We start from the raw sequence: 54,862 nt of genomic DNA, 5'->3' as shown, positions 1-54,862 counted from the left end.
CCCAGAAGACCGAGACGGCCGTCGCGGGTCTCACCGCGCCCGTCGTCCCCGCCCCGGCCAAGCCGGAGAAGACGCGCAGTCTCGCGCAGGACGCCTTCCGGGACCTGGTCCGCAACCCGATGTTCATCGTCTCGGCGGTCCTCATCGTCGGCATCCTCGCCATCGCGGCCTTCCCGGGCCTCTTCACCAGCGTCGACCCGCTCGCCTGCGACCTGAAGCACTCCATGGAGGGCCCCAGCGGCAGCGCGTGGTTCGGCTACAACTTCCAGGGCTGCGACGTCTACTCGCAGACCATCTACGGCACCCGCAACTCCGTGATCGTGGGTGTGCTGACGACGGTCTTCTCCCTGATCATCGGCGGCCTCGTCGGTGTCCTCGGTGGTTTCTTCGGCAAGTGGACGGACGCCCTCCTCTCGTTCGTCACCAACGTGTTCTTCGGCCTGCCGCTGCTGCTCGCCGCGATCGTCATCCTGAACAACTTCCGTGACGAGAAGGGCATGCGCAACGCCGGCGTCATGGCCGTGGTGCTGACCCTGACCGCGGTCGGCTGGATGTCCATGGCCCGCGTCATGCGCGGCGCCGTCATGCAGGTCAAGCAGGCCGACTACGTGGCCGCCGCGCGCTCGCTCGGCGCCTCCACGTCGCGCATGATGTTCCGTCACGTCCTGCCGAACTCCGTCACCCCGCTGATCGTGGTCGCCACGATCTCGCTCGGTGCGGTCATCGGTGCGGAAGCGACCCTGAGCTTCCTCGGTATCGGCATCAGGCCCCCGGCCATCTCCTGGGGCGTGATGATCTCCGAGGCCCAGCAGCGCATCTCTTCGGGTCTGCACCCGCTGCTGTTCCCGTCCGGAATGCTCACCATCACGGTGCTCGCCTTCATCATGCTCGGCGACGCGGTCCGTGACGCCTTCGACCCGAAGCTGCGCTGAGAGTGAGGACGAACGCAGTGACCACCATCGACAAGACCGCGGCCGTCCCGGCGCCGCGCGACGGCGAGACCCACGAGGGTCCGCTCCTCGACGTCCGTGACCTCCACGTGGAGTTCCGTACGCGTGAGGGCGTCGCGAAGGCCGTGAACGGTGTCTCGTACTCCGTCAACGCCGGCGAGACCCTCGCCGTCCTCGGCGAGTCGGGCTCCGGCAAGTCCGTGACCGCGCAGGCGATCATGGGCATCCTCGACACTCCGCCCGGCTTCGTGACCAAGGGAGAGATCCTCTTCCGCGGCCAGGACATGCTGAAGATGTCCGAGGAGGAGCACCGCAAGGTGCGCGGCAACAAGATCGCGATGATCTTCCAGGACGCGCTCTCCTCGCTCAACCCCGTCCTCTCCGTCGGCTACCAGCTCGGCGAGATGTTCCGGGTGCACCAGGGCCTCTCCAAGAAGGAGGCCAAGGTCAAGGCGATCGAGCTGATGGACCGGGTGAAGATCCCGGCCGCCGCGGCGCGCGTCAACGACTACCCGCACCAGTTCTCCGGCGGTATGCGCCAGCGCATCATGATCGCGATGGCGCTCTCCCTGGAGCCGGACCTGATCATCGCGGACGAGCCCACCACGGCGCTCGACGTGACGGTCCAGGCGCAGGTCATGGACCTGCTCGCCGAGCTCCAGACCGAGTACAACATGGGTCTGATCCTGATCACTCACGACCTCGGCGTGGTCGCCGACGTCGCGGACAAGATCGCCGTGATGTACGCGGGCCGGATCGTGGAGCAGGCGCCGGTGCACGAGCTGTACAAGCGCCCGGCCCACCCGTACACCAAGGGTCTGCTCGACTCGATCCCGCGCCTGGACCAGAAGGGCCAGGAGCTGTACGCGATCAAGGGCCTGCCGCCCAACCTGCTCAAGATCCCGTCGGGCTGCGCCTTCAACCCGCGCTGCCCCCGGGCCGAGGACATCTGCCGTACGGACGTCCCGCCGCTGGCCCCGGTGACCGAGCAGGACGGCGCGGAGCTGCCGGGCCGCGGCAGCGCCTGCCACTTCTGGAAGGAGACGATCCATGGCTGAGCTCAGCAAGAACGACAAGGCCGAGGATGTGTCCGAGGCGGAGGCCGTAGCCGCCATCGAGGCCCCCGTCGAGCGTGGCGAGCCGATCCTCCAGGTGCGGAACCTGCAGAAGCACTTCCCGCTGACGCAGGGCATCCTCTTCAAGAAGCAGGTCGGCGCGGTCAAGGCCGTGGACGGGGTCTCCTTCGACCTCTTCCAGGGCGAGACCCTGGGCATCGTGGGCGAGTCCGGCTGTGGCAAGTCCACGGTCGCCAAGCTCCTGATGAACCTGGAGAGGGCGACCGCGGGCGAGGTCTTCTACAAGGGCCAGGACATCACCCGGCTGTCCGGGCGCGCGCTGAAGGCGGTCCGCCGGAACATCCAGATGGTGTTCCAGGACCCGTACACCTCGCTCAACCCGCGCATGACGGTCGGCGACATCATCGGCGAGCCCTTCGACATCCACCCCGAGGTGGCCCCGAAGGGCGACCGGCGCCGCAAGGTGCAGGAGCTGCTCGACGTCGTCGGCCTGAACCCGGAGTACATCAACCGCTACCCGCACCAGTTCTCCGGCGGTCAGCGCCAGCGCATCGGCATCGCCCGCGGCCTCGCGCTCAACCCGGAGATCATCATCTGCGACGAGCCGGTCTCCGCCCTGGACGTCTCCGTCCAGGCGCAGGTCATCAACCTGATGGAGAAGCTGCAGGACGAGTTCAACCTGTCCTACATCTTCATCGCGCACGACCTGTCGATCGTCCGGCACATCTCGGACCGCGTGGGCGTCATGTACCTCGGCAAGATGGCCGAGATCGGTACGGACGAGCAGATCTACGAGCACCCCACGCACCCGTACACCCAGGCGCTGCTCTCCGCCGTGCCGGTGCCGGACCCGGAGGCCCGCGCGCACCGCGAGCGGATCATCCTGACCGGTGACGTGCCCTCGCCGGCGAACCCGCCGTCCGGCTGCCGCTTCCGCACCCGCTGCTGGAAGGCGCAGGACAAGTGCGCGACGGACGTCCCGCTCCTCGCGGTCCCGGAGCGCTTCCAGGGGCAGGACACCCCGGCCGCGCACGAGTCGGCCTGCCACTTCGCCGAGGAGCGGGCGGTTCTCCCCGTCTGATCCGAAGCGGCACCCCGTACGACGGCGAAGCCCCCGGCACCCCACCAGGTGCCGGGGGCTTTCCCGTGCCCCGCCGAGGCCCCGTTCATCCGGACGCCATAAACGTGCATACCCGTCAATATCAGGTGATATTGGGCCCTAAGTGAGTCCGAGGACCAACGGGAGGCATGTCATGCGCGGAGCCACGCTCGCCAGGTCGGCCGCACTGGCCACCGCCGTCGCCCTCGCGGCGACCGCCTGCGGTGGCGGCGACGACAGCGGCGGCGGAGGGGCCGACGGCATCGTGTCCTCCTCGTGGGGCGACCCGCAGAACCCGCTGGAGCCGGCGAACACCAACGAGGTCCAGGGCGGCAAGGTCCTCAACATGATCTTCCGCGGTCTCAAGCAGTACGACCCGAAGACCGGCGAGGCCAAGGACATGCTCGCCGAGAAGATCGAGACCAAGGACTCGACCACCTTCACCATCACGGTCAAGGACGGCTGGACCTTCTCCAACGGCGAGAAGGTGACCGCCCAGTCCTTCGTCGACGCGTGGAACTACGGCGCCCACCTGAAGAACAACCAGAAGAACGCCTACTTCTTCGGGTACATCGAGGGCTACGACAAGGTCCACCCCGACCAGGGCGAACCCACCGCCGACACCCTCTCCGGCCTCAAGGTCACCGGGCCGCGCACCTTCACGGTCAAGCTCACGCAGAAGTTCTCGACCTTCCCCGACACCCTCGGCTACGCGGCCTTCGCGCCCCTCCCGAAGGCCTTCTTCACCGACCACGCCGGCTGGCTCTCGAAGCCCGTCGGCAACGGCCCGTACACCGTCGACTCGTACTCCAAGGGCTCGCAGATGGCCCTGAAGCGGTGGGACGGCTACCCCGGCGAGGACAAGGCCCAGAACGGCGGCGTCACCCTCAAGGTCTACACCGACAACAACACCGCCTACACCGACCTCCTCGCCGGCAACCTCGACCTCGTCGACGACGTGCCCGCCGCCCAGCTGAAGAACGTCCAGGCCGACCTCGGCGAGCGCTACATCAACACCCCCGCCGGCATCATCCAGACGCTCTCCATCCCCTTCTACGAGCCCGCCTGGAACAAGCCGGGCCAGGAGAAGCTCCGCAAGGGCCTCTCCATGGCGATCAACCGCGCCCAGATCACCGAGACGATCTTCCAGAAGACCCGCACCCCCGCCAAGGACTGGACCTCCCCGGTCCTCGGCGCCGACGGCGGCTACAAGGAGCTGTGCGGCGAGGCCTGCGAGTACGACCCGGCCGAGGCGAAGAGGCTCGTCGCGGAGGGCGGCGGCATCCCCGGCGGCACGCTGAGGATCTCGTACAACGCGGACACCGGCTCGCACAAGCAGTGGATCGACGCCGTCTGCAACTCCATCAACCGCGCCCTCGGCAACGACCGGGCCTGCGTCGGCAACCCCGTCGGCACCTTCGCCGACTACCGCAACCAGGTCACCACCCAGAAGCTGAAGGGCCCCTTCCGGGCCGGCTGGCAGATGGACTACCCGCTCATCCAGAACTTCCTCCAGCCGATGTACTACACCAACGCCTCGTCCAACGACGGCAAGTACTCCAACCCGGAGTTCGACAAGCTCGTCGACCAGGCCAACGCCGAGACCGACACCAAGAAGGCCGTCGAACTCTTCCAGAAGGCCGAGGAAGTCCTCCGCGACGACATGGGCGCCATCCCGCTCTGGTACCAGAACGGCAGCGCCGGCTACTCCGACCGCATCACCAACGTCTCCCTGAACCCGTTCAGCGTCCCGGTCTACGACCAGATCAAGGTCAACTGACGCCGGAGCAGGCCGACGGCGTACGGCCCGGCCCGCGGACCTCCGCGCCGGGCCGTACGCCTACCCCCCACACCCCCGGAGCCCCTCATGGGTCGTTATGTGATCCGGCGACTGCTGCAGATGATCCCGGTCTTCTTCGGCGCCACGCTGCTGATCTTCCTGATGGTGAACGTGATGGGCGACCCCATCGCCGGACTGTGCGGCGACCGCCAGTGCGACCCGGCGACCGCCGCCCGGCTCAAGAAGGAATTCGGCCTCGACAAGCCGGTCTGGCAGCAATACCTGACCTACATGGGGAACGTCTTCACCGGCGACTTCGGCACGGCCTTCAACGGCCAGGAGGTCACCGAGCTGATGGGCAACGCCTTCCCGGTCACCATCCGCCTCACGATCGTCGCCGTCCTCTTCGAGATCGTCATCGGCATCAGCCTCGGCGTCCTCACCGGTCTGCGGCGCGGCCGCCCGATCGACACCGGCGTGCTGCTGCTGACCCTGGTCGTCATCTCCGTCCCGACCTTCGTCACCGGCCTGCTCGCCCAGCTCCTCCTCGGCGTCAAATGGGGCTGGATCAAACCCTCGGTCTCCTCCGCCGCCACGTTCGACGAGCTGATCCTCCCCGGCCTGGTGCTCGCCTCGGTCTCCCTCGCCTACGTCACCCGGCTCACCCGCACCTCCATCGCCGAGAACAAGCGCGCCGACTACGTCCGCACCGCCGTCGCCAAGGGCCTGCCCCGCCGCCGGGTCATCACCCGCCACCTGCTGCGCAACAGCCTCATCCCCGTGGTGACCTTCATCGGCACCGACGTCGGCGCGCTCATGGGCGGGGCCATCGTCACCGAGCGGATCTTCAACATCCACGGTGTCGGCTACCAGCTCTACCAGGGCATCCTCCGCCAGAACACCCAGACCGTCGTCGGCTTCGTGACCGTCCTCGTCCTGGTCTTCCTGGTGGCGAACCTGCTCGTCGACCTCCTGTACGCCGTCCTTGACCCGAGGATCCGCTATGCCTGACCAGCCCGAGCAGCCGTACGACGGCCAGGCCATCGCCCCCACGGGCGGCGGCGGCGCCTACGACCTCGCGATGGCCGAGGCCGAGACCCTGGAGAAGGGCCCGCCGGCCACCCCCGACGGCACCGGCCCCGACAACAAGCCCCGCTCGCTGTGGTCCGACGCCTGGCACGACCTGCGCCGCAACCCCGTCTTCCTCGTCTCCGGCCTGATCATCGTCTTCCTGGTGCTCATCGCCATCTGGCCGCGGCTCATCGCCGACGGAAACCCGCTCGACTGCGACCTCGCCAAGGCCCAGCAGGGCTCCCAGCCCGGCCACCCCTTCGGCTTCGACACCCAGGGCTGCGACGTCTACACCCGCACCGTCCACGGCGCCCGCGCCTCCATCCAGGTCGGCGTCTTCGCCACCCTCGGCGTCGCGCTCCTCGGCTCCGTCCTCGGCGGCCTCGCCGGCTTCTTCGGCGGCGCCTGGGACGGATTCCTCTCCCGCGTCACCGACGTCTTCTTCGCGATCCCCGTCGTCCTCGGCGGCCTCGTCCTGCTCTCCGTCGTCAGCAGCAGCACCGTCTGGCCCGTCATCGGCTTCATGGTCCTGCTCGGCTGGCCGCAGATCTCCCGCATCGCCCGCGGCTCCGTCATCACCGCCAAACAGAACGACTACGTCCAGGCCGCCCGGGCCCTCGGCGCCTCGAACACCCGGATGCTCCTGCGCCACATCACGCCGAACGCCCTGGCCCCGGTCATCGTCGTCGCCACCATCGCCCTCGGTACGTACATCGCCCTGGAGGCGACGCTCTCCTTCCTCGGCGTCGGCCTCAAACCGCCCACGGTCTCCTGGGGCATCGACATCTCCGCCGCCTCGCAGAACGTCCGCAACGCCCCGCACATGCTGCTCTGGCCGGCCGGCGCGCTCGCCGTCACCGTCCTCGCCTTCATCATGCTCGGCGACGCCGTCCGCGACGCCCTCGACCCCAAGCTGAGGTAGGGACCCATGCTGCTCGAAGTGCGCGACCTGCACGTGGAGTTCCGCACCCGCGACGGCGTCGCCAAGGCCGTCAACGGCGTCAACTACTCCGTCGACGCGGGGGAGACCCTCGCCGTCCTCGGCGAGTCCGGCTCCGGCAAGTCCGTCACCGCCCAGGCCGTCATGGGCATCCTCGACACGCCCCCCGGCCGCATCACCGGCGGCCGGATCCTCTTCCAGGGGCAGGACCTCCTGACGCTCAAGGAGGAGGAACGGCGCAAGGTCCGCGGCGCCAAGATGGCGATGATCTTCCAGGACGCCCTCTCCTCGCTCAACCCCGTTCTCTCCGTCGGCGACCAGCTCGGCGAGATGTTCCAGGTCCACCGCGGCATGTCCAAGAAGGACTCCCGGGCCAAGGCCGTCGAACTCATGGACCGGGTCCGCATCCCCGCCGCCAAGGAACGCGTCGGCCAGTACCCCCACCAGTTCTCCGGCGGCATGCGCCAGCGCATCATGATCGCCATGGCGCTCGCCCTCGAACCCGAGCTGATCATCGCGGACGAGCCCACCACCGCCCTCGACGTCACCGTCCAGGCCCAGGTCATGGACCTGCTCGCCGAGCTCCAGCGCGAACTCGACATGGGCCTCATCCTCATCACCCACGACCTCGGCGTCGTCGCGGACGTCGCCGACAAGATCGCCGTGATGTACGCGGGCCGGATCGTCGAACAGGCCCCCGTCCACGAGATCTACAAGGCCCCCGCGCACCCCTACACCCGGGGCCTGCTCGAATCCATCCCCCGCCTCGACCAGAAGGGCCAGGAGCTCTACGCCATCAAGGGCCTCCCGCCCAACCTCCTGAACATCCCGCCCGGCTGCGCCTTCAACCCCCGCTGCCCGCTCGCCCAGGACGTCTGCCGGACCGACGTACCGCCGCTGTACGAGGTCACCGACTCGCCCGTCCCCCGGTCGAGCGCCTGCCACTTCTGGAAGGAGTGCCTCCATGGCTGAGACGGCCGAGGCGATTCTCGAAGTCCGGGACCTGCACAAGCACTATCCGCTCACCCAGGGCGTCCTCTTCAAGAAGCAGGTCGGCGCCGTCAAGGCCGTCGACGGCGTGGACTTCGACCTCGCCGCGGGGGAGACCCTCGGCATCGTCGGCGAGTCCGGCTGCGGCAAGTCGACCGTCGCGAAGATGCTGGTCAACCTGGAACGCCCGACCTCCGGCGCCATCCGCTACAAGGGCGAGGACCTCACCAAGCTCTCCGCGAAGGCCCTCAAGGCGGTCCGCCGCAACATCCAGATGGTGTTCCAGGACCCGTACACCTCTCTCAACCCGCGCATGACGGTCGGCGACATCATCGGCGAGCCGTACGAGATCCACCCGGAGGTGGCCCCCAAGGGCGACCGGCGCCGCAGGGTGCAGGAACTGCTCGACGTCGTCGGCCTCAATCCCGAGTACATCAACCGCTACCCGCACCAGTTCTCCGGCGGCCAGCGCCAGCGCATCGGCATCGCCCGCGGCCTCGCGCTGCGCCCCGAGGTCATCGTCGCCGACGAGCCGGTCTCCGCGCTCGACGTCTCCGTCCAGGCCCAGGTCGTCAACCTCCTGGAGCGCCTCCAGTCCGAGTTCGACCTCAGTTACGTCTTCATCGCCCACGACCTGTCGATCGTCCGGCACATCTCCGACCGGGTCGGCGTCATGTACCTGGGCCGGATCGTCGAGATCGGCACCGACGCCGAGATCTACGAGCACCCCACCCACCCCTACACCCAGGCCCTGCTCTCCGCCGTCCCCGTCCCCGACCCGGAGGCCCGCGCCCACCGCGAGCGCATCATCCTCACCGGCGACGTCCCCTCCCCGGCGAACATCCCCTCCGGGTGCCGCTTCCGCACCCGCTGCTGGAAGGCCCAGGAACGCTGCGCCCTCGAAGTCCCCCTGCTCGCCGTCCCCGCCGCCTTCCGGCACGCCGACAGCCCCGCCCGGCACGACTCCGCCTGCCACTTCGCCGAGGAGAAGCAGGTCGTCCCGCCCGAGGAGCCGGACCACGGCCCGGCCGGCCCCCACGGCGGCGCCCGCCTCTACCGGGACCCCGACCACCCCTGAGCGCCGGGGGCGCGGAACCGCTTGTTTCGGTCCGGGGCGGCGTCGAGGATCGGGACCGTGACTGTGACACGACCGGCACGTCTCACCGGCGCCGCGTTCTGCGCCGCACTCGTCCTCATATCCGCCGTCTGGATCCTCAGGGACCTGGCCGCGCTCGGCTCGCCCCTCGCCCTCGTCCGGTACTGGACCGGAGACCACGCCCTCCTCCTGGGCGGCCGGTCGAGCACCTCCCTCGTCGAACCGCTGCTCCTGCTCGCCACCGTCGCCACGGCCGTCGCCGCACTCCGCTCCCGCCACGCCGCCTCCGCGCTCGCCGCGACCGGAGCGGTCACCCTCGCCCTGCGCCTCCCCGGCCTGTGGGCGACCGGCACCGGCGCCCTCGTCAGCACCCTCCTCCAGCTCGCCCTCGCCACCGGGCTCGTCGTGACCGCCGTCGCCGGCCGGCGCCCGCCCCGCTCCGCCCGCGAACCGCTGCCCACCCGCCCGCGCACCGGCCCCGCCGCCACCGCCGGCGCCCTCCTCGTCACCGCCGCGGCCGTCGGCGCCCTGTGGGAGGCGTACTGGGCCACCGAACTGCCCCTGGAGATCACCGTCGACCGGTTCACCGGCGGCCGGTCCGTCGCCCGACCGGCGCTCGGCGTCCCGCCGGGATGGCTCGCCGCCGTCCTCGCCGCCCTCCACCTCACCGCCGGGATCTCCGCCCTCGCCCGCGCCCGCCACACCCGCGCCTTCGGCCTCCTCGCGGGCGGGCTCCTCACCGGCGGCGGCCTGGCCCAGGTGGTGCTGCTGATCCGGTACGAGACGCTGCCCGGGTTCGCCGACCTGACCACCACCGGCACGCTCAGCGCGCTCAGCTCCCTCTTCGCCCTGTTCGCCGGCCTCGCCGTCCTCGCGCTCCTCGCCGGGCGCGGCGTCCCCGAGCCCGTACCGGCCGGCGCACCGTACCCGCCGGCGGGCGCGCCTCCCCCGGCCCCGCCCTTCCCGCGCCCGCCCGGATGGTGAGACGCCTCCCGGCCCGTACCCCACCGCCCCGGCCCCGAGCGAACCTCCGAGGCGAGGAATTCGGCCATTCCGAAACCGGTGCCGACGACCGCTGAAAAGGCCCTCGTCCAGCGCGGTCGAGGGCGAGAGGGCGCGACCGGAGGCCCGCGCGCGGCCGAAAACCGCGCTGTGCGCCCCCTGTGTGCCTCCGTCCGCCGATCGATGCGATGGCACGGATAGTTATGATCCGTAGCACTGGGTGGGTAGGTATCCGCCCGGCACATGCCTGACCGAACCGCTCGACCATCCGACCGAAGAAGTGTGGAGGTGAACCGCCGTGGCACTCTCGATCTCCGTGGTGGTGCTGCTGGCGATCGTCGTCTTCCTGCTGATCCGGAAATCCGGGCTGAAGGCTGGACACGCGGCGATCTGCGCGCTCCTCGGTTTCTACCTGGCGAGCTCGTCCATCGCCCCGTCCATCAGCACCCTCACCACGAACGTGGCCGGCATGATCGGCGGCCTCAAGTTCTGACCCGGGCAGGCCGCCGGTCCGCCGGTGGCCCCGCCTCGTAGGCTGGGGCCATGACCGAGCTTCCCGCCCGTCGTCTGCTCCTCGTGCACGCGCACCCGGACGACGAGTCGATCAACAACGGCGCCACCATGGCCAGGTACGCGGCCGAGGGGGCCCTCGTCACCCTGGTCACCTGCACCCTGGGCGAGGAGGGCGAGGTCATCCCGCCCGGCCTCGCCCACCTGGCGCCGGACCGGGAGGACCGGCTCGGACCCCACCGCGCCGGCGAACTCGCCGCCGCCATGGCCGAGCTCGGCGTCACCGACCACCGCTTCCTCGGCGGCCCCGGCCGCTTCCGCGACTCCGGGATGATGGGCGTCGAACAGAACGAGCGCCCCGGCGCCTTCTGGAACGCCCCCGTCGACGAGGCCGCCCCGTACCTCGTGGAGATCGTCCGCGAGACCCGCCCCCAGGTCCTCGTCACCTACGACCCGGACGGCGGCTACGGCCACCCCGACCACATCCAGGCCCACCGGGTCGCCATGCGCGCCGCCGACCTGGCCGCCGACCCGGCCTACCGCCCCGACCTCGGCCCGGCCCACACCATCGCCAAGATCTACTGGAACCGCGTCCCGCGCCCCGTCCTGGAGGCGGCCTTCGCCCGGCTGCGCGCCGAGGGTTCCGCCTTCCCCGCCGTCGCCGGCCTCTCCGACGTCCCCGGCGTCGTCGACGAGGACCGCGTCACCACCGAGATCGGCGGCGACCCCGCGTACGCGGCCCGCAAGACGGCCGCCATGGCCGCGCACGCCACCCAAGTCGCCGTGGACGGCCCCTTCTTCGCCCTCTCCAACGACCTCGGCCAGCCCATCCTCACCACCGAGTACTACGAGTTGGTCCGGGGTACCTCCGGGGCCCCCGCCGGTGAACGCGAGACCGACCTCTTCGCCGGGGTGAGCGACCGGTGAACTTCTCCCCGGGCCGCTTCGCCCTCCACACCCTCCTCGTCGTCCTCGGCGCCCTCGTCGGCACCGCCGGCGCCCTGGTCCAAGCCGCCTGGCTGCCCGGCGGCTTGCTCCTCGCCCTGCTCGCCACCGCCGGCCTCTTCTACGGCGGGCTGCGCGCCGTGGGCGGCCCGTTCGCCGTCGTCACCGCCGGCGCCGGCTGGCTCCTCGCCGTCATCCTCCTCAGCTTCCGACGCCCCGAGGGCGACGGAGTGTTCGGGGGCGGCCTGGCCGAGCTCCTCTACCTCTTCGGAAGCATGGCCATCGCTGTGATGTGCGCCACCCGCGCCGCGCCGGGCCGTCCGGCCGCGTGAGCAGGCCGACTTGAGACCGGGGTCGCCCTGACTTCGGCCGGATTGCCCGTCGCGGTCCGACCAGGGGTCGGGTACGAGACGGCGGCGGCCAGTATGGTGGTGCGCGCCGCCGAACCGCCCGGGTCAGAACGAGCATCAGCAAGAGCGGGCGGCGGAGCCAACCGGGAGATCCTGCTTTGAGTCGTGAAACTGGTCGAGAGACTGACAGCCCGTCCTCCGGCGCCCAGGGGCGCGGTGGAGCCGCCTACCCCTCAGGGACCCAGCCGTACGGATCCCGCCAGTATCCGGCGCTCCACCCCACGCAGGACGCGCCGGAGGAGACCCCCGTCGCGCCCGCGCCGCCGGGGGAGCCCAAGACCGAGACCACGCTGACCACCCGGATCCGGATCAACATCCCGGGTTCGCGGCCGATCCCGCCCGTCGTGGTCCGCAAGCCCGTCACCGGGTCCGCCGAGCCGGAGCCCGCGCCGGAACCGGCCGCCCCGGCCCCTGAACCGGAGCCCGAGCCGCAGGCGGCCCCGGAGCCGCCGCGCGCCGAGGAGCCGGCGCCGGCGAAGCCCAAGGAGACCAGCGACTGGTTCGCCCCGCGCAAGCCGGCCGCCCAGGCGCCCGCCGCCGTGCCCGCCCCGGCGTCGCCCCAGGCCCCCGTGCCCGCCCCCGCCCCCAAGCCGGCTGCCGCCCCGAAGCCGTCGCCCGGCCCCGGCCGGCAGACCCCCGGCACCGGTTTCGCCGGGTCCGCGACCTCCGGCGTCCCGACGGTCGGCAGCGCCCCGTCGAGCCGTCCGGTCACCTCCCAGCCGGCCCCGGGCAACCCCCTGTACGACACGGGCACCCCGGCCGCCGGCACGCCCGCGTACCAGCGGACCCCGCCGAACGGCACCCCGCTCCACGACGGCACGCACGCCGCCCGCACCCCCGTGCACGACGGGACTCCGGCCGCCGGCACGCCCGTGTACCAGCAGACCCCGCCGAACGGCACCCCGCTCCACGACGGGCCCGCCGCCGGTGTCCCGGGGCACCCGGGCCCGGCCGCCGCCGCGCCCGCCGGACCCACCACGGGCCCGGTCCCCGGCACCGCCACGTTCGGCGGCCCGGGCGCGCAGGGGCCCGCTGGCCCCCGCGGCGGCCAGGGCGGCCCCGCCGCGGCGGCGCCGCGCATGTCCGACGACACCGCGATCCTGACCCCGCAGCAGCCCGCTCCCAAGCCCGCCCCCGGCGCGCCGGGGCGGCCGGCCGACGGCGGCCACATCTCCGGGGACACGCTCTCCAGCGGCATGCCCGCGGTCCCCGCGTCCGCCGCCCGCCGCACGCCCGAACCGGCCCCCGCCCGGAGCACGGAGGAGGCCCCGGCGCCCGCGCCGCGCCCCGCCGCCCCGGCCCAGAGCCGCGCCGCGCGCAAGAAGGGCCGCTCCAAGCTGGTCCTGGCCGCCGCCGGCCTCGTCGGCATCGCCGGTGTCGCCTACGGCGCCGGACTGCTCCTCAACCACTCCGACGTCCCCAAGGGCACCACGGTCCTCGGCGTGGACATCGGCGGCGGTACGAAGGAGGAGGCCGTCAACAAGCTGGAGGCGGCCCTCGGCAAGCGGACCACCACCCCGCTGAAGCTCAGCGTCGGCGGCAAGAAGGTGGAGCTGGCCCCCGACAAGGCGGGTCTCTCCCTGGACAGCCAGGAGACCGTCCGCGCCGCCGCCGGCAGCGACTACAACCCGGTCTCCGTCATCGGTTCCCTCTTCGGCGGCGAGCGCGTCGCCAAGCCGGTCTTCCCGGTCGACGAGGAGAAGCTCGCCGTCGCCCTGCGCGACCTGGCCGGCACCTCCGCCTCGGCCACCGAGGGCACCATCCTCTTCTCCCCGAACAAGGTCACCCCCGTCGAGGGCAGGCCCGGCAAGGCCCTGGACATCCAGCGCTCGATGATCTCGGTCCGGGACGCCTACCGCGCCCAGGTCGAGACGGGCGCGCCCAACGTCGTCGAGCTTCCCGTGACCACCCGGCAGCCGACCGTCACCAAGGCGGAGCTCGACCGGGCGATGCGCGACTTCGCCCAGCCGGCCATGTCCGACCTCATCAGGATCAAAGCGGGCGACAAGTACATCGACTTCGGCCCGGCCCGCTCCCTGCCGCAGATCCTCTCCATGAAGGCCGTCGACGGCCGTCTGGTGGAGGTCTACGACAAGAAGGCCATCGAGCGGCTCCTCGACGGCGCCTTCGAGGGCATCATGATCACCAAGGGTGACGGCACGAAGCACGAGGTCTCCGCCGACGACGTCGCCTACGTGATGCGGGACGCGCTGCGCGGCAAGACCCGCGCGGAGCGCACCCGGGCGATCGACCTCAGCGGCGAGGGCTGACCGGCCCCGACGCCGTGACCAGGAGCCCCCGTCCCCGCCGGACGGGGGCTCCGGAGTTCCGGGGCCCGGGGCGGTCAGCCGGCGACGAGGACGGCGGAGAGCGCGAGGGCCCCCGGCAGGGCCTGGGCGAAGAGGATCCGCCGGTTGGCGGTGGCGGCTCCGTAGAGGCCCGCGATCACCACGCAGGAGAGGAAGAAGACCTTGACGCGGAAACCGGTGGGATCGTCGGCGACGAGGCCCCAGACGAGCCCGGCGGCGAGGAAACCGTTGTAGAGCCCCTGGTTGGCGGCCATGGTCGCCGTCTCGCGGGCCATGGCGGCGTCGAAGCCGGAGAAGCGGCGGCCCGTCTCCTTCTGCCACAGGAACATCTCCATGACGAGGATGTAGGCGTGCAGCAGGGCGACGAGGGCCACGAGGATGTCGGCGGTCAGCGGCATGGGCCCATTCTGCCGCCGGACACGCTCCCGGGCCGGTGCCGACGCGAGGGTGTCCCGCCCTTCCCCGGGGACGCCGGGCGGAGCCGGAAATCCCTCGCGCCACCGGGGTGACACCCCGTAAGGTTCTGCCCAAGGCGGGGTCGTAGCACAGAGGTAATGCGCCGCGATGACATCTCGGAGGACGCCGGTTCGAATCCGGCCGCCCCGCCCCCTTCACCGTGGAACCGGGCCCGTGCCGGGGGCGCCCGCCAGGGTCTTTCAAGATCCGGAAGGCAGCCCTAGTTCAGCCGGGCCCGCGCCGCCTGTGCCCTGCGGCGGATCGTGACCGCCGCGTCCGGGTCCACGGCGTCCATCACCCGCGCGTACGCCTCCATCTCCACCGCGCCCGTCAGGAAGTCCCCGCGCCGCACCAGCAGTTCCGCACGCTCGTAGCGGAGCCTGGCCGGGTGGGAGGGCAGCAGCAGGGAGAGCTCCACCGCCCACAGGGCCACGTCCGAGCGCTCCGGGCGCGGGGCCGCCCACGCGCGGATGTTGTTCAGGATGCGCAGCACGATCGCCCCCGGATCCGCCGGCCGCAGCATCGACCGGTCGAGCGGCTCCCCGGTCGCGCTCGCCACGAGCAGCTCCGCGTCCGCGCCCGTCAGGGGCCGCCCGCCGGCGAAGGGGTCGGCCAGGTTCAGCTCGGCCGGGTCCCCGAACCCCACCACGAAGTGACCGGGCAGCCCGAGCCCGTACACGGGCGCGCCGGCCCGGCGGGCCACCTCCATCCAGACCACCGACAGGAGGATCGGCAGCCCCCTGCGCCGCCGCAGCACCTCGTGCAGCAGCGAGGACTCCAGCCGCTGGTAGTCCGCGGGCACTCCCTCGAAGCCCTCGCGGCGGCCGAGGAGCGCGGCGAGCTCCCCGGCCCAGTCACCGGTGACCCGGGTCGCGTACGGCACCAGGCCGGCGAGCCGGTCGAGCTCGATCTCCGCCCGCTGCAGGTCCTCCTCGGTGACCGACGGGTCGGCCACCGCGCCGATCAGCAGGCAGAGCCGGGCGAGGTCGGGCCGCTCGGAGCGCGCCTCCTGAGCGAACTCCCGCCGGCGGTCGGGCGGCCCGGCCGGTTCCACCGGCGGCTCCTCGCTCACGCCTCCGCCCACCGGTAGTGGTGGTAGTGGTGGTGGGTCGCGAAACCGAGCCCGTCGTACAGGGCGCGCGCCCCGTCGTTCTCCGTCTCCACCTGGAGCCAGGCCGCCGACGCGCCCTCCTCCAGGGCCCGCCGGGCCAGCGCCGTCATGACCGCGGTCGCCAGGCCCCGCCGGCGCTGCTCCGGGTCGACCTCGACGGCGAGGAACCCCGCCCACCGGCCGTCCACCACGCACCGCCCGATCGCGGCCGGCACGTCCCCCGCGCCCGGGACGGAGGCGAACCACACGCTCGGCCCCGAGGCGAGGACGGCGTGGGCGACGGCGTCCACCTCCCCGAAACGCCGGTAGCGGCGCAGCCAGGCCTCGTCGGCCGTGCGCGCCAGGCGGACGGCCGCCACGTCGGCGTCCGTGTCCCCGACGGGCGCCAGGGCCCCGATCCGTACCTCCGCCGAGACCTCGCGCCGCCAGCCCCGCCGCTCCAGCTCGGCGCAGAGCAGCTCCTGGGTGCCCTCGGCGCCCGTGGCGGCCTGCACGAACGGGGGCAGCTTCCGGGCCTCGTACCACTCCCGTACGCGCTCCAGGGCCTCCGGGACCGGCATCCCGGGATCGCCCAGCGGCAGGGCCGAGTTGGCCCGCCGGGTGAACCCGCCCGCCGCCCGCAGGGTCCACTCCCCGAGCCGCTCGCTCTCCGGCGGCTCCCAGGCGCGCGCCGTCGCCCGCGCCAGCTCGGCGAAGGTGGCCGCGGGCCCCCGGCGGCGGGCCGGGGCGGCCGGCACGACCTTCCCCGCGACCAGCGCCGATTCCGGGATGCGGACGCCCTCACCGCTCTTTCGTGTGATCAGCAGCACACCCGCGTCCCAGGATGTGAGCACCCCGACCGAGTCCGTGAACTTCCCACCCTCGACACCCTGGCCCGTCACATACCGAACGGAGACACGTTTTCCCACGTCAGCGCTGGTGATGCGGACCTCGAGCCGTCCTCCGCCGGTGAATTCCACAGCTTCTCCGCCCCTCCTGTTCGGATCGCCCTCAAGAACGGAGATACTAGGTGCGGGCATCGACGACGCCGCGCTCCCGCGCAGACCAGCCCTACCGAGGAGGAACGACAGCGTGACCTACGTCATCGCGCAGCCTTGTGTCGACGTCAAGGACAAGGCGTGCATCGAGGAGTGCCCCGTCGACTGCATCTACGAGGGCAAGCGGTCCTTGTACATCCACCCGGACGAATGCGTCGACTGCGGGGCCTGTGAGCCGGTCTGCCCGGTCGAGGCGATCTTCTACGAGGACGACACCCCGGAGGAGTGGAAGGACTACTACAAGGCGAACGTCGAGTTCTTCGACGAGCTCGGTTCGCCCGGTGGCGCCTCCAAGCTCGGCCTGATCGAGCGCGACCACCCCTTCATCGCCGCGCTGCCGCCGCAGAACGGCTGATCGACCGCATCCGGTCCCGCACGGCGCCGCCCGCCGTGCGGGACCGAGGCGTTTTCCCGTACGTACGAGGAAGTGAGCCAAGAACCGTGAGCGCAGTCTCTTCGCGCCTGCCCGTCTTCCCCTGGGACAAGCTGGAGCCGTACAAGAAGACGGCCCTGGCGCACCCGGACGGAATCGTGGACCTCTCCGTCGGCACGCCCGTCGACCCGGTCCCCGCGCTGATCCAGAAGGCCCTGGTGGCCGCGGCGGACTCCCCGGGCTATCCGACCGTCTGGGGGACGAAGGAGCTGCGGGACGCGCTCACCGGCTGGTGCGGGCGGCGTCTCGGCGCGGCCGGCATGGCCCACGAGAACGTGCTGCCCGTGGTCGGCTCCAAGGAGCTGGTGGCCTGGCTGCCGACGCAGCTCGGGCTCGGCCCCGGCGACCAGGTGGCCCACCCGCGGCTCGCCTACCCGACGTACGAGGTCGGCGCGCGGCTCTGCGGCGCGGAGCCCGTCGTCTACGACGACCCCACCACCGACCTCGACCCGGCCGCGGTCAAGCTGCTGTGGCTCAACTCGCCGTCCAACCCGACCGGCCGGGTCCTCGGCAAGGACGAGCTGACCCGGATCGTGGCCTGGGCGCGCGAGCACGGCATCCTCGTCCTGTCGGACGAGTGCTACCTGGAGCTGGGCTGGGAGGCCGACCCCGTCTCCGTGCTGCACCCGGACGTCTGCGGCGGCTCGTACGAGGGTCTCGTCGCCGTCCACTCGCTCTCCAAGCGCTCCAACCTGGCCGGCTACCGGGCCGCCTTCGTCGCGGGCGACGCGGCGGTGCTCGGCGAGCTGCTGAAGATCCGCAAGCACGGCGGCATGATGACCGCCGCCCCGGTGCAGGCGGCCACGGTCGCGGCGCTCGGGGACGACGCGCACGTCCTGGAGCAGCGCGAGCGGTACGCGGCCCGGCGCGCCGCCCTGCGTACGGCCCTGGAGGCGCACGGCTTCCGGATCGAGCACAGCGAGGCGAGCCTGTATCTGTGGGCGACCCGGGACGAGCCCTGCTGGGAGACGGTGGCGCACCTGGCGGAGAAGGGCGTCCTGGTGGCGCCGGGCGACTTCTACGGCGAGGCGGGGGAGCGGTTCGTGCGCGTCGCGTTCACGGCGACGGACGAGCGGGTCCGGGCCGCGGTCGAGCGCCTGCGCTGACGGCGGGACACGGGTGAGGGCCCGGGGAGCGGACGCTCCCCGGGCCCTCACCCGTTCGGTGCGCGCGTCAGCCGCCCAGCGGCAGGCCGCCCAGGGTGCCCTGGGTCGGGTCCTCGGTGGTCCTGGTCACGAGCCGGCCCGCGCTGTCGGCGGCGTCACCGGTGGCCTCCTGGGCGAGCGGGGTGGCGGTCTTCCCCGCGGCGTCGACGGTCTTGCCGGCGGTCGGGGCGGCCGCGCCGACCGCCTTGCCGCCGGCCTCGCCGACGACACCGGTCGCGGTCTGCGAGGCGCTGTCGACGGCGTCGTTCGCGCTCGTGGCGTCCAGGGCGGACACATTGCCCAGGGCACCGGTCGGCACGAGGCCGTGGTCCAGGGCGCTCGCGGAGCCGGCCGCACCGACCACGGGGGCTGCGCCGGCCGCGAGGAGGAGGGCGGCGCGGGCGATCCGACGGGTCAGGGGGAGGGACATGGTGCTCCTTCGACGGAGAGGACGTGTACGCGGTGACAACCGGCCTTGGGGCGGGGGAGGTTGCGGCGACCGAAGGTAAAGAATTGGCAATGCGTCGTATTGTCGGGTGGGGAGGAAAACGGACGAACGCGTCCATGCCAGGCGCCCTGCTGAACCGTCACTTCCCTTGTGCCGCAAGGCCGGAGCCGGGACGCGGGCGGGGGCGTGGGACAGCGTCCGGGACGGGTGCGCAGTTCCCGGCGGTTCACCGGAGCCGCCCCCCGGGCGAGTGAGCGCCCGCACGCGTGACCGGTGGGTGCGGACGGGGCGTTCGGTGGGCGCGGTGCGCAGGCGGGGCGTTCGGTGGGCGTGGGCGGGGGCGTGCGGTGCGCGGACGGGGCGTCCGGGGTCCGCGGGCCCCCTACTGCGCCAGGCGCAGGCGGACCGTGCCCGGCTCCGCGGCCGAGGAGCCGGAGGCGGGGTCCCAGCCGCCGCCCGAGTCGCTCGCGTGCCAGACCTTGTCGCCGTACGCGACCTCCACGACGCGCAGCTCCTCCGCCCGCGCCACCGCCCACTGCGCCAGCTCCCAGCCGCGCCGTTCCCCGGCGGCCCGGCCCGTGCCCGTCACCGGCCGGACCGGGAGCGTCAGGACCGGCGGTCCCGAGGCGGACCGGCCCGCGCTCGACCCGCCCGTCACCGCGGTGGGCACCGCCCCGCGGCCGAAGTCCCGCGCCAGCTCCTCGCGCACGTGCCGCGGATCGCCCGGCCGGTCCTCCGTCACGCGCGCCGTACAGGACAGCGCGGCCGGCGCCCGGCCCGTCAGCGCCGCCGAGAGCAGCGCCGCGTCCGGCTCGTGCTTCGCGTACGCCTGCGGGAAACCACTCCGCTGCACCTTCTGCGCCGCCACCGTCAGCGGCAGCCGCGAGTACCCCGGGACCTTCTCCAGGCCCTCGTAGAACTTCGTCGCCGAGTACACCGGGTCCATGATCTGCCGCGGCGTCCCCCAGCCCATCGAGGGCCGCTGCTGGAACAGCCCCAGGGAGTCCCGGTCACCGTGCTCGATGTTCCGCAGCGCAGACTCCTGCAGCGCCGTCGCCAGGGCGATCGTCACGGCCCGCTCCGGCAGCCCCCGGCCGGTGCCCACCGCCGAGATCGTCGCCGCGTTCGACGCCTGCTCCGGCGCGAACTCGTACCGGTTCTCGCCGCTGCCCACACTGCACCGGGGCGCGCCTTTGCTCCCCGTCAGCTGGTGGACGGCGATGTAACCGGCGAGGCCGCAGAGCACGGCGAGGGCGGCCGCCGAACGGGCGAGGCGACCGCGACGGGCGGGGCGGATGGGCTCGGACACGGGGCCCACCGTACTGGAGCCCGGGTTAGGGTCGGCATATGGCTGACATCACCCCGCTCGACGCCGCTCTCGACCTGTCCCAGGACGGTGCCGCGCTCACCGCCGCCCTCGTCGACTTCCCGTCCGTCAGCGGGACCGAGGGGCCGCTCGCCGACGCGATCGAGCGGGCCCTGAGGGCCCTGCCGCACCTCACCGTCGACCGGTACGGGAACAACGTCGTCGCCCGCACCATGCTCGGCCGCCCCGAGCGCGTCGTGCTCGCCGGCCACATCGACACCGTGCCCATCGCCGACAACGTGCCCTCCCGGCTCGACGGGAACGGCGTCCTGTGGGGCTGCGGCACCTCCGACATGAAGTCCGGCGTCGCCGTCCAGCTGCGGATCGCCGCCACCGTGCCCGAGCCCAACCGCGACCTCACCTTCGTGTTCTACGACAACGAGGAGGTCGCCGCCGACCTCAACGGTCTCGGCAAGGTCGCCGCCGCCCATCCCGAGTGGCTGGAGGGCGACTTCGCGGTCCTCCTCGAGCCCTCCGACGGCCAGGTCGAGGGCGGCTGCCAGGGCACCCTGCGGGTCGTCCTGCGCACCGCCGGCGAGCGCGCCCACTCCGCCCGCTCCTGGATGGGCTCCAACGCCATCCACGCCGCCGCCCCCATCCTGGAGCGCCTCGCCTCCTACGAGCCGCGCAAGCCGGTCATCGACGGCCTCCAGTACCACGAGGGCCTCAACGCCGTACGGATCGAGGGCGGCGTCGCCACCAACGTCATCCCCGACGTCTGCACGGTGACCGTCAACTACCGCTACGCCCCCGACCGCAGCCCGGCCGAGGCCCTGGCGTACGTCCGCGCGTTCTTCGACGGCTGCGGCGTCGCCGAGTTCGTCGTGGACGACGAGAGCCCCGGCGCCCTGCCCGGCCTGTCGCACCCCGCCGCCGAGGCCTTCATGAAGGCCGTGGGCGGCAGCGCCCAGCCCAAGTTCGGCTGGACCGACGTCGCCCGCTTCAGCGCGCTCGGCGTGCCCGCCGTCAACTACGGCCCCGGCGACGCCATCTACGCGCACAAGCGCGACGAGCACGTCCAGGTCGACCGGATCCACCACTGCGAGGCCCGGCTGCGCGACTGGCTGACCGCACGCCTTCCGTAATTTCGCCATTCGTCACCTCCGCCGTCCTACCCTGACCGGACCAGAAGATCGACGGATCGACGGAGGGAGCAGGCCATGGGGACCCCCGAAGGGGACACGAAGCCGGAGGAGCAGCGGCTCGGACCGGTGCTGCGGCGCAGGGACCAGGTCCAGCCCGGCACCACGGACCAGCGGCTGCTCGACACCGAGGGCGACTCGGAATGGGTGCACACCGACCCCTGGCGGGTCATGCGCATCCAGTCCGAGTTCGTCGAGGGCTTCGGCGCGCTGGCCGAACTGCCCGGCGCGATCAGCGTCTTCGGCTCGGCCCGTACCCGGCCCGACTCGCCCGAGTACGAGGCGGGCGTGAAGATCGGCAGGGCGCTCGTCGAGGCCGGTTTCGCGGTCATCACGGGCGGCGGGCCCGGCGCCATGGAGGCGGCCAACAAGGGAGCCAGGGAGGCCAAGGGCATCTCGGTCGGCCTCGGCATCGAGCTGCCCTTCGAACAGGGGCTCAACCCGCACGTCGACATCGGCGTGAACTTCCGCTACTTCTTCGTCCGCAAGACGATGTTCGTGAAGTACGCGCAGGGCTTCGTCGTGCTGCCCGGCGGCCTCGGCACGCTGGACGAGCTGTTCGAGGCGCTCACCCTGGTCCAGACCCGCAAGGTGACCCGCTTCCCGATCGTGCTGTTCGGCACGGAGTACTGGAAGGGCCTCGTCGACTGGCTGCGCGACACCGTCGTCGCCGGCGGCAAGGCCTCCGAGCGGGACCTGCTGCTCTTCCACGTCACGGACGACGTGGAGGAGGCGGTCACGCTCGTCACCAAGGAGGTCGGCCGCTAGGCCCCCTCCAGGTCACGCCCCGGCGCTCCGGCCGGTCGTGGATACGGCTGCGCTCCGTCCCCCCGACCGGCCCGTCCGGGCCGCCGGGCCCGCCCGCCCCCGCTACGCCAGGCCGCGCCGGGCGACGGCGGGGGGACGGTGGCCGGCGATGGAGGCCACCATGTCGAGGACCTGCCTCGTCTCGGCGACCTCGTGCACCCGGTACACCTGGGCGCCGAGCCACGCGGAGACGGCCGTCGTCGCCAGTGTGCCGAGCACCCGCTCCTTCACCGGCCGGTCGAGGGTCTCGCCCACGAAGTCCTTGTTGGACAGGGAGACCAGCACCGGCCAGCCCGTGGCGGTCATCTCGCCGAGCCGCCGGGTCGCCTCCAGACTGTGCCGGGTGTTCTTCCCGAAGTCGTGCCCCGGGTCGATCATGATCCCGTCGCGCCGCACGCCGAGCGCCACCGCCCGCTCCGCCAGGCCGACCGTCACCCGCAGGATGTCGGCCATCACGTCCTCGTACGCGATCCGGTGCGGCCGGGTCCGCGGCTCCGCGCCCCCCGCGTGCGTGCACACCAGCCCCGCCCCGTACTTCGCCGCGACCTCCGCGAGCCGCGGGTCCACGCCGCCCCAGGCGTCGTTGAGGAGGTCCGCCCCGGCCTCGCAGACCGCCTCGCCGACATCGGCCCGCCAGGTGTCGACGCTGATCACCACGTCGGGGTGACGACGGCGCACCTCCGCGACGAAGCCGACCGTGCGGCGCGCCTCCTCCTCGGCCGTCACCTCCTCGCCGGGACCGGCCTTCACCCCGCCGATGTCGACGATCGCGGCGCCCTCGGCCACGGCCTGCTCGACCCGGGCGAGCGCCGGCTCGTCGCGGAAGGTCGCGCCCTGGTCGTAGAAGGAGTCCGGCGTCCGGTTCACGATCGCCATGATCACCGGCTCGTGCGGCCCGAATTCACGCCGTCCCAAGCGCAGCATCCCTTTTGTCCTCCCTCGTGGCCGGTCGCCCGCATCGTCTGCGACCCTAACCGCCGGTGGCACGTGGCACGATCGGCACGGGACGAATTCCACTCCGGGAAGAGGCGCGCGTGTTCTGGTTTCTGCTCATCACGATGGTCGTGGTCGTGGCCGCCGTGACCCTGGCCGTCGTCGGCGGCGGCGACACCGAGGTGCTGCCCGAGGTGGCGCCCGAGCAGCTCGTCGACCCCCTTCCGGTCACCCGCCCCGTCGACCGCGCCGACGTGGAGGCGCTCCGTCTGCCCGTCGCCGTACGCGGCTACCGCATGGAGGACGTGGACGACGTCCTCGTACGCCTCGGGGCCGAACTCGCCGAACGCGACGCCCGGATCGCGGAGCTGGAGGAGGCCCTCGCGGGCGCGGTGCCCGCGCGGGCCGCCGGTGACGGCGCGGACGCCCAGGACTCCGGCCCCGCCGCCGGCCCGGGTCCCGTGTCCGGCTCCGGTGGCGCGGACGGGGAACGCGCGTGACCGGCGAGGCGATCCCCGGACCGGACGGCCGGCTGCGCTGCCCCTGGGGCCTGTCGGCCCCGGACTACGTGACGTACCACGACGAGGAGTGGGGCCGCCCCGTCCACGGCGACGACGCCCTCTTCGAACGGCTCAGCCTGGAGGCCTTCCAGTCCGGCCTGTCCTGGATCACGATCCTGCGCCGCCGCGAGGGCTTCCGGCGCGCCTTCGCCGGTTTCGAGATCGCCGCCGTCGCCGCCTTCGGCGAGGCGGACCGCGAGCGGCTCCTGGCCGACGAGGGCATCATCCGCAACCGCGCCAAGGTCGACGCCACCCTCGCCAACGCCAAGCTGCTCGCGCAGTGGTCCCCGGGCGAGCTGGACGGTCTCATCTGGTCGTACGCCCCCGACCCGGCGCACCGTCCCGTCCCGCGCACGGTCACCGAGGTCCCGGCCGTCACCGAGGAGTCGACGGCCCTGTCCAAGGCGCTCAAGAAGCGCGGCCTGCGGTTCGTCGGCCCCACCACCGCCTACGCGCTCATGCAGGCCTGCGGCCTCGTGGACGACCACGTGACGGGCTGTGTGGCCCGGGGCGGGAACTGACGCCGCCGCCCCGGGCGGCCGGTCACCGGCCCTTGTACGCCGGCTTCTCCTTGGCGACGAAGGCGCGTACCGCGATCGTGTGGTCCTCCGAGGCGCCCGCCAGGGTCTGCAGCTCGTCCTCCTTGTCGAGGGCCTCGGTGAGCGAGTGGTCGGCGCCGTAGGCGAGGGACTCCTTCAGGGCGGCGTACGCGACGGTCGGCCCCTGCGCGAGGCGGCGGGCGACCTTCTCCGCCTCGGCGGCCAGGTCGGCGGCCGGGACGAGGCGGTTCACGATGCCCAGCTCGTACGCCTCCTGGGCGCTGATCGAGCGCGGGAAGAGGAGCAGGTCCGAGGCGCGGCTCGCGCCGATCAGCCGCGGCAGCGTCCAGGACACGCCCGAGTCCGCCGTCAGCGCCACGCCCGCGAAGGAGGTGTTGAACGAGGCCGTGTCCGCGACGACCCGGTAGTCCGCGGCGAGGGCGAAACCGAAGCCGGCGCCCGCCGCCACGCCGTTCACGCCCGCCACGACGGGCTTCTTCATACCGGTGAGGGCCCGCACGATCGGGTTGTAGTGGTCCCGCACCGTGGTCATGGTCTCCCGGGTGCCGGACTCGGCGTCCTGGAGCAGCAGGCCCACGTGCTCCTTGAGGTCCTGGCCCACGCAGAAGGCGCGGTCGCCCGCCGCCGTGAGCAGCACCGCCCGGACGGCGGGGTCGGCGCCCGCCGCCTCGGCCGCGTCCCGCAGGGCCACCTTGGCCGCGACGTTCAGCGCGTTCATGGCCTCCGGCCGGTTGAGCGTGATGGTGGCGAGCCCGTCGCGCACCTCGTACAGGACCGTGTCGGCCATCGGGGACCCCTTCGCCTCATTGCGTCGTTGACCCGCCCAGCATGGCGGAGATCATCCCGACCGCCCATGTGAGCTGCGTCAAAGAATTCCGGACGCCTGTGGGACGCGCGGCGGCGAAGTATCGCAGGCGGATCGCCGAAATGAGGGGTTTTGCGGGAGCGCGTTGCCCAAGCGATGCGGATCGATGTTGGTCATCGGGTCCTGCGATGCGGGATAATGACCTGGAAGCAATGTGTTCGAAGCCGGTGACGCGTGCTCCATCCCATGGAGCTGCCCGGCTGACGATGAGCTGGTTTCAGGAAGGGGAACGAGCATGGCGGCCATGAAGCCGCGAACGGGTGACGGCCCGCTCGAGGTGACCAAGGAGGGGCGGGGCATCGTCATGCGCGTTCCGCTCGAAGGCGGCGGTCGGCTTGTCGTCGAGCTGACCCCGGACGAAGCCCAGGCACTGGGCGACGCCCTGAAGCAGGTCGTCGGCTGACGCGTACACGACTCTTCACCGCTGCCCCGGACGGCTCCGCCGCTCCGGGGCAGCGGTGTTTCCGGCCGTGTGCCCTGGGGGCGGTACGGCTCCGGCGGGGCGTCCCCGTACGGATCCGCCGGTGTCTCCTGGGCCCGTACGGCCCGGCTCAGCCCCGGCGCACCGCGCACAGCAGGCCGTCGCCCACCGGCAGCAGCGTCGGCAGCAGCTCCTGGCTCTCCCGCACCGCGCGCAGCAGCTCCCGCACCCGCTGCACCTCGGCCGGCTGGGCCGAGGAGTCCACCGTGCGGCCGTCCGCGAAGACGCCCTCGAAGCAGACGACGCCCCCGGGCCGCAGCAGGCGCAACGATTCAGCGAGGTAGTCCAGGTACTCCAGCCGGTCGCCGTCGCAGAAGACGAGGTCGTACCCGCCGTCCGCGAGCCGGGGCAGGACGTCCAGGGCGCGCCCGGGGATGAACCGCGCCCGGTTGCCGGCGAACCCCGCCGCGCGGAACGCCGTCTTCGCCACCTGCTGGCGCTCCGGCTGCAGGTCGACCGTTGTCAGGACCCCGTCCGGCCGCATCCCGAGCAGGAGATAGATGCCCGACACGCCGGTGCCCGTGCCGATCTCCGCCACCGCCTTGGCGTCCGCCGACGCGGCGAGCAGGCGCAGGGCCGCGCCCGTACCCGGCGACACCGAGGGGAGCCCCGTCTCGCGGGCCCGCTCCCGGGCCCAGCGCAGAGCTTCGTCCTCGGCGACATAGGCGTCGGCGAACGCCCAGCTCGTCTGCCGGTTGGCGGTAATGGCCCTCTCCTGTCCCCGTAGTTGACGCAACGGTGACTGTATCCGCTGTCAGCGGGAACCCGCAGATGGGACCGGGCGTTCACAGGAGGCGGAGGGTGAGCCCGGTCAGCAGGGCGAGCCCGTCCCAAATTCGCGTAAAGATTCTTATCCGGAGCTAACGGGCGAGGTGGTTATGGTAGGGGCTCCGCTGGACACCACCAGAGCCGACAGGGGAGGTGCGGCTGCGCCTGTGGATCGGGGAGGAGTGCTTCGGCGTCTTCTCAGGTCGGCGGGTGAGCCGAAATCCGTGACCGACACCGCTGACCGTATCCGCACCGCCGACTCCGCACCCACCACCGCGACCTTCGCATCGGATGCGGAATCGCAGGCGTGGACTCCGCCCAGCTGGGAGGAGATCGTCAGCACCCACAGCGGCCGCGTGTACCGCCTCGCCTACCGTCTGACGGGCAACCAGCACGACGCCGAGGACCTCACCCAGGAGGTCTTCGTCCGCGTCTTCCGCTCGCTGTCGACCTACACCCCCGGGACCTTCGAGGGGTGGCTGCACCGCATCACCACCAACCTCTTCCTCGACATGGTCCGCCGCAAGCAGCGCATCCGCTTCGACGCGCTCGCCGACGACGCGGCCGAGCGGCTCCCCAGCCGCGAGCCCTCCCCGCAGCAGGCCTTCAACGACACGCACTTCGACGCCGACGTGCAGCAGGCCCTGGACACCCTGGCGCCGGAGTTCCGCGCCGCGGTCGTCCTCTGCGACATCGAGGGCCTCTCCTACGAGGAGATCGCCGCCACGCTCGGCGTGAAGCTCGGCACCGTCCGCAGCCGTATCCACCGCGGCCGCTCCCACCTGCGGAAGGCGCTCAAGCACCGCTCGCCCGAGGCCCGGGCGGAGCGTGCGCTGGCCGCCGTCGGATGGGAGGCCGGGACAGCGTGAGCGGCACACGTCCCTCTTCGCCGACCCCCGCGGAGCACCACCTCGGGGACCGGCTCGCCGCGCTCGTCGACGGCGAACTCGGTCACGACGCCCGTGAGCGGGTCCTGGCCCACCTGGCCACCTGCGCCCGCTGCAAGGCCGAGGCCGACGCGCAGCGCACCCTCAAGAGCGTCTTCGCCTCCACGGCGCCGCCCGCCCCGTCCGAGGGCTTCCTCGCGCGCCTCCAGGGGCTTCCCGGAGGACCCCCGGGAGGACCGGGGGCCCCCGGGGGCCCTGGTGACCCCGCCGCGCCGAGAGGCCCCCTGGAGGAGCTCCTCGGCTCCGGAGGCGTGAAGTCCGACGGCTTCGCCACGGCGGCCGTCGTCACGCCCGCCCCCGGCACCGGGCGCGGCTTCCGCATCCACGAGGTCGACCGCGGCGCCGCCCCGTCCGGACGCGGCCGGCGTTTCGCCTTCGCCGCGGCCAGCGCCGTCTCCTTCGCGGCCATCGCCCTCGGCGGCACCCTGCCGCTGGAGTCCTCCGTGAACGCGGGCGCCCGCGGCCAGGGCACCGGCAGCGCGATCACCCCGCTGCGGGCGAGCGCGTCCGCGACCGGGCCCGGCGCGAGCACCGTGCGCGGCGCCCGGTCCGGTGAGCGCTCCACCGGCGCGCAGACCCTCGCGGGCGAGGCGGCACCCTTCGCCGCCCGGCCGCTCACCCTGCCGCGCGGACCTCTCGCGCCCGGGCACGTGCCGCCGGTCGCGGTGCACTCCGCCCCTTCGCCGCTCGTGGCGGTCCGGTTCCAGAACCAGGCGGCGCACCCGCTGTTCGCGCTGTCCCCGTTCATACGACCGACGGGCCCGGTCCCGCACCTGGCCCTCGGGCCCGTGCCGAGCCCCGCCCCGGGCCCGTCCACTCTGCCGCTCGGCTCCCCCCGCTGACCCGCGACCTGGTTGAATCCAGGGTCAGGGGCCCCGAGCCAGGGGCGCGCACGGGTCAGCGGTTTGCGGGGAGAGCATGAACGACGGGAAGCCGAACTGGTGGAGCCGGCCTTCGACGGCCCCGGAGGCGGCACGGATACCCTCGCCGCCTGCCGCGGACGACGACTTCCCCCTCCAGGCGCCTCGACCCGCCTCACCGGCGGAGGCCCCGGAGCCCGTCCCGGCGGCGGTCGACCTGACGAAGGACGGCCCGGCCGGTGAGCCCGTGGGCGCGCCCGCCGCGCCCACCGGGCAGGACCCCGCGCCCGCCCCGCCGGCCGTCGACCTGACGAAGGAGCGCACGGCGGCCCCGGACGAGCGCCCGGGCGAGCCGTACGAACCGCCGGCGCCGGTCACGCCCGCCGGCGTCCCGCCGCACGACGCCGCGCCCGCGCCCGCCTCGTACGACGACCGGGGCGAGCTCCAGGCCCCTGCCCCGCCGGCTCCGCAGCCGCTGCACGCGCCCGACGAGTACCGGACGCCGCCCTACGGGGAGCCCGGGCCGTGGGCGCCCGCGCCGCCCGTACAGCGGCCGGCCGCCGCCGTGCCGCCGCAGGCCGTACCGGCGCCCACCGCGCCGGTACCCCATCCGCAGCCGCAGACCGTCGCGCCCGCGCCCTGGGTGCAGTACGACCCCTGGGGCGCCGGCCCCACCGCCGCCACCCCCGGGCCGCCGCCCGTGAGGAAGAAGCCCGGCAAGGGCCTCGCCCTCGTCGGCGCGCTGCTCCTCGCGCTCGTCACCGGCGTCATCGGCGGTGGTGTCGGTGCCTACGTGGAGCGCCACGGCGGCCTCACCACCGTCGAGCTGCCCCAGGCCGAGGCCGCCGACACCGGCCGCGCCCCCGAGAGCGTCGCCGGCATCGCGGCCAGCGCGCTGCCCGGCGTCGTGACCCTCCACGTCAGCGGCGGTGGGGGCGCGGGCACCGGCACCGGCTTCGTCCTGGACACCAAGGGCCACATCCTCACCAACAATCACGTGGTCGACGGCGCCGGCTCCTCCGGCGACATCACCGTCACGTTCTCCAGCGGCGAGACCGCCGACGCCGAACTCGTCGGCAAGGACGCCGGGTACGACCTCGCCGTCGTGCGGGTCACCGGTGTCTCCGGTCTCAAACCGCTGCCGCTCGGAAACTCCGACAACGTCCGCGTCGGCGACCCCGTCGTCGCCATCGGCGCCCCCTTCGACCTCTCGAACACCGTCACCTCCGGGATCATCAGCGCCAAGGAGCGCCCGATCACCGCCGGCGGCGAGAAGGGCGACGGCAGCGACATCAGCTACGTCGACGCCCTCCAGACCGACGCGCCCATCAACCCCGGGAACTCCGGTGGCCCACTTCTCGACTCCCGGGCCCGCGTCATCGGCATCAACAGCGCCATCCGCGCGGCCGGCGGATCCGGTGACGGCGAGGGGGCCGGCGAGCAGGCCGGCTCCATCGGCCTCGGCTTCGCCATACCGATCAACCAGGGCAAGCGGGTCGCCGAGGAACTCATCAACACGGGCAAGGCCACCCACCCCGTCATCGGTGTGAGCCTCGACATGCAGTTCAACGGCGACGGCGCCCGCGTGGGGGAGAAGGGCAAGGACGGCGCGCCGTCCGTCACCCCCGGCGGGCCCGCCGCCCGGGCCGGGCTGCGGCCGGGCGACGTCATCGTCCGCGTCGACGGCCAGCGGGTGCACAACGGCGAGGAGTTGATCGTCAAGATCCGCGCCCACCGTCCCGGTGACCGTCTCGAACTGACCCTCAAGCGGGGCGGCCGCGAGATCACCAAGACGCTGACGCTCGGTTCCTCCCAGGGCACCTGAGCGGCATGTGGAGGACACCGCGAGGTACCCGTCCGGCAGTTTCGGCGGGTACCGTGGACGGGGCCCTTGACCGGCATGAAGGAGCTACTAGGTGTTCACCGACATAGGCGCACTCGAGCTGGTGACGCTCGTCGTGCTGGCCGTGCTCGTCTTCGGGCCGGACAAACTGCCGAAGGTCATCCAGGACGTCTCCCGTTTCATCCGGAAGGTCCGTGACTTCTCCGACAGCGCGAAGGAAGACATCCGCAGCGAGCTGGGCCCGGAGTTCAAGAACTTCGAGTTCGAGGATCTGAACCCCAAGACCTTCATCCGCAAGCAGCTCGACGGCAACGAGGACCTGCGCGAGCTCAAGGAGCTCCGCAGCACCTTCGACCTCAAGAAGGAGATGAACGAGGTCGCCGACGCCGTCCACGGCCGGGAGTCCCAGCCCTCCTCCCTCACCGGAGCCCCGGCCGCCGGCACCGCGGTGAACGGCGCCGCCGTCACCGCCGTGAACGGCTCGCCCGACCTCGTGAAGAAGGACCGGCCGGACGCCGGCGAGCGCCCGCCGTACGACTCCGACGCGACCTGACGGCGGGCAGTCACCGGTCCGGCACTCCCTGGTGGCTATCCTCGCTCTGTCGAACGAACGAGGAGGCGGCCGAGATGGAGACCACGAGTCGGGCGGAGGGTGCGCGGGCGGCCCGGCGCTCCGCCGAGAGCTATCTGCGCGCGTCCTTCGCCTGGTACGGCCTCGACGAGGCGTTCACCGGGCCGCGCTGGCTCATGCAGGTCGGGACCGCGGCGGACGGCACCGTCCAGCACGGATCGACCGGCCACGGCGACGAGCCGTCGATAAAGTCCGACGCGAGCGCCGCCGAGAAGGAACGGTTCGCGGTCGTCGTGACGGTGGCGGCGAGCCCCGTACGGCGCACCGGCGACGGCACCGGCGTCCTCGACGCCACCACGGTCTCCTCCGCCGCCTGGCTGGCCGGTTCCGGGCTCCTCGCCCACACCTGGCCCGCCTCCCTCGACCACGCGCTGCGCGACCACTGGCTGGACCAGCAGACGGAGACCGCCTTCGAGCTGGCCGACGACCTCGCCGGGCCCGCCTGGTCGACGCTCTCGCTGCCCGTGGACGGCGCCCCCGTGCCCTTCCACTACCGCGAGACCGAGTTCGGCTGGGTCCTCGCCGGGTCGGCCTCGGGGGTGCACCTCGGGGCGTACGGGCGCGGCATGAGCGCGTACGGCCTCGGCTTCTCGCAGATCAAGGACCTCGGCGCGTACACGTAGCGCCGGAGCACGGGAAAGGGGCGCCCCCGGTGGGGGCGCCCCTTCGCCGTACGCTCGGGCGCGTCAGAACTTGTTGCGCGGCGTGATGCCCAGGCTCATGCCCGACAGGCCGCGCTGGCGGCCGCCCAGCTTGCCGGCGATCGCGCGCAGCGCCGCGCCGGCGGGGGAGTCCGGGTCCGACAGGACGACCGGCTTGCCCTCGTCGCCGCCCTCGCGCAGCCGCACGTCGATCGGGATCGAACCGAGCACGGGAACGGTGGCGCCCGTGGTCCTCGTCAGACCGTCCGCCACCTTCTGGCCGCCGCCCGTGCCGAACACGTCGACCATCTCGTCGCAGTGCGGGCAGGGCAGACCCGACATGTTCTCCACGACGCCGACGATCTTCTGGTGCGTCTGCACCGCGATCGAACCGGCCCGCTCGGCCACCTCGGCCGCCGCCTGCTGGGGCGTGGTGACGACGAGGATCTCCGCGTTCGGGACCAGCTGCGCGACCGAGATCGCGATGTCGCCGGTGCCCGGGGGCAGGTCGAGCAGCAGGACGTCCAGGTCGCCCCAGTACACGTCCGCGAGGAACTGCTGGAGCGCGCGGTGCAGCATCGGGCCGCGCCAGACGACGGGCGCGTTGCCCGGGGTGAACATGCCGATGGAGATGACCTTCACGCCGTTCGCCGACGGCGGCATGATCATGTTCTCGACCTGGGTGGGGCGGCCGTCCGCGCCCAGCATCCGCGGCACGCTGTGGCCGTAGATGTCGGCGTCGACCACGCCGACCTTCAGACCGTCGGCGGCCATCGCCGCCGCCAGGTTCACGGTCACGGAGGACTTGCCGACGCCGCCCTTTCCGGAGGCGACCGCGTAGACCCGGGTCAGCGAACCCGGCTTCGCGAACGGCACCTCCCGCTCCGCCGTCGTGCCGCGCAGCGCCGCCGCCAGCTCCTTGCGCTGCTCGTCGCTCATCACGTCCAGCGAAACGTCCACACCGGTGACGCCCTCGACCCGCGACACGGCCTCGGACACGCGCTGCGTGATGGTGTCGCGCATCGGGCACCCGGACACCGTCAGATAGACGGTCACCGCGACCCGGCCGTCCGGTCCGATCTCCACCGACTTCACCATGCCGAGCTCAGTGATCGGTTTGTTGATCTCGGGGTCGTTCACCGTCGCCAGTGCCTCGAGCACCGCGTCTTCCGTAGCCATACGACAGATGGTACGGCGACGACCACCGGCCCATGAAAGGGCTGTCAACGGTCGGGTACGTCACTGTGCCGGCCGCCCCCGGACGGGAATAGATCCCGGTCCTCCAGCTCCTTCACCAGATCCTGGAGCTCCGAACGGATCCAGTCCCGTGTGGCGACCTCCCCCAGGCCCATCCGCAGCGCCGCGATCTCCCGCGTCAGGTACTCGGTGTCCGCGATCGACCGCTCGTTCTGCTTCCGGTCCTGCTCCAGGTTCACCCGGTCCCGGTCGTCCTGCCGGTTCTGCGCGAGCAGGATCAGCGGCGCCGCGTACGACGCCTGGAGGGAGAGCATCAGGGTCAGGAAGATGAACGGGTACTCGTCGAAGCGCAGCCCCGCCGGCGCGGAGACGTTCCACACCACCCACGCGATGATCATCACCGTCATCCAGACGATGAAGCGGCCCGTCCCCAGGAACCGGGCGATCCGCTCGGACATGCGCCCGAAGGCCTCCGGGTCGTACTCCGGCAGCAGCCGGGGCCGCCGGATCCGGGGCTGGTCCAGACGGATCCGCGGCAGCTGCCGCTCCCGTTGCTCGCGGTCGCGCTCCTGCGTCCGGTCAGCCACCCTGCACCCCCTCCTCGTGGAACTCCGTCTCCCGCCAGTCGTCCGGCAGCAGATGGTCCAGTACGTCGTCCACGGTGACGGCGCCGAGCAGCGAACCGCTCTCGTCCACCACCGGCGCCGCCACCAGGTTGTAGGCGGCGAAATAACTGGTCACCGCCGGCAGCTGGGTGGCCGGGCCGAGCGGCGGCAGATCGCTGTCCACCAGCGAGCCGACCAGCGTGAACGGCGGGTCGCGCAGCAGCCGCTGGAAGTGCACCGTGCCCAGGTACTTGCCCGTCGGGGTCTCGTCGGGCGGCCGGCACACGTACACCTGCGCGGCGAGCGCGGGGGACAGATCCTGCTGCCGCACCCGGGCCAGCGCGTCCGCCACCGTGGCGTCCGGCCGCAGCACGATCGGCTCCGTGGTCATCAGACCGCCCGCCGTGCGCTCCTCGTACGCCAGGAGCCGCCGCACGTCCGCCGCGTCGTCCGGCCGCATCAGGGTCAGCAGCCGCTCCTTGTCCTCCTCCGGCAGCTCCGACAGCAGATCGGCCGCGTCGTCCGGGTCCATCGCCTCCAGGACGTCGGCCGCCCGCTCCTCCTTCAGCTTGCCCAGGATCTCGATCTGGTCGTCCTCGGGCAGCTCCTCCAGGACGTCCGCGAGCCGGTCGTCGTCCAGGGCCGCCGCCACCTCGGCGCGCCGCTTGGGCGACAGGTGGTGCAGCACGTTGGCCAGGTCGGCGGGCCGCAGCTTCTCGAAGGTGGCGACCAGGTTCTCGGCCCCCTGACCGTGCTCCTCCAGCGAGAAGCCCGTGACGGCCGACCACTCCACGGTCAGCGTCTCGCCCTTGCGGCGCAGCGCCCCGCCCTTGCCGCGCCGCACGAAGACCTTGTCGATCTCCCAGTCCCGGCGCGCCGGAAGCTGCTGGATCGACACGTCGAGGACGGTGACCTCCTCGCCCTCCCGCCCCTCCGGGCCGACGAGCCGCACCCGCCGGTCCAGCAGCTCACCGAGGACGAGCCGCTCGGTCGGCCGCTGCTCGAAGCGGCGCATGTTCACCACGCCCGTGGTGATGACCTGGCCCGACTCCACACCCGTGATGCGGGTCATCGGCACGAACACCCGGCGGCGGCTGAGCACCTCCACCACCATCCCGAGCAGCCGGGGAGGCCTGCGCCCCACCCGCAGCATGGCCACGAGATCGCTGACCCGGCCCACCTGGTCGCCGACCGGATCGAAGACCGGGACACCGGCCAGGTGGGAGACGAAGATGCGGGGGGCGCCTGCCGCCATGCCACGCGCCTCCTCGGTGCCGCACGATTCGAGTTCTCACAGAGCCGCTGCCGGGCTTTGCCTGATTCAGGCTAGCCCGTGCCGTTCCGCCCCGCTCCGGCAGCACCTCCGTACGGCTGCCGCAGGAGCGGTCCCACAGCCCGGGTACGCTGCGTCTGCCGTTCCCCCCACCGGCCCCGGCGCTCGCCCGGCCGTGAACGGCGCACCCTCGCCCCGGCGTCCCCACGGGCACGCCCGCGGGCCCCCCACCGACACGAGAGGCAGCGCAGATGACCGTCCTCGTCCCGTCATCGCGTACCCCGGCAGCACGCGTCCAAGCGGCACGGCTGCGCAGAGCCGTCGCGCCGCTGGCGCTCTGCGCGGGTCTGACGGTGGGGCTCGCCGCCTGCGCCGCCGACCCGGACGAGGGGACCAACGGGGTCGGCCGGCTCTCCGCGCCCGAGATCGAGCGCAAGGCCCGCTCGGCGGCGGACGAGGCCCGGGCCGTGCGGCTCGCCGGCACCTTCGTCAGCAAGGGCGGCACCTACAAGCTCGACATGCGCCTCAAGCAGGACGGCGCCACCGGCTCGGTGAGGACGAAGAACAGCACCTTCGAGCTGCTCCGCGTCGGCGACGCGCTCTACATGAAGGCCGACGCCGGATTCTGGACCCACGACGACAAGGCGTCGGGCGAGCCGACCGAGTCGGACTCCGAGGCCGCCGACAAGCTCGACGACAAGTACGTGAAGGTCCCGCAGGACGATCCCTCCTATCCGCGGCTGCGCGGCTTCACCGACATGGACCTCCTCCTCGACGGTCTGATCGGCATCCACGGGGAGGCCGTCAAGGGCGACCGCGACCAGATCGGCGGCATCCGCACGATCAAGGTCAAGGGCGGCCAGGGCGGTGAGGGCGGCACGCTCGACGTGGCGCTGGACGGCACCCCGTACCCCCTCCAGCTGGCCCGGGGCGGGGGAGCGGGCCTCGTGGTGCTCTCCGAGTGGAACAAGGACTTCCCGCTCACCGCGCCGTCGAAGGAGGAAACCCTCGACTACGGCAAGCAGCTGCCCCGCGCCTAGGTTCTTTCCTCCGGGTCTTGCCGGGCTCGCGGCCTGATCCGAAAGAAAGACCCTCGCCGTTCGTCCCGCCGGCCGGGCCAGGGGCTATGAGGAGGGGAGGCCCGGGCCCCGGTGACCGGCACAGTCCCCGCCTGGTGGGCGTCGCGGCCCCGCCGGATGGCCGGTCGGTCCACGACCCTCCCGCCCGGCGGCCCGGAGGGCTCAGGCGCGACGCTTGCGGAACAGGAGCTTCGGCAGGGCCGCCGGCACCGGACGGCGGGTCGTCGCCCCGGTGGGCAGCGGCGCGGCGGCCAGGGAGCCGTCCGGCAGCTCCGTCGTCGCCGCGCGCGGCTCCAGCCGCAGCACCCGGCACTCGCGCGCCCAGCGCCCCGGCATCGCCTCGCCGTCCGGAGCGTTCAGCCGCTTGCCCTTCAACTCGGCCACGGCGGCGTCCCACTCCTCGGAGCCGGCGGGGATCTCCCGCACCGCGGCCGTCCAGGACACCAGCCGGCCGCCCTTGTCCTTGCTGCGGACGGTCACCTCAGCCGTACCCCCGTCCGCCAGGCCGGGCAGCGGCTGCTCGCCGGGGCCGTCGCCGACGACGTACGCGGCACCGTCGTGCCAGACGTGCCAGAGAGCGCGTGCGGGGCCGGTGCCCCGCACCCACACGAGGCCGGACTTCTTCGTGGCCTCCTCGACGAGGGCGCCGGTGAGCAGCGTGTCGGTCATGGCGGCAGCCTATCGGCAGCCCGCCCGGAGGTGCCGGGGCCGACCGAGCCCGGCCCCCGCTCCTCCGCCCCGAAGCCGCCGGTCCCCCTCCCGGGCGCGTGCGGCGCCTAGGCGGGGTCCGCCGGGGTGACCCACTCGACGAGCTGGACGACTATGCCGTTCGGGTCCGTCATCTGGAACAGCCGCTCGCCCCACGGCTCCTCGCGCAGCGGCATGGTGATTGGCGCTCCGGCCTCGCGCAGCCGGCGCTCCTCGGCGTCGAGGCCGCTGACGGTGAACGCCAGGATGACGCCCTCCGCCCGCCGGTCCCGCTGCTCCGGGGGCAGTACCTCCGTGCCCGTCCGCAGCAGCACGATGTCGGCGGCCGGGTCGGCCGCGCCCCGGGTCAGCGAGGCGAAGCCGTCGGCGGCCATGGCGACCTCGTAGCCGAGGTGGGTCCGGAAGAACTCACGCGAGGCGTCCACATCGGCGACGGTGAGGGAGAGGGTGGAAGTGGTGACGTTCACGGCGGCTCCTGGCGTGGTGTGGCGGATGTGGCTGCGGGTGGCGCGGGTGGCGGTGAGCGCCGTGGGACGGAGAGGGCGGCTCAGTACGTGCGACGCGGGGCCTGGTGCCGGGGGCGGGCGGCCTTGGTGCGGTCGCTGCGCGGTATCGGGAGCGGGGTGGCGGCGCGGAGCCCGGCGCCCCGCTCCCGTACGGGGGACGGACCGGAGAGGGTCGACGGGCTCGTGGCGGCATGCGTCACCGCGCCGAGGGGGACGGTGGCCGCGACGGGTCGAGGGCTGGTGAGCGTCCGGGAGGTGAACGGGACGGTGTCGATGGCACGCATGGAAGGATGACGCCCTTTCGTTCGAGGAGAACTTTGCGACGGACGTAACTTTACGCAGAGGCACGTGAGTAGCGCAAGACTATTTTTGCGACGGGTGTAAGATTCCCTCATGAGTAACGAGCTGGGACTCCGGGAGTCCAAGAAGCAGGAGACGCGACAGCTGATCTCCGACTGCGCCACCCGGCTCTTCGTCGAGCAGGGGTTCGAGCAGACGACCATCACCGAGATCGCGCACGCGGCCCGCGTCGCCAAGAAGACGGTGACCAACTACTTCCCGCGCAAGGAGGACCTGGCCCTCGACCACCACGAGGCGTTCACCCAGGGCCTCGCGCGTACGGTCGCCGACCGGGAGCAGGGCGAGGCGCCGCTCACGGCGCTGGAGCGGGCGTTCCGTGCCACGCTCGCGGAGCACAGTCCGGTCGCCGGTTTCACCGGCCCCGAGTTCGCCCGCATGGTCGCGGACAGTCCGACGCTCACCGCTCGCCTGCGCGAGCTGCACGACCTGCGCGAGGAGGCTCTCGCGCAGGCGCTCGTCGCGGCCTCCGAGAAGGAGGAAGGGAAGGAGAGTGGGGGAGGGGAAGAGGGGAAGGGTGAGGACGCCTCCGGGGGCGCCACGGCGATCCGGGCCCGGGCGGCCGCCGCGCAGATCGCGGCGGCCGACCGCCTCCTGTTCCGGCGGATACAGGAGCTCACCCTGGCCGGCCGCACGAACGACGAGATCGAGGCCGCCCTCGTGCCCGAGGCCGACCACGTGTACGGACTGCTGAGAGCCGCCCTCCAGGCCTGAGGAGCGGCGGCCCCCGGGGGCTACAGCCAGCCGTTGCGCTTCAGGGTGCGGTGGATGGTGAAGCAGACCGCGATGATGCCGGTGAGGACCATCGGGTAGCCGTACTTCCAGTGCAGCTCGGGCATGTGGTCGAAGTTCATGCCGTACACACCGCAGACCGCCGTCGGGACGGCCACGATGGCCGCCCACGAGGTGATCTTGCGCATGTCCTCGTTCTGGGCGACGGTGGCCTGCGCCAGATTGGCCTGGAGGATCGAGTTCAGGAGCTCGTCGAACCCGACGACCTGCTCCTGGACGCGGGCGAGGTGGTCGGCGACATCCCGGAAGTACTTCTGGATGTCGGGGTCCACGAGCCGCATGGGGCGCTCGCTCAGCAGCTGCATCGGGCGCAGCAGCGGGGTCACCGCCCGCTTGAACTCCAGCACCTCGCGCTTGAGCTGGTAGATGCGTCCCGTGTCCGTGCCGCGCGTGGAGCCCTTCGTCGCGGGCGAGAAGACATCGATCTCCAGCTGGTCGATGTCCAGTTCCACGGCGTCGGCGACCGCGATGTAACCGTCCACGACGTGGTCGGCGATGGCGTGCAGGACGGCGGACGGCCCCTTGGCGAGGAGCTCCGGCTCGCCCTGGAGGCGGTGGCGGAGGTTGCGCAGGGAACCCTGGCCGCCGTGCCGGACGGTGATGACGAAGTCGGGGCCGGTGAAGCACATGACCTCACCGGTCTCGACGACCTCGCTGGTCGCGGTCAGTTCGGTGTGCTCCACGTAGTGGATCGTCTTGAAGACGGTGAAGAGCGTGTCGTCGTACCGCTCCAGCTTGGGCCGCTGGTGGGCGTGCACGGCATCCTCCACGGCCAGCGGGTGCAGCCCGAACTCGGCGGCGATGACCGCGAATTCGGCCTCGGTCGGCTCGTGCAGACCGATCCACGCGAAACCGCCGCTCTCCCGGACGTGACGCATCGCGCCCCGGGGCGTCAGGCAGTCGCCGTCCTCGACGCGGAGCCCGTCGCGGTAGACGGCGCAGTCGACCACGGCACTGGAGGCGGAGGGGTCACGCGTCGGGTCGTAAGCGGTGTACGTGGTGGGCGTCTTGCGCAGGGAGTGGCGCAGGCCCGGACGGACGGCGGCGCGCAGGTCACGAATCATCGACATGGGCATGCTCCTTCACGGAGAGGCCGTCGGTGCGCGACACGTGGCACAGCCCGGAATGAGGACGTGGAGCTACGTCGTCCACAAAGCGGGCGGCACCGGCAGGGCGCGGTGACGGCGTTCGCTACAGACAGGCAAAGGCGAAAGTGCTCTTCCGTCGTGCGAGATGCCGGAGAGGGCGGGTCCGAGCGGACCCCGGGTCACCGGAGGGTGCAGCGCACCGGGCTCGAGTACGGAGCGGCGAAAGAGCGGCTGGTACTGCCCGACCGACTTCGGTCCATCGCAGTCCCACCTCCTCCGGCCGGTCCCTCGTGAGGGATGACGTGTGACGAGCAGTCGGGAATCCCGACCAGTGGCCAACACTATCAGCCGACCGAGGGTCAATCCCGTCCCTTGCCCATTCCTGACGGGATCTATGCTCGCCGCATGGGAGAAGTTCTTGCACTGGTCGAGACCCGGCTGCGCACGGCGCTCGGCGAACCGGACGCGCGGGCCGCGGTGACGTTCCTCGGCACGGACCGGATCGAGGTGCTCCGCTTCATGGACGGCGATCTCGTGCGGTACGCCACGCTCGGCATGTCCGCCCAGCCGATGGCCGACCCCACCGCCGCCCTCGCCGACCCCGTCAAGGGCCCCCGCGCGGAGCTCGTCCTCACCGTGCGCGGCGGGCTCGCCGAGACCGACAAGGTCCTGCGCCCGCTCGCCGTCCTCGCCGCGACCCCCCAGGTCGAGGGAGTGGTGGTCGCCCCGGGCGCGTCGCTCGACGTCGGCGAACCGCTCTGGCCGGGCGCCCCCTTCAGTTCCGTCCTCGTCGCCGAGTCCGGCGGCCTCGTCGAGGACCTGGAGCTGGACCACCCCATGGACCCGGTGCGTTTCCTGCCGCTGCTGCCCATGACCGCGAACGAGGCCGCCTGGAAGCGGGTGCACGGGGCCCAGGCCCTGGAGGAGCGCTGGCTCATCCAGGGCACCGACCTGCGCGATCCGCTGCGTCGCTCCGTGAACCTGGACTGAACGGCCCGGCCGCCGGGCCGAGTTGGGGCACGGCCGGCGCCGGCCGCCGCGGGGCGGCACCTCCCGCCCGGCCGCGGCGGTCACCGGGAGTGAGAGGCGGACGCGCTGCGCGTCCGTCCCGCCCGGCCGCAGCGGAGAGTACCGAGGGTGAACGGCTCCCGCCGGACGGGTGATCATCCGGAGGCGTCCTTGACGCGGAGCGGATGGGGTAGGACCGTTGAGCCCTATGAGGGGCGAACCCAGTTGCCCGAAGTGCGGTGGCCGGGTCAGGGCGCCCGGTCTCTTCGCCGACTCCTGGCAGTGTGATGTGCACGGCTCGGTGCATCCGCTCCAGCCCGTGATCCCGCCCAGCGTCGAAGCCCTCGGCGTCGTCGTCCACCGGTCCCACGTCCCGGTCTGGATGCCGTGGCCGCTGCCCGTCGGCTGGCTGTTCACCGGTGTCGCGTACGCCGGGGACGACCGCAGCGGCGGACGCGCGACCGCCGTCGCCTGCTCGGGGCCCGGCCCGCTCGGAGGAATCGGCGAGCTGCTCCTGATCGCCGAGGAGCTCGGCGTCGGCCTCGGAGCCCGGTACGCCGGGATCGACGGCCCCGACCCCGGCCCCGGCATGGCCATCGACAAACCGCCCCAGGCGAAAGTGCTCGCCGCCGGGCGTCCCACCCCGCTCTGGCACGTCAGCGGCGCCCCGCACGACCGCGCCGTTTTCGCCGGCGAGGCGCGGGGCCTCTGGCTGTGGGCGATCGTCTGGCCGGAACAGTCCGGCCTGCTCATGTACGACGAGCTGGTCCTGACGGATCTGCGCGACGCGGGCGCCGAGGTCGAGCTGCTGCCGTGCGGGGCGCTCACCCCGAGACTGCTCTCCTGAGGCGAGCCCACTCCTCTGCGGCGAGCCCGCTCTCTCGCGGCCCCCGGAGCTCCGCCGTCGGCACCGCCCCGCGAGGGCGGTGCGCCCCCCCCGGGGGTCCGGCCGCTGGTCCTGACGGGGCGTCCGCGTAACAGGCGTGGGTGCCACCGGCTCCGTACAAGAGCGTGCGAATCGCCCGTTATGCTGGAGTGTCCCTCCGTCCGTGCCGAGCCCCTGGAGTCCCGCGTCGTGCGCATCGACCTGCACACCCACTCCACGGCGTCCGACGGCACCGACAGCCCGGCCGAACTCGTCCGCAAGGCCGCCGCGGCCGGCCTCGACGTCGTCGCGCTCACGGACCACGACACGACCCGGGGCCACGCCGAGGCGATCGCCACCCTGCCCGAGGGCCTCACCCTCGTCACCGGGGCCGAGCTGTCCTGCCGCCTCGACGGCATCGGCCTCCACATGCTCGCGTACCTCTTCGACCCGGCGGAGCCCGCGCTCCTCGCCGAGCGCGAACTCGTCCGTGACGACCGTGTGCCGCGCGCCCGCGCCATGGTCGAAAAGCTCCAGGACCTCGGCGTGCCCCTCACCTGGGACCAGGTCGCCCGCATCGCCGGTGACGGTTCCGTCGGCCGTCCGCACGTCGCCGAGGCGCTCGTCGAGCTCGGCGTCGTACCGGACGTGTCCGGCGCGTTCACCCCGCAGTGGCTCGCCGACGGCGGGCGCGCCCACGTCCAGAAGCACGAGCTGGACCCGGTGGAGGCGATCCGCCTGGTCAAGGCGGCCGGCGGGGTCACCGTCTTCGCGCACCCCCTGGCGGTCAAGCGCGGCGAGTGCGTCCCCGAGGCCGCGATAGCCCGGCTCGCCGAGGCGGGTCTCGACGGCATCGAGGTCGACCACATGGACCACGACGAGTCGACACGCGCCCGGCTGCGGGGCCTCGCGAAGGAGCTGGGTCTGCTGACGACGGGCTCCAGCGACTACCACGGCAGCCGCAAGACGTGCGGCCTCGGCGAGTACACCACCGACCCCGAGATCTACGGCGAGATCATCCGCCGCGCCACCGGCGCGTTCCCGGTCCCCGGCACCGGGGGAGCCGCCTAGCCCTCCAGGGGCGCGGCGCCTCTGGCGGGACGTTTCGTCTCCTCGGCCGTACGGCCGCGACGCTCGGTCCCGGCCGGGCCGTCGTGACGCACACGGGAGCACCCTCCGGCCACCGGGTCCGCTTCGCGGTCCGTACGCGGCGGGGTCCCGGTCCCGGCCGGCGCCACGGCTCGCTCGTCGCGCCCGGACCGGTTCCGGCTCCGGGTTCGGACCTGGAGGCCGGGGCTCGGGCCGGGAGGCGGTCCTGCTCGTGAGCCTGTCGCCCGACCAGCCGGGGAGGGAACCCGGACGGTCGGACCGGACCGTCGCTCCGCCGTTCGGCACGGTGGCGGACTCGGGTCCTGCCGGTGGTCCTGTGCGGCTCCCCGTTCGAGACCGGGGCGGCCCGTTCGGGTGCGGACGCCGGTCCGCCGGATGGTCCGCTCGGTCCGTGTCGGCAGGCGGCCGGCCAGGCCGGCGGGACGCCGGTGTACGGGGCTCGCGGGCTCCGGGCCCCGGCGGCCGGTTCGTACAGGCCTCCGGATCCCGGCTCCGTCGGTCGGGGTCGTACGGGCCTCCAGCCCTGCGGTCTCGCCACGGGCCCGTCCGGCAGGGCCCCGCGGCTCGCGACGGAAGGCGCCCGCCCGTTCCCGTGCGGAGCTCCGCCCGCGAGGGCTCGCGGCCCGGCCGGGCCGAAGCGCCCACCCGAGGGGTCCCGCGGCGTCCCGGCGCCCGCGCCCCGCCCCGTACCGCTTCACGTCCGCTCGACGCGGGTGAGCACGGCAGCACACGCCGTGTTCGCCTGCGGCGGGCACCTGCGCCCCCGGGCCGGAATTAGAGATTCCGGCGGTGGGGCGCGTCCTCCCCAATCGATCCACTCTCCCCGCAAGGCACCCCACCGTGTTCGACGTCGCCGTCTTCGGCTCGCTGTTCCTGACCCTCTTCGTGATCATGGATCCCCCGGGGATCACCCCGATCTTTCTCGCCCTGACCTCCGGCCGCGCCACCAAGGTGCAGCGCCGGATGGCGTGGCAGGCCGTCGCCGTGGCGTTCGGTGTCATCACCGTCTTCGGCATCCTCGGGCAGCAGATCCTCGCCTATCTGCACGTCTCCGTCCCCGCCCTGATGATCGCGGGCGGTCTGCTGCTCCTGCTCATCGCGCTCGACCTGCTCACCGGCAAGACCGACGAGCCCAAGCAGACCAAGGACGTGAACGTCGCGCTCGTCCCGCTCGGCATGCCGCTGCTGGCCGGGCCGGGTGCGATCGTGTCCGTGATCCTCGCCGTGCAGCACGCGGACAGCGCGAGCGCCCAGGTCTCCGTCTGGGCGGCCATCGTCGCCATGCACCTCGTCCTCTGGCTGACCATGCGCTACTCGCTGCTGATCATCCGGGTCATCAAGGACGGGGGTGTGGTCCTCGTGACGCGCCTCGCCGGGATGATGCTCTCGGCCATCGCCGTGCAGCAGATCATCAACGGCGTCACCCAGGTGATCCAGGGCGCCTGACCCGTCAGGGCTCCCGCCCCATCCGTCCCCGGACACCACTGCGCCCCCGTGCGGATTCCGCCGAGCGGAGTCCGCGCGGGGGCGCGGTGCGTGGTGTGGACCGTCGGGCCTGTTACAAGGCCGAGGTCTCGGCGGGTCGGATCCAGATGCGCTGGCCGATCGCTGCGGCCTGCTGCACGATCCCGTTGACGGAGGCGGCGTCCACGACGGTCCTGTCCACGGGCGTGCCGTCGACGTCGTCGAGTCGCAGAATTTCGAAGCGCACAGGCTTCTCCCTTCGTCTGAGTTGATCCTCCTGGTGGAGAACTGTGTGACATACGGGTTCAACGAGATGCATCCTGCAAACATTCCTTACGCTAAGGAAAATTTTCGGATGGCTAACTACTGGCGGGTACGGCGCGCCCGGCGGAGAATGAGGCGCGTATGAACGACGACGCTCGGACCACCTCCTCCGCCACGCCGGCCAGGGCCACGACGGCCCCCACGACCCGGGCCACGACCGGCCCCCCGGTCTCGGACCCGCCGGCGGCACCGCCTCCCGGCCCCGCCGGTGACAAGGGCCCCGGCCCCACCCCTCCCTCCGCTCCGGGCGACCCGGCCGCCGACGCCCGCCTGCGCGAGCTCGACGCCCGCCTGGAGCGCACCAATGAGCTCCTGCAGCGGATGCTGGCGGAGGTCGCGAAGACGCCCTCCACGCACGCCATCTTCGTGGACGCGGGTTACGTCCATGCTGCGGCCGGGTTGCTGGTGGCGGGAACCGAGGACCGGCGCTCCTTCGACCTCGACGCCGAGGGCCTCATCGACGCCTTCATCGACAAGGCGCGCACGATCTTCGCCGACAGCCGTCTGCTGCGCGTCTACTGGTACGACGGCGCCCGCCGCCGCATCCACACCCCCGAGCAGCAGGCCATCGCGGAGCTCCCCGACGTCAAGGTCCGCCTCGGCAACCTCAACGCGAACAACCAGCAGAAGGGCGTCGACTCCCTCATCCGCAGCGACCTGGAGTCCCTCGCCCGCCACCGCGCCATCAGCGACGCGGCGCTCGTCGGCGGCGACGAGGACCTGGTCTCCGCCGTGGAGGCCGCGCAGGGCTACGGAGCCCGGGTCCACCTGTGGGGCATCGAGGCCGCGGAAGGGCGCAATCAGGCCGAGGCGCTGCTCTGGGAGGTCGACAGCCAGCGCACCTTCGACCTCGACTTCTGCCGTCCGTACGTGACCCGGCGGCCCGTCACGATGTACGAGAACGAGGGCGAGCCCCCGCCCTCCCGCGACGAGGTCCGCTTCATCGGCGCCCGGATCGCCGCCACCTGGCTCGCCGAGCGGGGCCGCGAACAGCTCGCCGAAATCCTGCCCGGTGACCCGTACCTCCCCGGGCCGGTCGACCAGGACCTGCTCATGGAGGCCGAGGGCCTGCTCAGCCGCTCACTGCGCGGCCACGCGGCCCTGCGGAGGGCGCTGCGCGACGGCTTCTGGCAGCACCTCCGGTCGCAGTACTGACGGCGGCGCTCAGGGCGCGGTGCCGACCCGGACGGGGGCGTCGGCCCGCTGCCAGAACGACGTCAGACGGCGGGCCAGCTCCTCCGGCGCGGAGACGTTGGGGGAGTGGCCCGCGCCGGTCAGAACGGTGTGGTGTGCTCCCGTACGGGCCGCCGCGGCCGCCAGATCAGCCGTGGGCCAGACCATCTCCTCGGAGCCGTAGACGATGTGCAGCGGCATCCGCAGGGCGGCCAGCTCCGCCGTGCCGTCCGGGTCCCGGAGCAGCAGCCGTCCCGCCCCGGAGAGCTGGGAGACGCGCGTCCGCATCCAGCGCCGCCGCAGGAAATCCACGATCTCCGGCGGGTCGGCGGCCTCCGGCTCCTCGCCCCGGCTGTCGAGCCACCGCGTCGCCTCCCACACCCGTTCCTTCGGCAGGACCGCGAGGGCGGCGCGCAGGGCGTGGACCCTGATCCGCTGGGGCCGGGCCACCCGGCCGGGGCCCGAGGACAGCAGGGTGAGCGAGAGGAAGGCGTCCGGCGCGAGGGTGGCGGCCGAGCGGGCCACGAGACCCCCGAAGGAGTGGCCGAGCAGGTGCACCGGGCCGTCGCCGAGGGCCGCCGCCTGCGCCGCCGTGTCGAGGGCGAGCGCCCGCCGCCGGTACGCGGCCCGGCCCCGGGGGCCCGGCGACTCGTGCTGGCCGCGGCCGTCCACGGCCACGGCCCGGTATCCGGCCTCGCTGAGCGGCCCGAGCAGCGCGAGGAAGTCCTCCTTGCTGCCGGTGTAGCCCGGCAGCAGCAGCACCGTCCCGAGCCGCTCGCCGTCCGGCGCGGTGTCGAGCACCGCGAAGTCACCCCGCGCGGTGACGAGACGGCGGGCACGGGTGCGGGGCGGGAGCACGAGGGACCGGGGCTTGCTCATATCTGGACTGTAGCCCCGGCCACCAGGGGCGGCCCGACCGGACGGCACACACGCGCTGCACCCACGGCGCACATGGCCGCGGCCCGGTTCCGGAGCATCCGGAACCGGGCCGCGAGGCGCGTGACGTGCGGGAGATCAGCTCTCCGGCTCGGCCGCCGCCTTCTTGGTCGTACGGCGACGAGGCGCGGCCTTCGGGGCCTCCTCGGCCGCCACCGGGGCGGACTCCGCCGCGGCGGCCTTCTTCGTCACCCGGCGGCGGGGGGCCGCCGTCTGGGGCTCGGAAGCGTCGGGCGCCTCGGCGGCGACGGCCTTCTTGGCGGTGCGGCGCCGGGTGGCCTTGGGGGCTTCCTCGGTGACCTCGGTGACCTCGGGGGCCTCGGCGGCGACGGCCTTCTTGGCGGTGCGGCGCCGGGTGGTCTTCGGGGCTTCCTCGGTGACCTCGGGGGCCTCGGTGACCTCGGCGGCGACGGCCTTCTTGGCGGTGCGCCGGCGGGTGGCCTTGGGGGCTTCCTCGGTGACCTCGGGGGCCTCGGTGACCTCGGCGGCGACGGCCTTCTTGGCGGTGCGCCGGCGGGTGGTCTTCGGGGCTTCCTCGGTGACCTCGGTGACCTCGGCGGCCTTCTTGGCGGTGCGGCGCCGGGTGGACTTCGGGGCTTCCTCCGTCACCTCGACGGACTCGGGAGCCTCGGCGGCCACGGCCTTCTTCGTGGTCCGGCGCGTGCGCGGAGCCGGGACCTCGGCGACGGGCTGCTCGGGAGCGGCCTGCTCCGGGGCGGCCGCCACGACGATGACCTCGGCCGGCGCGGTGGTGGTGACCGGGGATCCGGCGGCGCGGCGGGCGGTACGGCGGGTGCGCGGAGCCTTCGGGGCCTCCTCCGCAGGTGCCTCGGCGGCCTCCGCCACGACGGCGGCCTCGGCCGTCGCGGTGGCGGTGACGGGGGATCCGGCGGCGCGGCGGGCGGTACGGCGGGTGCGCGGAGCCTTCGGGGCCTCCTCCGCCGGTGCCTGAGCCGGTGCCTGGGTCTGGACGGCCCGCGGTGCCTCGGCGGCCACGGGGGCGGCCTTCGGAGCCTCGGTACGGGCCGCGGCGGCGGCAGCGGCCTCGGCGCGCAGCGCTGCGGCGGCGGTCTCGACCGTCTGGAAGGACACGGTGTCCTCCGCAGGGCGCACGATGCGCGGCCGGCGACGGCGCGGCGCAGGAGCCGCGGCCTCGGCGGCCCGAGCAGGGGCGGCCTGCGCGCGAGCCGGGGCGGCCTGCGCCGGAGCTGCGGGGGCCTCCGGGCGGGCGGCCCGGTTGCGGCGGCGCGGGGCCCGCTTCGGCTGCTCGTCGACCGGGGCCTCGGCGGCCTCGGGCTTCCGGACAGCCTCGGTCACCGGGGCATCGGGCATCTCGGCGGCGTCAGCGGCCTTCGGCGCCTCGGCGGGCTTGCGAACCTCGGCGGCCTTCGGCGTCTCGGCGGCCTGCGGGGCCTCGATCACCTGGCGTACCTCGGTCCGCGGGGTCTCCACCGCCGGAGCCACCGAAGCGGTCTCCTTGACGGGGATGGCGGGCGCGGCGGCGTGGGCCACCGGCACCGTGCCCGTACCGGCGCCGCGCGTACGGCGACGGCGGCGCGGGGTGCGGGGACCGGCCGGAGCCTCCTCGGCGGGGGCCGCGGGGGCGTCCGCCGGAGCGGCGGTCACCGCGGCGTCGGCCGTCGCGGGCGCGTCGGCGGTGCCGCCCCGGGTCCGGCGACGCTGGCGCGGGGTCCGCGTGCGCTCCTCCGGACGCTCCTCGGCCGCAGGCTTCTGCTCGCGGCCACCGCGGCCGCGCCGGCCGCCCGGCTCGCCCAGGTCCTCCAGCTCCTCCGCGCCCAGACCCGCACGGGTCCGCTCGGCGCGGGGCAGGATGCCCTTGGTGCCCGCCGGGATGTCCAGCTCCTCGAACAGGTGCGGGGAGCTCGAGTAGGTCTCGACCGGGTCGTGGAAGTCCAGACCGAGCGCCTTGTTGATGAGCTGCCAGCGCGGGATGTCGTCCCAGTCGACCAGCGTCACCGCCGTACCCTTCGCGCCCGCGCGGCCGGTGCGGCCCACGCGGTGGAGGAACGTCTTCTCGTCCTCCGGCGACTGGTAGTTGATGACGTGCGTGACGCCCTCGACGTCGATGCCGCGCGCCGCGACGTCGGTGCAGACGAGCACGTCGACCTTGCCGTTGCGGAAGGCGCGCAGCGCCTGCTCACGGGCGCCCTGGCCGAGGTCGCCGTGGACCGCGCCGGAGGCGAAGCCGCGACGCTCCAGCTGCTCGGCGATGTCGGCGGCCGTGCGCTTGGTGCGGCAGAAGATCATCGCGAGCCCGCGGCCGTTGGCCTGCAGGATGCGGGAGACCATCTCCGGCTTGTCCATGTTGTGCGCGCGGTAGACGTGCTGCTTGATGTTGGCGACGGTCACGCCCTCGCCGTCGGGCGAGGTGGCGCGGATGTGCGTCGGCTGCGACATGTAGCGGCGGGCGAGGCCGATGACCGCGCCCGGCATGGTGGCCGAGAACAGCATGGTCTGACGCTTCGGCGGCAGCATGTTCATGATCTTCTCGACGTCGGGCAGGAAGCCCAGGTCGAGCATCTCGTCCGCCTCGTCCAGGACGAGGACCTTGACGTGGGAGAGGTCGAGCTTGCGCTGGCCCGCCAGGTCGAGCAGACGGCCGGGGGTGCCGACGACGACGTCGACGCCCTTCTTCAGTGCCTCGACCTGGGGCTCGTACGCCCGGCCGCCGTAGATGGCGAGCACGCGGACGTTGCGGACCTTGCCGGCGGTCAGCAGGTCGTTGGTGACCTGCTGGCACAGCTCGCGGGTGGGCACGACGACGAGCGCCTGCGGGGCGTCGGTCAGCTGCTCGGGCGTGGCGCGGCCGGCCTCCACGTCGCTGGGGACGGTGACGCGCTCCAGGATGGGGAGACCGAAACCGAGGGTCTTGCCCGTACCGGTCTTGGCCTGGCCGATGACATCGGTGCCGGTGAGGGCGACCGGCAGGGTCATCTCCTGGATGGGGAAGGGGGTGACGATACCGACGGCCTCAAGGGCCTCGGCCGTCTCAGGAAGGATTCCGAGCTCTCGGAAAGTCGTAGTCAGGGTGCTGCCTCTTCTGTGAGACGCGGGACGAGGCGAACGAAGGGGGTCTCACCGTGCCGGGACGCTTCCGGCCGGATCGGGAAGATCACTGCCGGGTGACACGGGACCACTGCCGTCGCTCGAGCGTCGTACCGCTGAGGGTGACCCTTCCGCGGGTCCGCCGGAAGGGCTGTCGGGCCGGAGCCGATCGGGCCACCGACCGGGCATCCTCATTCATGAGTCGGCCCACCGAATACGTCCGAACGTGCGAAAGCATGTCCGCATACTCAGCAGGCGCTTTATCACTGTACCCCGGAATCGCGCAGGTGTGTTGGGAGAAAACGTGATGAGGGCACGGTCACACTGACTGACCAGGGCCTTCGGGTGCCGCGCGGGCGGGCTATTGTGCGCTGCATGGAGACGCCTGACAACGCCACACCCACCGGGATCGCCGCCAAGGACTGGACTACGGCAGCTGCCGAGCCGCAGTACCGCGCCGCCGTGATCGACCTCCTCGGCGCCCTCGCCTACGGCGAGCTGGCGGCCTTCGAGCGGCTGGCCGAGGACGCCAAGCTGGCGCCGACCCTCGCGGACAAGGCCGAGCTGGCGAAGATGGCCTCCGCCGAGTTCCACCACTTCGAGCGGCTCCGCGACCGGCTCACCGCCGTCGACGCCGAGCCGACCGCCGCGATGGAGCCCTTCGCCAAGGCGCTCGACGACTTCCACCGCCAGACTGCCCCCTCCGACTGGCTGGAGGGCCTGGTCAAGGCGTACGTCGGCGATTCGATCGCCAGCGACTTCTACCGGGAGGTCGCCGTCCGTCTCGACTCCGACACCCGCGCCCTGGTGCTCTCCGTCCTCGACGACACCGGCCACGGCAACTTCGCCGTGGAGAAGGTCCGCGCCGCGATCGACGCCGACCCGCGGGTCGGCGGACGCCTCGCCCTCTGGGCGCGCCGCCTGATGGGCGAGGCCCTCTCGCAGGCGCAGCGCGTCGTGGCCGAGCGGGACGCCCTCTCGACCATGCTGGTCGGCGGGGTGGCGGACGGCTTCGACCTCGCGGAGGTCGGCCGGATGTTCTCCCGCATCACCGAGGCGCACACCAAGCGGATGGCCGCGCTGGGCCTCGCCGCGTAGGGCCCCCGCGGCCCGTGCCGCACGGGTCGGGCCGTCGGACGGCGCGCCGGAAGCGGTACGGCGCGGCGGAGGCGGTACGGCACCCGCGCACCGGCCCGAGCGGGCGCGCCCGGAGCGCGCGTGAGCGGGACGTCAGAGGTGGTACGGCCGGGCGGCGCCGTTCACGCCCCGGCCGAGGCCGGCTGATCGGCGCAGCCGCCGTGACGACGGGCGCACCAGCAGCGACAGCAGCACCGCCGCCACCGCGACCGCCCCGACGAGGGTGGCCAGGAAGTGACCGGGGCCCAGCGCCCCGTGCGTCACCAGTGCCCCGAAGACCCCGCCGAGCGTGCCCGCGGTGAGAACGATCCCCCGGACGGGGAGGCGGTCGGCCAGGCGATGCGCGAACACCCAGGCCAGGGCGAAACCGAGCAGCGCGGAACCGAGGGCTTCCAGGAACACGGTGGATCACCTCGCGAGTGGTGCGGGGCGGGTGGTGCGGTCACAGCCGTACCTACCCCTCGCGTTCCGCGGGCAATCCTCCCCGTACGCCCTGACGTGGCCGAACGCGGCAAAAGGGGGACATGCGGACGAACCCCCCGCCATCCCGCTCCGGAGCGGCCCCCGAGCGCCGACGGAAAAGGCCCGGCGGACCGAGACGGTCCACCGGGCCTTTTCCGTGCGGATCCACGGACCGGGCCGGGATCGGGGTTCAGAGCGCGCCGAAGCCCACCCGGCGCACCGCGGGCTCACCGAGCTCCACGTACGCGATCTTCTCGGCCGGGACCAGGACCTTGCGGCCCTTCTCGTCCGAGAGGCTGAGCAGCTGCGCCTTGCCGGCCAGCGCGTCGGCCACCGCGCGCTCGACCTCCTCGGCGGACTGCCCGCTCTCCAGAACGATCTCCCGGGGTGCGTGCTGCACGCCGATCTTGACCTCCACGGCTATGTCCCTCCGAACGGTCAGCGTTGCGCGGTTGCCGCGCCGTACGCTGCACACATTAGCCCGGTGAGGGGACGCGTACGGCTCCGCCGCAGCACGCCAGGAGCGAACAGCCGGCGGGAATGTTCCCGGCGGCGGGGGCCCGGAGGGGTCAGTGGCCCTCGGCGCTCAGCTGGCCCTCCGACGGGTGCAGCGGGAATCCGGCGATGCCGCGCCAGGCGAGCGAGGTCAGCAGCGCCACGGCCTTGTCGCGGGGGATCGGGGACTCGCTGGAGAGCCAGTAGCGGGCGACGACCTGCGAGACGCCGCCGAGGCCCACGGCCAGCAGCATCGACTCGTCCTTGGACAGGCCGGTGTCCTCCGCGATCACGTCGGAGATCGCCTCGGCGCACTGCAGGCTCACCCGGTCCACGCGCTCGCGCACGGCCGGCTCGTTGGTGAGGTCGGACTCGAAGACCAGCCGGAAGGCGCCGCCCTCGTCCTCCACGTACGCGAAGTACGCGTCCATGGTGGCCGCGACCCGCAGCTTGTTGTCCGTGGTGGAGGCCAGGGCCGTCCGCACGGACTGCAGGAGCGCCTCGCAGTGCTGGTCGAGCAGGGCCAGGTAGAGCTCCAGCTTCCCGGGGAAGTGCTGGTAGAGCACCGGCTTGCTGACGCCCGCGCGCTCGGCGATGTCGTCCATGGCGGCCGAGTGGTAGCCCTGGGCGACGAAGACCTCCTGGGCCGCGCCGAGGAGCTGGTTCCGTCGGGCACGTCGCGGCAGGCGCGTGCCCCGAGGGCGTGCTGCCTCTGTCTGCTCGATGGCGCTCACGCGGCCTCCCAAAAATCGATCCATGCGCGCTGTCGCGACGCGCCGCCATCGTACTTTTGGGTAACGCGGCTGTGCGCGGTGCGAACGCAGAATTTCACGGACCGGACGCCCTGGTCGACAGCCGGTTGCGCGAGGAAGACGAACGGAGCGGTCGGACGACCGCCCCCGACCACCCGCCACCACGGCGCCGGGCGCCCCTTCCCGATCCGTCCCCCGGCGCCGGACGACCGGCCGAGGCCCGCCGCCCGGCGCCCTCGCGACGTCCGGGAGCGGCCCCCGGCCGCCGTCGCGCGGGGTCCGGCCTCAGCGGTAGTCGTCCTCGTCGAGCGCGACCACCCGCGCCTGCTCGGTCGCGTCCGCCTCGTTCGCCGACTCGTGCGCGACGTGCGTGAGCGGATCGTCCTCCCGCTGCTGCAGTTCGGTCTGCTGCTCGGCGGCGTCGGCCTCCGGGATCTCCTCGTCGAGCACGGCGTCCTCTTCCTCTGCGAAGGTGTCCGGCTCGGTCGGATCGACAGTCATGCGCTTCCTTCCGGCACGGGAGCGGCGGGCCGGTGCGACGGCCCCTCTCCTCGAGCGTATGAGCAGGAACGCCCCGCCGCACACGCACGTGTGACCGCACCCACACGCGCCGCCGCGTGATCGTCTCGTAATATTGCGGCCATGTCCTCGACCGAGCTGCCCGAAACCCGGAGCGCCGCCGCGTCACCGGCGTCGCGGATCCGCACCGTAAGGGTCGTCGACGGCGAGGAGCTCCGCTCCGTCGCGCTCCCCGGGCTCACGCTCACCGTGCGGGCGCGCCCCGGCGACCGGCCCGGACTGCCGCCCGCCCTGTACGTCCACGGTCTCGGCGGCTCCTCGCTGAACTGGTCGGCCCTGATGCCGCTGCTCGCGGACACCGTGGACGGCGAGGCCGTCGACCTGCCCGGCTTCGGCGACTCCCCGCCGCCCGACGACGGCAACTACTCGGTCACCGGGCACGCCCGGGCCGTCATCCGCCTGCTGGACGCCGGCGGCCGCGGCCCCGTCCACCTCTTCGGCAACTCGCTGGGCGGCGCCGTCGTCACCCGCGTCGCCGCCGTCCGCCCGGACCTGGTCCGCACCCTCACCCTGATCTCCCCGGCCCTGCCCGAGCTGCGCGCCCAGCGCGGCGCCTGGCCGACCGCGCTCCTCGCCCTCCCGGGCATCGCCCCCCTCTTCTCCCGGCTCACCCGGGACTGGACGGCCGAGCAGCGGGTCCGCGGCGTCCTCGGGCTCTGCTACGGAGACCCGGGCCGCGTCACCGACGAAGGACTGCGGCACGCCGTGGAGGAGATGGAGCGCCGCATGGCGCTCCCGTACTTCTGGGACGTCATGGCCCGCTCCTCGCGCGGCATCGTGGACGCGTACACCCTGGGCGGGCAGCAAGGCCTGTGGCGCCAGGCGGAACGCGTCCTCGCCCCGACGCTCCTCGTGTACGGGCGGCGCGACCGGCTCGTCTCGTACCGGATGGCCCGGCGGGCCGCCGCCGCCTTCCGGGGCTCGCGCCTGCTGACCCTCCCCGACGCGGGGCACGTGGCCATGATGGAGTACCCCGAGACGGTCGCGCAGGCCGCCCGGGAACTGATCGCGGACCACGGCGGGAGCTGACCAGGGGCGTGGGACGACACAGCCGCAAGGGCGCCGCGCCCTCGCTCGCCGACACCGGCCGCGTGCCCGTGGTGGAAGCGGGCACCGGAACGGGCAGGCGCCGCAAGCCGCAGGGTCCGGCCGACCGGGAGCCCCAGGCCGCCCCGGCGCAGAACCCCCGTCCGTACGGGGCGACGGCCACGCCCGGCCCGTACGGCACCCCGGCGCAGGGAACGCCCTCCCAGGGGACGTCGGCCTACGGCACCGGCTCCCACGGCACCCCCGCCCACGGCGTCCCGGCGTACGGCCCCGCAGCCCACGCCCAGGGTTCGCGTCCTCCCGCGCACGGCGGCCCGGTGCGCGGGGGGCATCCTGCCCACGACGAGGGCGGCGCCCCTCCGCCCGCGCGGCGCGCGGCACCCCGTACCCCCCTGACCGGCCCGGACGCCGCCGGGGCATCCGGCCGCCGGGCCGGATCCGTCCCCGGCCCCCGCACGGACGGCGCCCCCCAGGATTCCCACGGCGCCGCCGGCACCCCCGGCGAGGAGGGCGACGGCCGCGACGGGACCGGTGGGCGCACCGGCCGGGGGCGCGGCCTCACCTACGCCGGGATCGCGGCGGCCGCCGTCACCACCGTCCTCGCCGTCGTCGTCGCCGGACAGGTCGCCGAACGGCAGAAGGGACCGGGCGCCCCGCGCGCCGCCGAATCCGCCGGGGGACGGGTCTCCGACGACGCCGCCTCCCGCTCCGACGGGCGGTCCACGCCCAGGACCCCGCCGGCCGCCCCCGCCCCCCGCAGGACGGCCGCGCCGACGTACGAGCAGCTGATGACCCGCCAGTTCCCGATCGACCCGAAACTCACCGGCAACGGGGAGTTCCAGGCGGTGCCGGGCTTCCAGAAGGCGCCCGGCAAGGGGCGGCTGATCCGCTACCGGATCGACGTCGAGAAGGGCATCGGACTCGACCCCGCCCTCTTCGCCGACGCCGTCCACAAGACCCTGAACGACCCCCGCAGCTGGGCCGGCCGGGGAGCGATGACCTTCGAACGGATCGCGACCGGGGAGCCGGAGTTCGTGGTGACCCTCGCCAGCCCCGGGACGACGGCGAAGTGGTGCTCCATGTCGGGGCTCGACACGACCGTCGACAACGTCTCCTGCGACTCCGCCTCCACCGAACGCGTCATGATCAACGCCTTCCGCTGGGCCCAGGGCTCCGAGACCTTCGGACCCAAGGCGATGCACGCCTACCGTCAGATGCTCATCAACCACGAGGTCGGACACCGGCTCGGCAACGGCCACGTCAACTGCCGCACGCCCGGAGCGCTCGCCCCCGTCATGCAGCAGCAGACGAAGTCCCTGGAGATCGACGGCGTCAAGTGCCGGCCCAACCCGTGGGTGTACCCCGGCCGCTGAGGCTTCGCGCGCCGCCCCGCCGTTCGACAGCCCGACCGAGGACCGGCCCGGGGTTGACGGTGGGTGACCATCCGGACGCGTATCGCGACGGAACGCCGCCCCGCAGGCAAAGTTACGCGCATTCACCCCTTCCGGTGGTGGGGGGGGGGCCCCGCCGCCCGGCCGCCCCCCAGCCCGCCGGACAAAACGACGAGCTGCCCGCGACAGCCCCCCCCCCCACGCCCCCCCCACCCCCGGGGCGCGGCCGGCGCGAC

General features: G+C 73.1%; 57 protein-coding genes and 1 tRNA gene (1 of these 58 cut by a window edge). 36 read left to right on the top strand and 22 right to left on the bottom strand.

The genetic code is table 11. The features are described 5' to 3' along the window. The 13 genes from ABTY40_RS26100 to ABTY40_RS26040 form a co-directional block, all read left to right on the top strand. On the top strand, positions 1–932 hold the 3' portion of the coding sequence (locus tag ABTY40_RS26100; RefSeq protein ID WP_352061752.1) for an ABC transporter permease. Its footprint begins 13 nt before the window's first position; 932 of the gene's 945 nt are visible here — the last part of the coding sequence; its start codon lies beyond the left edge, outside the window; its stop codon occupies positions 930–932. Between the two features lie 17 nt (positions 933–949). Then, a complete protein-coding gene (locus ABTY40_RS26095) occupies positions 950–2,008 on the top strand; it encodes an ABC transporter ATP-binding protein (RefSeq protein WP_352061751.1) in 1,059 nt (352 codons plus the stop codon). Next, positions 2,001–3,107, top strand: coding sequence for an ABC transporter ATP-binding protein (locus ABTY40_RS26090; RefSeq protein ID WP_352061750.1), 1,107 nt, complete (start codon positions 2,001–2,003; stop codon positions 3,105–3,107). The genes ABTY40_RS26095 and ABTY40_RS26090 overlap by 8 nt, the downstream gene beginning before the upstream one ends. Before the next feature lie 172 nt (positions 3,108–3,279). Beyond that, a complete protein-coding gene (locus tag ABTY40_RS26085; protein WP_352061749.1) occupies positions 3,280–4,905 on the top strand; it encodes a peptide ABC transporter substrate-binding protein in 1,626 nt (541 codons plus the stop codon). Between the two features lie 87 nt (positions 4,906–4,992). Then, positions 4,993–5,916, top strand: a complete 924-nt coding sequence (locus tag ABTY40_RS26080) for an ABC transporter permease (protein WP_352061748.1) — start codon at positions 4,993–4,995, stop codon at positions 5,914–5,916. Next, on the top strand, positions 5,909–6,898 hold the full coding sequence (locus ABTY40_RS26075; RefSeq protein ID WP_352061747.1) for an ABC transporter permease: 990 nt from the start codon (positions 5,909–5,911) through the stop codon (positions 6,896–6,898). Before ABTY40_RS26080 ends, ABTY40_RS26075 begins: the two co-directional genes overlap by 8 nt. Positions 6,899–6,904: 6 nt before the next feature. Continuing rightward, the gene (locus tag ABTY40_RS26070; protein ID WP_352061746.1) at positions 6,905–7,888 is read left to right on the top strand and encodes an ABC transporter ATP-binding protein; all 984 of its coding nucleotides are present in this window, start codon (positions 6,905–6,907) and stop codon (positions 7,886–7,888) included. Further along, the gene (locus tag ABTY40_RS26065; RefSeq protein ID WP_345284839.1) at positions 7,881–8,984 is read left to right on the top strand and encodes an ABC transporter ATP-binding protein; all 1,104 of its coding nucleotides are present in this window, start codon (positions 7,881–7,883) and stop codon (positions 8,982–8,984) included. Before ABTY40_RS26070 ends, ABTY40_RS26065 begins: the two co-directional genes overlap by 8 nt. Positions 8,985–9,041: 57 nt before the next feature. Continuing rightward, complete coding sequence (locus tag ABTY40_RS26060; protein ID WP_352061745.1) at positions 9,042–9,986, top strand: hypothetical protein; 945 nt, start codon at positions 9,042–9,044, stop codon at positions 9,984–9,986. A 316-nt stretch (positions 9,987–10,302) separates the two neighbouring features. Then, positions 10,303–10,497, top strand: a complete 195-nt coding sequence (locus ABTY40_RS26055) for a hypothetical protein (RefSeq protein WP_053640878.1) — start codon at positions 10,303–10,305, stop codon at positions 10,495–10,497. A 50-nt stretch (positions 10,498–10,547) separates the two neighbouring features. Beyond that, complete coding sequence (gene mshB / locus ABTY40_RS26050) at positions 10,548–11,441, top strand: N-acetyl-1-D-myo-inositol-2-amino-2-deoxy-alpha-D-glucopyranoside deacetylase (RefSeq protein ID WP_352061744.1); 894 nt, start codon at positions 10,548–10,550, stop codon at positions 11,439–11,441. Continuing rightward, positions 11,438–11,791 (top strand): DUF6113 family protein, encoded by a 354-nt coding sequence (locus tag ABTY40_RS26045; RefSeq protein ID WP_345284832.1) that lies wholly within the window; start codon positions 11,438–11,440, stop codon positions 11,789–11,791. The genes mshB and ABTY40_RS26045 overlap by 4 nt, the downstream gene beginning before the upstream one ends. 176 nt (positions 11,792–11,967) lie before the next feature. Continuing rightward, on the top strand, positions 11,968–14,139 hold the full coding sequence (locus ABTY40_RS26040; protein ID WP_352061743.1) for a hypothetical protein: 2,172 nt from the start codon (positions 11,968–11,970) through the stop codon (positions 14,137–14,139). 74 nt (positions 14,140–14,213) lie between these two features. On the opposite strand, the gene ABTY40_RS26035 is transcribed toward ABTY40_RS26040, so the two are convergent. Next, positions 14,214–14,576, bottom strand: a complete 363-nt coding sequence (locus ABTY40_RS26035; RefSeq protein WP_352061742.1) for a DUF1304 domain-containing protein — start codon at positions 14,574–14,576, stop codon at positions 14,214–14,216. A 134-nt stretch (positions 14,577–14,710) separates the two neighbouring features. On the opposite strand from ABTY40_RS26035, the gene ABTY40_RS26030 reads away from it, so the two are divergent. Then, positions 14,711–14,785 (top strand) — tRNA-Val (locus ABTY40_RS26030). 69 nt (positions 14,786–14,854) lie between these two features. Here the strand turns inward: ABTY40_RS26030 and ABTY40_RS26025 are convergent. Beyond that, positions 14,855–15,706 carry a transglutaminase family protein gene (locus tag ABTY40_RS26025; RefSeq protein WP_352061741.1) on the bottom strand — a complete coding sequence of 284 codons (852 nt, stop codon included), beginning with the start codon at positions 15,704–15,706 and terminating at the stop codon, positions 14,855–14,857. Beyond that, the gene (locus tag ABTY40_RS26020) at positions 15,703–16,704 is read right to left on the bottom strand and encodes a GNAT family N-acetyltransferase (RefSeq protein ID WP_352061740.1); all 1,002 of its coding nucleotides are present in this window, start codon (positions 16,702–16,704) and stop codon (positions 15,703–15,705) included. The genes ABTY40_RS26025 and ABTY40_RS26020 overlap by 4 nt, the downstream gene beginning before the upstream one ends. Before the next feature lie 112 nt (positions 16,705–16,816). Here ABTY40_RS26020 and fdxA point away from each other — a divergent pair, with 112 nt between their 5' ends. After that, complete coding sequence (fdxA, locus tag ABTY40_RS26015; RefSeq protein ID WP_058940613.1) at positions 16,817–17,137, top strand: ferredoxin; 321 nt, start codon at positions 16,817–16,819, stop codon at positions 17,135–17,137. An 86-nt stretch (positions 17,138–17,223) separates the two neighbouring features. Then, positions 17,224–18,321, top strand: coding sequence for a bifunctional succinyldiaminopimelate transaminase/glutamate-prephenate aminotransferase (locus tag ABTY40_RS26010; protein WP_352061739.1), 1,098 nt, complete (start codon positions 17,224–17,226; stop codon positions 18,319–18,321). Positions 18,322–18,388: 67 nt separating this feature from the next. Here the strand turns inward: ABTY40_RS26010 and ABTY40_RS26005 are convergent, their stop codons facing one another. Both ABTY40_RS26005 and ABTY40_RS26000 read right to left on the bottom strand, forming a co-directional pair. Beyond that, on the bottom strand, positions 18,389–18,790 hold the full coding sequence (locus tag ABTY40_RS26005) for an ATP-binding protein (RefSeq protein WP_352061738.1): 402 nt from the start codon (positions 18,788–18,790) through the stop codon (positions 18,389–18,391). Positions 18,791–19,190: 400 nt separating this feature from the next. After that, positions 19,191–20,126: a VldE C-terminal domain-containing protein gene (locus ABTY40_RS26000; RefSeq protein WP_352061737.1), complete on the bottom strand. Its 936-nt coding sequence runs from the start codon at positions 20,124–20,126 to the stop codon at positions 19,191–19,193. Between the two features lie 29 nt (positions 20,127–20,155). Between ABTY40_RS26000 and dapE the strand changes: the two genes are divergently transcribed. Beyond that, positions 20,156–21,259: a succinyl-diaminopimelate desuccinylase gene (dapE, locus tag ABTY40_RS25995; RefSeq protein ID WP_352061736.1), complete on the top strand. Its 1,104-nt coding sequence runs from the start codon at positions 20,156–20,158 to the stop codon at positions 21,257–21,259. Between the two features lie 75 nt (positions 21,260–21,334). Next, positions 21,335–22,084 (top strand): LOG family protein, encoded by a 750-nt coding sequence (locus ABTY40_RS25990; RefSeq protein ID WP_345284812.1) that lies wholly within the window; start codon positions 21,335–21,337, stop codon positions 22,082–22,084. A 102-nt stretch (positions 22,085–22,186) separates the two neighbouring features. On the opposite strand, the gene folP is transcribed toward ABTY40_RS25990, so the two are convergent. Beyond that, positions 22,187–23,047 carry a dihydropteroate synthase gene (gene folP / locus ABTY40_RS25985; protein ID WP_352061735.1) on the bottom strand — a complete coding sequence of 287 codons (861 nt, stop codon included), beginning with the start codon at positions 23,045–23,047 and terminating at the stop codon, positions 22,187–22,189. A 110-nt stretch (positions 23,048–23,157) separates the two neighbouring features. On the opposite strand from folP, the gene ABTY40_RS25980 reads away from it, so the two are divergent. Both ABTY40_RS25980 and ABTY40_RS25975 read left to right on the top strand, forming a co-directional pair. Then, positions 23,158–23,556, top strand: a complete 399-nt coding sequence (locus tag ABTY40_RS25980; RefSeq protein ID WP_352061734.1) for a hypothetical protein — start codon at positions 23,158–23,160, stop codon at positions 23,554–23,556. Next, entirely contained in the window at positions 23,553–24,137 is a 585-nt protein-coding gene (locus tag ABTY40_RS25975; protein WP_352061733.1) for a DNA-3-methyladenine glycosylase I, read from the top strand. Before ABTY40_RS25980 ends, ABTY40_RS25975 begins: the two co-directional genes overlap by 4 nt. 22 nt (positions 24,138–24,159) lie before the next feature. On the opposite strand, the gene chcB is transcribed toward ABTY40_RS25975, so the two are convergent. Beyond that, positions 24,160–24,963: a 2-cyclohexenylcarbonyl CoA isomerase gene (chcB, locus tag ABTY40_RS25970; RefSeq protein WP_352061732.1), complete on the bottom strand. Its 804-nt coding sequence runs from the start codon at positions 24,961–24,963 to the stop codon at positions 24,160–24,162. A gap of 313 nt (positions 24,964–25,276) precedes the next feature. Here chcB and ABTY40_RS25965 point away from each other — a divergent pair, with 313 nt between their 5' ends. Further along, positions 25,277–25,444, top strand: coding sequence for a DUF3117 domain-containing protein (locus tag ABTY40_RS25965; protein ID WP_073809075.1), 168 nt, complete (start codon positions 25,277–25,279; stop codon positions 25,442–25,444). Positions 25,445–25,592: 148 nt separating this feature from the next. Here the strand turns inward: ABTY40_RS25965 and ABTY40_RS25960 are convergent, their stop codons facing one another. After that, the gene (locus tag ABTY40_RS25960; protein WP_345287126.1) at positions 25,593–26,258 is read right to left on the bottom strand and encodes an O-methyltransferase; all 666 of its coding nucleotides are present in this window, start codon (positions 26,256–26,258) and stop codon (positions 25,593–25,595) included. Between the two features lie 142 nt (positions 26,259–26,400). Between ABTY40_RS25960 and sigE the strand changes: the two genes are divergently transcribed. The 5 genes from sigE (at position 26,401) to ABTY40_RS25935 (ending at position 31,194) form a co-directional block, all read left to right on the top strand. Next, positions 26,401–27,159 (top strand): RNA polymerase sigma factor SigE, encoded by a 759-nt coding sequence (gene sigE / locus ABTY40_RS25955; RefSeq protein WP_309055152.1) that lies wholly within the window; start codon positions 26,401–26,403, stop codon positions 27,157–27,159. After that, positions 27,156–28,079, top strand: a complete 924-nt coding sequence (locus ABTY40_RS25950) for an anti-sigma factor family protein (RefSeq protein ID WP_352061731.1) — start codon at positions 27,156–27,158, stop codon at positions 28,077–28,079. Before sigE ends, ABTY40_RS25950 begins: the two co-directional genes overlap by 4 nt. A 76-nt stretch (positions 28,080–28,155) precedes the next feature. Further along, positions 28,156–29,922, top strand: a complete 1,767-nt coding sequence (locus ABTY40_RS25945; RefSeq protein ID WP_352061730.1) for a trypsin-like peptidase domain-containing protein — start codon at positions 28,156–28,158, stop codon at positions 29,920–29,922. A gap of 91 nt (positions 29,923–30,013) precedes the next feature. Then, positions 30,014–30,493 carry a sec-independent translocase gene (locus ABTY40_RS25940; RefSeq protein WP_352061729.1) on the top strand — a complete coding sequence of 160 codons (480 nt, stop codon included), beginning with the start codon at positions 30,014–30,016 and terminating at the stop codon, positions 30,491–30,493. 74 nt (positions 30,494–30,567) lie between these two features. Continuing rightward, positions 30,568–31,194, top strand: a complete 627-nt coding sequence (locus ABTY40_RS25935) for a hypothetical protein (protein ID WP_345287117.1) — start codon at positions 30,568–30,570, stop codon at positions 31,192–31,194. Between the two features lie 63 nt (positions 31,195–31,257). Here the strand turns inward: ABTY40_RS25935 and ABTY40_RS25930 are convergent, their stop codons facing one another. Genes ABTY40_RS25930 through ABTY40_RS25920 form a run of 3 tightly spaced genes read right to left on the bottom strand, consistent with a single transcriptional unit; the run spans position 31,258 to position 34,269 of the window. Next, complete coding sequence (locus tag ABTY40_RS25930; protein WP_309057788.1) at positions 31,258–32,391, bottom strand: Mrp/NBP35 family ATP-binding protein; 1,134 nt, start codon at positions 32,389–32,391, stop codon at positions 31,258–31,260. A 44-nt stretch (positions 32,392–32,435) separates the two neighbouring features. After that, on the bottom strand, positions 32,436–32,996 hold the full coding sequence (locus ABTY40_RS25925; RefSeq protein ID WP_345287115.1) for a DUF1003 domain-containing protein: 561 nt from the start codon (positions 32,994–32,996) through the stop codon (positions 32,436–32,438). Beyond that, entirely contained in the window at positions 32,989–34,269 is a 1,281-nt protein-coding gene (locus ABTY40_RS25920) for a magnesium transporter MgtE N-terminal domain-containing protein (protein ID WP_352061728.1), read from the bottom strand. Before ABTY40_RS25920 ends, ABTY40_RS25925 begins: the two co-directional genes overlap by 8 nt. Positions 34,270–34,538: 269 nt before the next feature. Between ABTY40_RS25920 and ABTY40_RS25915 the strand changes: the two genes are divergently transcribed. Then, positions 34,539–35,327, top strand: coding sequence for a hypothetical protein (locus ABTY40_RS25915; protein ID WP_352061727.1), 789 nt, complete (start codon positions 34,539–34,541; stop codon positions 35,325–35,327). A 201-nt stretch (positions 35,328–35,528) separates the two neighbouring features. Here ABTY40_RS25915 and ABTY40_RS25910 read toward each other — a convergent pair whose 3' ends face one another. The 3 genes from ABTY40_RS25910 to ABTY40_RS25900 form a co-directional block, all read right to left on the bottom strand. Next, a complete protein-coding gene (locus ABTY40_RS25910; RefSeq protein WP_352061726.1) occupies positions 35,529–36,035 on the bottom strand; it encodes a hypothetical protein in 507 nt (168 codons plus the stop codon). A 107-nt stretch (positions 36,036–36,142) separates the two neighbouring features. Continuing rightward, positions 36,143–36,541, bottom strand: a complete 399-nt coding sequence (locus ABTY40_RS25905; RefSeq protein WP_352061725.1) for a VOC family protein — start codon at positions 36,539–36,541, stop codon at positions 36,143–36,145. Between the two features lie 80 nt (positions 36,542–36,621). Then, complete coding sequence (locus ABTY40_RS25900; RefSeq protein ID WP_352061724.1) at positions 36,622–36,864, bottom strand: hypothetical protein; 243 nt, start codon at positions 36,862–36,864, stop codon at positions 36,622–36,624. 109 nt (positions 36,865–36,973) lie between these two features. On the opposite strand from ABTY40_RS25900, the gene ABTY40_RS25895 reads away from it, so the two are divergent. Continuing rightward, positions 36,974–37,651: a TetR/AcrR family transcriptional regulator gene (locus ABTY40_RS25895; RefSeq protein ID WP_352061723.1), complete on the top strand. Its 678-nt coding sequence runs from the start codon at positions 36,974–36,976 to the stop codon at positions 37,649–37,651. Positions 37,652–37,671: 20 nt separating this feature from the next. Here ABTY40_RS25895 and ABTY40_RS25890 read toward each other — a convergent pair whose 3' ends face one another. Beyond that, positions 37,672–38,799, bottom strand: a complete 1,128-nt coding sequence (locus ABTY40_RS25890; RefSeq protein ID WP_345287101.1) for a magnesium and cobalt transport protein CorA — start codon at positions 38,797–38,799, stop codon at positions 37,672–37,674. Between the two features lie 423 nt (positions 38,800–39,222). Between ABTY40_RS25890 and ABTY40_RS25885 the strand changes: the two genes are divergently transcribed. The 4 genes from ABTY40_RS25885 (at position 39,223) to ABTY40_RS25870 (ending at position 43,246) form a co-directional block, all read left to right on the top strand. After that, on the top strand, positions 39,223–39,807 hold the full coding sequence (locus tag ABTY40_RS25885; protein WP_352061722.1) for a suppressor of fused domain protein: 585 nt from the start codon (positions 39,223–39,225) through the stop codon (positions 39,805–39,807). Between the two features lie 226 nt (positions 39,808–40,033). Then, on the top strand, positions 40,034–40,672 hold the full coding sequence (locus ABTY40_RS25880) for a DUF6758 family protein (protein WP_345287097.1): 639 nt from the start codon (positions 40,034–40,036) through the stop codon (positions 40,670–40,672). Between the two features lie 228 nt (positions 40,673–40,900). Then, on the top strand, positions 40,901–41,761 hold the full coding sequence (locus tag ABTY40_RS25875) for a PHP domain-containing protein (protein ID WP_352061780.1): 861 nt from the start codon (positions 40,901–40,903) through the stop codon (positions 41,759–41,761). Positions 41,762–42,640: 879 nt separating this feature from the next. Beyond that, positions 42,641–43,246 carry a MarC family protein gene (locus ABTY40_RS25870; protein ID WP_345287095.1) on the top strand — a complete coding sequence of 202 codons (606 nt, stop codon included), beginning with the start codon at positions 42,641–42,643 and terminating at the stop codon, positions 43,244–43,246. A gap of 112 nt (positions 43,247–43,358) precedes the next feature. Here the strand turns inward: ABTY40_RS25870 and ABTY40_RS25865 are convergent, their stop codons facing one another. Next, complete coding sequence (locus ABTY40_RS25865; protein ID WP_309057628.1) at positions 43,359–43,511, bottom strand: DUF8834 family protein; 153 nt, start codon at positions 43,509–43,511, stop codon at positions 43,359–43,361. 398 nt (positions 43,512–43,909) lie between these two features. Between ABTY40_RS25865 and ABTY40_RS25860 the strand changes: the two genes are divergently transcribed. Next, on the top strand, positions 43,910–44,743 hold the full coding sequence (locus tag ABTY40_RS25860) for an NYN domain-containing protein (protein ID WP_345287145.1): 834 nt from the start codon (positions 43,910–43,912) through the stop codon (positions 44,741–44,743). Positions 44,744–44,752: 9 nt separating this feature from the next. Here the strand turns inward: ABTY40_RS25860 and ABTY40_RS25855 are convergent, their stop codons facing one another. Together ABTY40_RS25855 and ABTY40_RS25850 are read right to left on the bottom strand one after the other, a co-directional pair. Further along, the gene (locus ABTY40_RS25855; protein WP_352061721.1) at positions 44,753–45,640 is read right to left on the bottom strand and encodes an alpha/beta fold hydrolase; all 888 of its coding nucleotides are present in this window, start codon (positions 45,638–45,640) and stop codon (positions 44,753–44,755) included. A 135-nt stretch (positions 45,641–45,775) separates the two neighbouring features. Further along, positions 45,776–48,652 (bottom strand): DEAD/DEAH box helicase, encoded by a 2,877-nt coding sequence (locus tag ABTY40_RS25850; protein WP_502990678.1) that lies wholly within the window; start codon positions 48,650–48,652, stop codon positions 45,776–45,778. Between the two features lie 486 nt (positions 48,653–49,138). On the opposite strand from ABTY40_RS25850, the gene ABTY40_RS25845 reads away from it, so the two are divergent. After that, complete coding sequence (locus tag ABTY40_RS25845; RefSeq protein ID WP_352061720.1) at positions 49,139–49,861, top strand: ferritin-like fold-containing protein; 723 nt, start codon at positions 49,139–49,141, stop codon at positions 49,859–49,861. A 132-nt stretch (positions 49,862–49,993) separates the two neighbouring features. Here ABTY40_RS25845 and ABTY40_RS25840 read toward each other — a convergent pair whose 3' ends face one another. From ABTY40_RS25840 to ABTY40_RS25825, 4 genes are all read right to left on the bottom strand, one after another. Continuing rightward, on the bottom strand, positions 49,994–50,302 hold the full coding sequence (locus ABTY40_RS25840; RefSeq protein ID WP_345287084.1) for a hypothetical protein: 309 nt from the start codon (positions 50,300–50,302) through the stop codon (positions 49,994–49,996). 250 nt (positions 50,303–50,552) lie between these two features. Then, entirely contained in the window at positions 50,553–50,780 is a 228-nt protein-coding gene (locus ABTY40_RS25835) for a DUF3107 domain-containing protein (protein ID WP_189800025.1), read from the bottom strand. 151 nt (positions 50,781–50,931) lie between these two features. Continuing rightward, a complete protein-coding gene (locus tag ABTY40_RS25830) occupies positions 50,932–51,591 on the bottom strand; it encodes a TetR/AcrR family transcriptional regulator (protein ID WP_309053092.1) in 660 nt (219 codons plus the stop codon). Between the two features lie 303 nt (positions 51,592–51,894). Further along, positions 51,895–52,110, bottom strand: coding sequence for an Rv3202a family protein (locus ABTY40_RS25825; RefSeq protein WP_345287078.1), 216 nt, complete (start codon positions 52,108–52,110; stop codon positions 51,895–51,897). Positions 52,111–52,251: 141 nt separating this feature from the next. Here ABTY40_RS25825 and ABTY40_RS25820 point away from each other — a divergent pair, with 141 nt between their 5' ends. Together ABTY40_RS25820 and ABTY40_RS25815 are read left to right on the top strand one after the other, a co-directional pair. After that, positions 52,252–53,217, top strand: coding sequence for an alpha/beta fold hydrolase (locus ABTY40_RS25820; RefSeq protein ID WP_352061719.1), 966 nt, complete (start codon positions 52,252–52,254; stop codon positions 53,215–53,217). A gap of 8 nt (positions 53,218–53,225) precedes the next feature. Continuing rightward, positions 53,226–54,608, top strand: coding sequence for a DUF3152 domain-containing protein (locus tag ABTY40_RS25815; RefSeq protein WP_352061718.1), 1,383 nt, complete (start codon positions 53,226–53,228; stop codon positions 54,606–54,608). Positions 54,609–54,862: the final 254 nt, after the last annotated feature.

Origin of the sequence: Streptomyces sp. NPDC126503, assembly GCF_040302405.1 — a bacterium.
In the GTDB taxonomy this organism is placed as follows: Bacteria; Actinomycetota; Actinomycetes; order Streptomycetales; family Streptomycetaceae; genus Streptomyces; species Streptomyces gulbargensis.
This window is presented reverse-complemented; position numbering and strand designations above follow the sequence as displayed.

What these genes read in the sequence shown, in the direction of transcription:
- ABTY40_RS26075 (WP_352061747.1), top strand. Translation starts at nt 5,909, where the DNA reads ATGCCTGACCAGCCCGAGCAGCCGTACGACGGCCAGGCCATCGCCCCC.
- chcB (WP_352061732.1), bottom strand. Translation starts at nt 24,963, where the DNA reads ATGGCCGACACGGTCCTGTACGAGGTGCGCGACGGGCTCGCCACCATC.
- ABTY40_RS26080 (WP_352061748.1), top strand. Translation starts at nt 4,993, where the DNA reads ATGGGTCGTTATGTGATCCGGCGACTGCTGCAGATGATCCCGGTCTTC.
- ABTY40_RS26085 (WP_352061749.1), top strand. Translation starts at nt 3,280, where the DNA reads ATGCGCGGAGCCACGCTCGCCAGGTCGGCCGCACTGGCCACCGCCGTC.
- ABTY40_RS25900 (WP_352061724.1), bottom strand. Translation starts at nt 36,864, where the DNA reads ATGCGTGCCATCGACACCGTCCCGTTCACCTCCCGGACGCTCACCAGC.
- ABTY40_RS25910 (WP_352061726.1), bottom strand. Translation starts at nt 36,035, where the DNA reads ATGACCGACACGCTGCTCACCGGCGCCCTCGTCGAGGAGGCCACGAAG.
- dapE (WP_352061736.1), top strand. Translation starts at nt 20,156, where the DNA reads ATGGCTGACATCACCCCGCTCGACGCCGCTCTCGACCTGTCCCAGGAC.
- ABTY40_RS25930 (WP_309057788.1), bottom strand. Translation starts at nt 32,391, where the DNA reads ATGGCTACGGAAGACGCGGTGCTCGAGGCACTGGCGACGGTGAACGAC.
- ABTY40_RS26065 (WP_345284839.1), top strand. Translation starts at nt 7,881, where the DNA reads ATGGCTGAGACGGCCGAGGCGATTCTCGAAGTCCGGGACCTGCACAAG.
- ABTY40_RS25990 (WP_345284812.1), top strand. Translation starts at nt 21,335, where the DNA reads ATGGGGACCCCCGAAGGGGACACGAAGCCGGAGGAGCAGCGGCTCGGA.
- ABTY40_RS25890 (WP_345287101.1), bottom strand. Translation starts at nt 38,799, where the DNA reads ATGTCGATGATTCGTGACCTGCGCGCCGCCGTCCGTCCGGGCCTGCGC.
- ABTY40_RS25885 (WP_352061722.1), top strand. Translation starts at nt 39,223, where the DNA reads ATGGGAGAAGTTCTTGCACTGGTCGAGACCCGGCTGCGCACGGCGCTC.
- ABTY40_RS25915 (WP_352061727.1), top strand. Translation starts at nt 34,539, where the DNA reads ATGACCGTCCTCGTCCCGTCATCGCGTACCCCGGCAGCACGCGTCCAA.
- ABTY40_RS25920 (WP_352061728.1), bottom strand. Translation starts at nt 34,269, where the DNA reads ATGGCGGCAGGCGCCCCCCGCATCTTCGTCTCCCACCTGGCCGGTGTC.
- ABTY40_RS25935 (WP_345287117.1), top strand. Translation starts at nt 30,568, where the DNA reads ATGGAGACCACGAGTCGGGCGGAGGGTGCGCGGGCGGCCCGGCGCTCC.
- ABTY40_RS25895 (WP_352061723.1), top strand. Translation starts at nt 36,974, where the DNA reads ATGAGTAACGAGCTGGGACTCCGGGAGTCCAAGAAGCAGGAGACGCGA.
- ABTY40_RS25845 (WP_352061720.1), top strand. Translation starts at nt 49,139, where the DNA reads ATGGAGACGCCTGACAACGCCACACCCACCGGGATCGCCGCCAAGGAC.
- ABTY40_RS25945 (WP_352061730.1), top strand. Translation starts at nt 28,156, where the DNA reads ATGAACGACGGGAAGCCGAACTGGTGGAGCCGGCCTTCGACGGCCCCG.
- ABTY40_RS25820 (WP_352061719.1), top strand. Translation starts at nt 52,252, where the DNA reads ATGTCCTCGACCGAGCTGCCCGAAACCCGGAGCGCCGCCGCGTCACCG.
- ABTY40_RS26005 (WP_352061738.1), bottom strand. Translation starts at nt 18,790, where the DNA reads ATGTCCCTCCCCCTGACCCGTCGGATCGCCCGCGCCGCCCTCCTCCTC.
- ABTY40_RS25880 (WP_345287097.1), top strand. Translation starts at nt 40,034, where the DNA reads ATGAGGGGCGAACCCAGTTGCCCGAAGTGCGGTGGCCGGGTCAGGGCG.
- ABTY40_RS26070 (WP_352061746.1), top strand. Translation starts at nt 6,905, where the DNA reads ATGCTGCTCGAAGTGCGCGACCTGCACGTGGAGTTCCGCACCCGCGAC.
- ABTY40_RS26090 (WP_352061750.1), top strand. Translation starts at nt 2,001, where the DNA reads ATGGCTGAGCTCAGCAAGAACGACAAGGCCGAGGATGTGTCCGAGGCG.
- ABTY40_RS26035 (WP_352061742.1), bottom strand. Translation starts at nt 14,576, where the DNA reads ATGCCGCTGACCGCCGACATCCTCGTGGCCCTCGTCGCCCTGCTGCAC.
- ABTY40_RS25965 (WP_073809075.1), top strand. Translation starts at nt 25,277, where the DNA reads ATGGCGGCCATGAAGCCGCGAACGGGTGACGGCCCGCTCGAGGTGACC.
- ABTY40_RS25850 (WP_502990678.1), bottom strand. Translation starts at nt 48,652, where the DNA reads ATGACCCTGCCGGTCGCCCTCACCGGCACCGATGTCATCGGCCAGGCC.
- folP (WP_352061735.1), bottom strand. Translation starts at nt 23,047, where the DNA reads ATGCTGCGCTTGGGACGGCGTGAATTCGGGCCGCACGAGCCGGTGATC.
- mshB (WP_352061744.1), top strand. Translation starts at nt 10,548, where the DNA reads ATGACCGAGCTTCCCGCCCGTCGTCTGCTCCTCGTGCACGCGCACCCG.
- ABTY40_RS25825 (WP_345287078.1), bottom strand. Translation starts at nt 52,110, where the DNA reads ATGACTGTCGATCCGACCGAGCCGGACACCTTCGCAGAGGAAGAGGAC.
- ABTY40_RS25855 (WP_352061721.1), bottom strand. Translation starts at nt 45,640, where the DNA reads ATGAGCAAGCCCCGGTCCCTCGTGCTCCCGCCCCGCACCCGTGCCCGC.
- sigE (WP_309055152.1), top strand. Translation starts at nt 26,401, where the DNA reads ATGGTAGGGGCTCCGCTGGACACCACCAGAGCCGACAGGGGAGGTGCG.
- ABTY40_RS25860 (WP_345287145.1), top strand. Translation starts at nt 43,910, where the DNA reads ATGCTGGCGGAGGTCGCGAAGACGCCCTCCACGCACGCCATCTTCGTG.